This window comes from Polaribacter sp. 2405UD43-2 (assembly GCF_058147125.1).
Genome location: NZ_JBYVJX010000010.1, coordinates 57672 through 103361, shown reverse-complemented (window position 1 = coordinate 103361; position 45690 = coordinate 57672). Strand labels below are relative to the sequence as shown.

The following is a 45690-nucleotide window of genomic DNA, read 5'->3' as shown; positions in this document are numbered from 1 at the left end:
AACAAACAGCTGTTTGTTGAGAGATTTTTATAACTTTAATCCTAATAAAAACTGTAACGGTTATTTAGGACTAGTCATTTGTTTATCTTTTATCTAATGCTTATAGCAACACCTGCAGAGAAAGTGTTGTATTCTTGTAAAGCATAACTACCAAATATTTTAAAGAAGCCCAAGCTTAATCTTGCTCCAACTGTTGTTGTAAATCCTTTAGATTCAAAATCTAAGTTTGAAGGTACTGATAAATCTTGTGTAACTTTTTGATTAGTAGCTTTGTCTGTATATTCTCCTGTAAAAGTACCTGACATTTTATAGCTAGAGCTACCGCTATTGTATCCAAAACCACCATAAATATTAATTATAGGGAAGTTTAATGATGCAATTGCTTGCATTGTAAATGCTTTTAAGTTAAATTCTGTTAAGGCATTTTTAACTTGAATTTCTCCTGTAGGTTGGTCAGCTATACCGTAATTTACATCCATAGTTGTATATGCAGCTAATAGCGATACGTGTAAAGGTGTTTTATCCATTGGTCCAAACCAATCTGTTATTTCTTTTTTAACACCAAGACCAAGCATTTTAACAGAACCATCATCTTTACCAATATTTATTTTTGGTACCATTCTTATCATTCCTTCTAGTTTCCAAGGTAGACCAATACTTAATTGAACAATAGGTGCAGGAACAGCTTTTGCAGGTAAATCGTCTAAAACTCCACCAGGAGCATCAAAAGTAGCTGTTACATCTTTACCTTTAATTTTAGTATTCACAGTCATTTTTGTTGTTTTGTTAGGACCAGCAAATGTAGAGGCTGTTGCTGAACTTGACGTTATAGTAGACCCTGAGCCTAAGACAGCTGCAACATTAAATAATTCTTTTTCGGTAGGTATTAAAGCTCCACTAAGTCCAATTGCTAAATCAAAACCAAAAGGTTTGTGAACTTTTGCAGTATGGTACCATCCATTATTCATCGCATTTATGAACCCTTCCATTCCAGGAGCAAAATATGCTTGCATTAGTTTTTTAGAATCTGCTGCATCTGCTAGTAGAATAGCTTCAAAACCATCTTGAGCTTTTACGTTAAACGTTAAGGTGAAAACACCTATAAAAATTAAAATACACTTTCTCATTATTAATTAAGTTTGGTTAATATTATTATTTGTGTAGGGTTTTAATAAAGCTAATATATAAAAAAATACACACTCCTTAACGAAGTGTGTATAAAATGGGTAAAAACCCGTATACTATGCATCAATATTTGCATACTTTGCATTGCGCTCAATAAAGTCTCTACGAGGTGGAACTTCATCTCCCATTAACATAGAAAATACTCTGTCTGCTTCTGTTGCGTTTTCAATAACAACTTTTCTTAAGGTTCTAAATTCAGGATTCATTGTAGTGTCCCAAAGTTGTTCTGCATTCATCTCTCCTAAACCTTTATATCTTTGAACCGCAACATTACCACCCAATTTTTGAGCAATTAAATCACGTTGGTTGTCATCCCAAGCGTATTCTCTTTTTTGTCCTTTTTTAACTAAATATAAAGGAGGAGTAGCAATGTAAATGTAACCTTGCTCAACCATTTCTCTCATATATCTAAAGAAGAAAGTTAATATTAAGGTAGCAATGTGAGAACCATCAACATCGGCATCACACATAATAACTACTTTATGATAACGTACTTTTGATAAATTTAAAGCTCTTGGGTCTTCTTCTGTACCAATAGTAACGCCTAAAGCTGTAAACATATTCTTGATTTCTTCATTTTCAAAAACCTTATGTTGCATCGCTTTTTCAACATTTAATATTTTTCCACGAAGTGGAAGAATGGCTTGAAAATTACGATCACGACCTTGTTTTGCGGTACCACCTGCAGAATCTCCCTCAACTAAGAAAATTTCACATTGTGCAGGATCGGTTTCAGAACAATCAGATAATTTACCAGGTAAACCACCAATACTCATTACAGTTTTACGTTGTACCATTTCTCTGGCTTTACGTGCTGCATGACGTGCTGTTGCTGCTAAAATTACTTTTTGAACAATTGTTTTGGCATCACTAGGATTTTCTTCTAGGTAATCCGTTAACATTTCTGAAACGGCTTGTGATACTGCAGAAGAAACTTCTCTATTTCCTAGTTTGGTTTTTGTTTGTCCTTCAAATTGAGGTTCTGCAACTTTAACAGAGACGATTGCAGTTAAACCTTCACGGAAATCATCACCAGCAATTTCGAATTTTACATTTTTTAATAATCCAGATTCATCTGCATATTTTTTTAAAGTGTGTGTTAAACCACGTCTAAATCCAGATAAATGTGTTCCGCCTTCATGCGTGTTAATATTGTTTACATACGAGTGTAAATTCTCTGAATAAGAAGTGTTATAAACCATAGCAACTTCTACTGGAATTCCGTTTTTTTCGCCTTCCATAGAAATTACAGTAGCTGTTAATTGCTCGCGAGTAGAATCTAAATATTTGATAAATTCTGGCAAACCTTCATCACTATGAAAAGTTTCTGTTGGAAAATTACCTTCATCATCTGTAGTTCTTTTATCAGTTAAAGTAATTGTGATTCCTTTATTTAAATACGCCAACTCACGCATACGAGTTGCTAACGTTTCGTAATTGTATTCTGTAGTTTGTGCAAAGATTGATTTGTCTGGTAAAAAAGTTACAATGGTACCTGTAAAATCTGTTTCTCCAACTGTTTTTACTGGATATAAAGTTTTACCTTTAGAGTATTCTTGTTGCCAAATTTTTCCTTCTTTATGAACGGTAGCTGTAAGGTGTTCTGATAATGCATTTACACAAGAAACACCAACGCCGTGTAAACCACCAGAAACTTTATAAGAATCTTTATCAAATTTACCACCAGCGCCAATTTTTGTCATTACAACTTGTAGTGCAGAAACGCCTTCTTTTTTGTGGATTCCTACAGGAATTCCACGACCATTATCTTTTGTAGAAATAGAATTGTCTTCGTTAATTGTTACATCTATTTGATCGCAATAACCACCCATTGCTTCATCTATAGAGTTATCTACGACTTCATATACTAAATGGTGCAAACCACGCACACCAACATCTCCAATATACATAGATGGACGCATTCTTACGTGTTCCATACCTTCTAGTGCCTGAATGCTAGAAGCATCATAATTATGTTTTTTTTCTTCGCTCATTTTATATGATTAAATTATATTTATTGATTGAAAATTGTATAAAATACAACCTACCAAATATAGATAAAAACATTACTTTTTAAAGTTTTTTGTTGATAAAAATAAAAAATGTTGATAACTATAAAACTGTCTTAAAACGGCTATAAAGTGTCTTAAATTGAATTTGAGTTCTTTTTAATTTTGTTGAATTTTAATTTTTCAATAAAGTTTCTTAATTCTTAAATTTTGATTTTTCAAAAAATGAAAAAACATCATTAAAAAGTTTTTCAGTGAAGAAAACGATATAGTTTGTGTATTTTACAGAGGTGATAAAAAATGGTAATAAAATATGATGTTTGTCACTTTTTTCAAATAAAGTTCAACATAATTTTGTGCCTAATTTAAGAATATTATTAAAATGAAAAAGTTAGAACAAGTAGGAGTAAAATTTTTGCTAATTGTTTTATTTATTTTACCACTAAGTGTAAAATCTCAAGAAAAGAAAGAACATCAACCAAAAATAAAATGGAATTTGACTGCACAACTATGGTTGCGTTATTCTGATTTAAACCAAGGTTCTTTGGTTAATGGAGAGCAGACAAAAGAGTTTACAGATGTATCTATAAGACGTTTACGAATTCCTATTTCATCACAGGTTACACCAAAATTATTTTTGTATTCGATTATTGGAGGGAACAACTATAATTTAAAAAGTAAAAGTTTTCCTTTAGAAGTTTTAGACTTATATGCAGAGTATTCTTTTTCTAAAGCTTTTGAAGTTGGATTGGGTAAATCTGGTTGGCAAGGTTTAAGTAGATGGAATGTTCGTTCTAGTAAATCATTAATGGGTTTAGATTCGCCTCTTTTTTCATTAAATACTGTTCAAAAAAATGATCATTTAGGACGTCAGTTTGGAGTTTGGTTTAAAGGTCAAGCAGGTAAATTTGATTACAGGTTAGCATTTACTAGACCTTTAGCAGTAACAAGTATTCCTAATGGTGCTGTGAATTTTGCCAACAATAAACCAAGAATTAAAACGTCGTCTTATGTAAAATATCAATTCTTTAGCCACGAGTCTAATAAATCAGCTTATCAAACAGGAACGTATGTGCAGGCAAAAAAAGTTTTTAATATTGGCGCTGGTTTTCAGATTCAAGAAAAAGCAATGAGTGATGGAAATGCTACATTAGCTGGAACTAATTTTTATGATATAAAACATTGGGCAATAGATTCATTTTTAAACTTGCCTTTACAAAATGAGGATGCAATAACAGCTTATTTAGGTTTTTACGACTTCGATTTTGGAAAAAATTACATCAGAAATGTTGGCGCAAATAATCCTACAAATGGTGGAGGTTCAGATTTTAATGGAGCTGGAGTTGCATTTCCGTTAATTGGTACTGGTACAACTTGGTATATGCAGTTTGGATATGCTTTTAAAAAGTCAGAAATTTTTAATTATCCAGTTGTTGTTCAGCCAAACCTTGCAATTCAAAACTCTAAATGGGATGCTTTAAATGATGCTATGACAGTTTATGATTTTACGGTAAATTTTTTGTTGAATGGAAAACATAGTAATAAAATAAGTTTAGGATATCAACATCGTCCAATTTTTGATGCAACAACCCTAAAACAGAAAAATTATAAAGGAATGTTTGTGTTGCAGTATCAGGTTTCGTTGAAGTAAATTAAATTTATGATATGTATTTTTTTGTTTATTAATGTATCAATAATATAAAGTTGATATTTTGAGAATCCTTTAAACCTTTTATAAAATCTTAAAAAAGAAGATTCTATCAACTTTTTTCTACATATATTTGCTACTCATATAAGAAAGATGACAAATAATAACAACAATCGTAATTTCAATAATTCTAATTTTTAGAATAGGAAGGTTGTTGTTTAGAAATATATAAAGCCTTCCAATTTTGGGAGGCTTTTTTCATATCCTGAACTTGTTTCAGGATCTTTAAAAAATAGAAAGATGAGTAAAATAATGACAGTCGACGTTTTGTCGAGTATTAAAGGAGCAAAAGAGTCAGAAACCGTAAATAAATTATTTAAGGTAATTAAAAATGCAAATACAACAAATGGTACTTCTTTTAATACTTCTAAAAATGCGGTGCCTTTAAATGATTTAAGAGAAGATGTTGTTGTAAATAGTACTCAAATAGAAAAAGATATTATCGTCGAAAACTTTCCGAAAGAAAAGAACGGTTTTTTAGTAGTTTCTAAAGTGATAGAAGAATAAAAAAAGTTATTAGTTTTTAGTTGTTAGTTAATAGCAACTGAGCTAAAAAATAATATATATGAGTAAAATCAGAGAAATCCATAATCAATTAAAAAACAAAGAAATTACTTGTTTAGAGTTGGTGCAGAAAAAACTGGATTTATTAAAATCAAATACACACAATACAGTCAATTCACTTTTAGATACTTTGGCTTTAGCATTAGCAGCAAAAGTAGATGCTAAAATTGCAAATGGAGAACAGATAGGTTTGTTAGAAGGCATTCCTTTCGGAATTAAAGATGTGTATATGCTGCAAGGAACCTATACAACTGCAAGTTCAGATTTACTGAAAAATTACAAAGCTGCTTATACAGCTACTGCCATTCAGAAATTGTTAGATGCAGGTGCAATTCCATTAGTAAAAGAAAATTGCGATAGTTTTGGACACGGTTCTTCTTCTGAAAACACCATTTTTGGAGCCGTAAAAAATGCAGTAAATCCAGAACTTGTTGGCGGAGGTTCTAGCGGAGGTTCAGCAGTAAATGTTGCCAAAGATTTTACTGTTTTTTCAATTGGTGGAGATACAGGAGGTTCTATTCGTCAGCCAGCGGGTTATAATAATGTATACGGACTGAAACCTACTTATGGTAGAGTTTCTAGATATGGTTTAATGGCATACGCATCTTCTACAGACTGTGTAGGGCCAATTGCAAAATCGATAGAAGATATAAGAATTGTTTTAAATGTAATGAGTGGTAAAGATATAAAAGATCAAACTACCTATTCATCAGAAATGATTTCTGAAGATGATATTTTTAATACCGATAAAATTAAGACTGTTGGATATTTTAAAAACTTTATAGAAAATGATGCGATTGATGCGCAAGTAAAATCAGATTTTTTAGCAGCCATCAAAAAAATAAAAGCGAAAGAAATTCAAGTAAAAGAACTTGATTTTTTCGAATCTGATACTTTAGTTTCTACATACTACACCTTAGCAATGGCAGAAACAGCTTCTAATTTATCTCGATTAGATGGTACAAATTATGGCAATAGAATTGAGGGCGATAATCTCAAAGACACCTATTCTATTACAAGGTCTGAAAATTTTTCTGAAGAAACAAAACGCAGAATTGTAGGTGGAAATCAAGTATTGTCTCAAGGTTTTTCTGATGAAATTTATTTAAAAGGATTGAATTTAAGGGATCAAATTGCTAATAATTTTGAAAAAGATTTTAAAGAAGTAGATATAATTTTATCACCAGTAACACCTAATATTCCTCCAAAAATAGGTGATAGTTTAAAAGATCCGTTAGCTATGTATTTATCTGATGCATACACAGTTGGTTTTAGTTTAGGACAATTACCAACGTTAACAATACCTAAAGGTACAAAAACAGGGTTGCAAATTACTGCTGCAAAAAGAAATGATGAACTCGTTTTGAAGTTTGCTAACTTCTTAAAAGATACGATATAATGGAATTGGAACAATTAAATGAACAGCTAAAAAAGCACGAATTAGAGTTGGTAATAGGTTTAGAAACTCACGTTCGATTAAATACAAAAACCAAGTTGTTTTGTTCTTGTGCAAATCAAGAATCTGAACAACCGAATACAAATATTTGTTCTGTTTGTACTGGGCAAATGGGCGTTTTACCATCGGTAAATAAAGAAGCAATTAAAAAAGCAATTTATTTTGGGAAAGCTGTAAAATCTACCTTTGAAAACGAAGTTACTTCTTGGGATAGAAAACATTATGAATATCCAGATAATCCTAAAAATATTCAAATAACGCAGTTTCATAACCCTATAATTCCAGACGGACAAGTATCTTGTTTTAGAAATGATGGTTCACAGTTTACTGTTAATTTAACTCAAGTTCATATTGAAGAAGATGCTGCAAAGTTGATGCACGAAAAAAAAGTTTCTTTGGTAGATTTTAATAAAGCAGGTGTTCCGTTAATTGAAATTGTTACAGAACCTTGTATTCGCCATATCGAAGATGCATCAACGTATGCACAATACATTCAAAGAATTGTACAGAACTTAAAAATTTCTGAAGCAAACCTCGAAAAAGGAGAATTTAAATCGGATGTTTCTGTATCACTTAGAAAAAAACATACTTATAATTTAAATCCTCGTACAGAAATTAAAAACTTAAATTCATTTAAGTTTATGGTGGAAGCTTTAAAAGAGGAAGTAGAAAAACAACTGAATTATTATATAGAAAACAAAGCTTTTAGACCCGATCAAACTACCGTTTTATGGGATGCAGATTTAAAGCAAACCAAAACAATGCGTAAAAAAGAATTTGAAGCAGATTATCGCTTTATTTCTGAACCAGATTTGCCTTTTGTTACTATTAAAAATGTAGTTGAAAAGATAGATGTTGATATTAGTTCGTTGCCTTTTGCTGTAGAATCTATTTTGATAAAAGGTGGTGTTTTGCCACAAGATGCAAAGTTTTTTACTGCAGACGCTTTGCGTTCTAAAACTTTTATAGAAATAAACAACGTACTTAAAGATCCTTCTTTTGTAGCAAAAACTTTGGTAAATAATATTGCTGCAGATGATTATAAAAATATTCATAATGTTAGTCAATTAATCGAGATTTTTCAATTATTTAAAGAAGATAAAATTACCTCTGTTTTAGTACAGAATGGAATTACATCTTATTTAAAAGACAGAACTTTTGATTATAATAAGTATTTTGATGACCATACCATTTCTAAAGATCAAATTAAAGAAGCTGTTGTTAAGGTAGTTACAGAAAATGAAGCTATTGCAAATGATATCAAAGCCGGAAACCAAGGTAAAGCAGGAATTTTGGTTGGTAAAGTTATTGCAATTATTGGAAAAGGAGCTTCTGGAAAAGTAATTAGAGAAGAAGTGCTAAAGCAAGTTGCTACTGATGAAGTTGGAAGTAAGAAGTTGGAAGTTGGAAGTAAAAAACCAACAACCAACAACCAACAACCAACAACTAATAAACAAACAGAAGAATTACCAGAAATTCCGATTGTAATAAAAGAAGAATATAGAACCCATAAAATTACTCAATTATCAGAAAGTTGTATTAATGAAGAAGTTACTTTAGCAGGTTGGGTAGCAAGTGTTCGTGATCATGGAGAATTGATGTTTATCGATTTAAGAGGTTCTAATAATGAGGTTTTTCAAGTGCGTTTAAGCAGAGAAACGTTTCCTAATTTAGATGAATTGGTAAAATTAAAACCAGAAACCGTAATTACTGTAAAAGGGCTTGTTGTGCAACGTAATGAAGATGATTACAATGCCAGTTTAAGAACAGGTAAAATTGAGTTAGAAACTTCTGAATTAGAAATTTTAAACCTTTCAAAAACGCTTCCTTTTGAAATTAAAAGAGCCACAAAATCAAACGAAAATGTTCGTTTTCAGTACAAATTTTTAGACCATAGAAATGATGAGGTTCGTAGAGCAATTGTAAACAGACACAAAGTCATTAAATTATTACGTGATATTTTAGACGAAGAAGAATTCTTAGAAATTGAAACCCCAATTTTAACTGCAGGTACAGATGAAGGTGCAAGAGAATTTATTGTTCCAACAAGAAAACAAGCAGGTTCTTTTTACACCTTACCACAAGCTCCACAACAGTTTAAACAAATGTTGATGGTAAGTGGTTATGAAAAGTATTTCCAAATAGCACGTTGTTTTAGAGATGAAGATTCTCGAGGAGATCGTCAACCAGAATTTACACAATTAGATTTAGAAATGGCGTATGCAAGTATGCAGCAAATTATAGATTTAAACATAAAAATGTTTAATGAAGTTGTTAAAAGAATTTATGGTAAAAAATGGATTTTGCATCCTTTTGTAACCATAACTTACAAAGAAGCAATGGATAAATATGGTTGTGACAGACCCGATTTACGTTTTGGCTTGCAAATGCAAGATATTACAGATATTGTTAAGGAAACTACGTTTCAGGTTTTTAGCAAACCAATTGAAGAAGGTGGTATTGTAAAATGCATCAAAGTTTCTGCAAAAGAGCAAGGAAACAAAAGAATGTCTAAAGGCCAAATAGAAAATTTAACAGCCATTGCTCAACAAAATGGTTTGGGTGGTTTGGCGTATATTATTGTTAATGAAAACGATTTGCAATCGCCAATTATTAAATTTTTAGGTGAAGAAATAGCTGCAAATATTATAAAAGCAACAGAAGCTCAAATTGGTGATATTGTATTTTTCTCAGCAGCAGATTATGCAACTGCAAACAAGGCTTTGGATGCTGTACGTCAAGAAATGGGGCGCATTTTAAAATTGATTAATCCAAAAGAATTAAGGCCCGCTTGGGTAGTAGATTTTCCAATGTTCGAAAAAACTGACGAGGGTAGATGGACATTTACACACAATCCTTTTTCAATGCCAGCAGTGTATGATTTAGAAAAGCATATGGCTGGAAATGATGATGAAATAGGAACGATTATCGCTCAACAATATGACTTAATCTTAAATGGCTATGAAATTGGTGGAGGTTCTGTACGTGCGCACAAAGCAGAGATTTTAGAAGCAACCTATAAAAATATGGGTTATACTAAAGATGAAATGCTAAAAAGTGTAGGTACTATGTACAAGGCTTTTCAATACGGAGCACCACCTCATGGAGGAATTGCTTGGGGAATAGATCGTTTAATGATGATTTTAGAAAAGAAAGTTTCTATTAGAGAAGTAATGGCTTTCCCTAAAACAGGAACTTCTGAAGATTTATTGTTTAATGCGCCATCAATTTTATCAGATAAAAAAGTAGAAGAGATGAACGTAAAAATTATGAGATAAATAATTTAGATAAAATTTGTGTAATCAAAAATCTATCTTATTTTTGTTCCATCAATGAAGAATATTTTAAAAAATACTTGGTGGTGGAACTCTCTTAATTATTAAGTGAGAAGAACCAATATGTATATAACATAACAAAAAAGGCTTATCTCACGATAAGCCTTTTTTTATTTAAAAGTCCATCTTAATCTTCCCAAAGGGAAGAAATTAGAAACGAAATATAATTATGAGTAAGAATAAACATAAAGTTGAGCCACAAGAGTTTTCCCCTTTAGGGGGAATTAAAGGAGGCTTGCGTTTCAAAACAATTCATAAAACAAAAATTGCAGATACAATTACACCTGTTGGTTTGTATTTACGTTTTAGAGATAAATATGCAAATACTTTACTGTTAGAAAGTTCAGATTATCATAGTAAAGAAGAAAGTTTTTCTTTTATTGCCATTGATCCTGTAGTTTCTATTAAAGCAGAAAATCATCATTTAAGTTTTTCTCATAGAGGAGCTGTTTTAGAGAGTAAAGAAATAGGAAGAAATTTTAATACCATTTTCGAAGATTATAGCGGTAAAATTGCTTTAGATTGTCCTACCGAATTAAAATCTTTTAACGGTTTATATGGTTATACAACGTACGATTCTGTACAATATTTTGAAAATATTGAGTTAAATGTAAATGAAGCTCCGTCTGCAATTCCTTTAATGCAATATAGTTTTTATCGATTTATCATTGCTATTAACCATTTTAATGATGAAATGATGTTGATAGAAAATATCGAAGAAGGAACAGCATCTCGTATCAAAGAAATTCAAACAATTATAGATGCACAAGCATTTAACACACAAAAATTTGAAATTGCTGGTGATGAAACCTCTAATATAAAAGGCGAAGAATTTATAGAATATGTTAAAAAAGCAAAATCACACTGTAAAAGAGGAGATGTTTTTCAGTTGGTGTTGTCGCGCCAATTTCAACAAAAATTTAAAGGCGATGAATTTAATGTGTATAGAGCATTACGCTCCATCAATCCATCACCATATTTGTTCTTTTTTGATTATGGTTCTTTTAAGTTGATGGGGTCTTCACCAGAAGCACAGATAAAAATATCGTCAGGTAAAGCAACCATTAATCCAATTGCAGGTACTTTTAGAAGAACAGGAGATATGGCAAAAGACATTCTGTTAGGTAAAAAATTAGCTGCCGATAAAAAGGAAACTGCAGAACACGTAATGTTGGTAGATTTAGCGAGAAACGATTTAAGTAAACACGCAGATAAAGTAGAAGTAGAGGTTTTTAAAGAAGTACAATATTTTAGTCACGTAATTCATTTGGTATCTACGGTTTCAGGTCAATTAAAAGGAAATCCGATAGAAATTGTGGGAGATACTTTTCCGGCAGGAACGTTAAGTGGAGCACCAAAATACAAAGCAATGCAATTGATTGATAAGTACGAAAATCAATCTCGCGGATTTTATGGAGGCGCAGTTGGAATTATAGGATTAGATGGTTCCGTAAATTTAGCCATTGCAATTCGTTCTTTTGTTAGTAAAAATAATGTATTGTATTATCAAGCAGGAGCAGGAATTGTTATTCATTCAGATGAAGAAAAAGAATTACAAGAAGTAAATAATAAGCTAGCAGCGTTAAAAAAAGCGTTGCTATTGGCAGAAAATATATAATTGGATATTAGCTTTTCGCTTTTAGCTATTTGCTAAAAGCCAAGAGCCAAGAGCTAAAAGCTTTAAATATGAACATATTAATATTAGATAATTACGATTCTTTTACCTATAACTTGGTACATATGGTAGAGAAAATTACAGGAAAATTTCCAGCGGTTTTTAGAAATGATGAAATTAGCATAACAGATGTAGGGAATTACGATATGATTATGTTATCTCCAGGGCCAGGAATACCTGATGAAGCTGGTATTTTAAAAGAGGTAATTAAAACCTATGCAGGGATAAAACCAATATTTGGTGTTTGCTTAGGTTTACAGGCAATTACAGAAGTTTTTGGAGGAACAATCATCAACTTAGAAGATGTTTTTCACGGAGTTGCCACAGAAATGAGAGTTATAGATAAAAATGCTACTATTTTTAAGGATGTTCCAGAAACATTTTTAGCAGCTCGTTATCATTCTTGGGCAGCAACAGATCAAGGTTTTCCAGAAGAAATTACAGTTACCGCAAGAGATGAAGATGGTTTAATCCAGGCAATAGAGCATAAAATATTTCCAATTTCTGCGGTTCAGTTTCACCCAGAGTCAATTTTAACAGAAGTTGGAGAGCAGTTGGTTAGGAATTTTATTAATAGTGTAAAAAAGTAATCAAGTTAAAAGTTTATAAAGTTTTAAGTGAGCATACTTTTAAACTTTGTCACTTTTAAACTTTAAGAACTTTATTTAAATGAAACAAATTTTAAACAAACTATACAATCACGAAAGACTGTCTGAATTAGAAGCAAAAGCAATTTTAATAGACATTGCAGCAGAAAAGTACAATGATGCACATTTAGCTTCTTTTATGACGGTTTTTATGATGAGACCAATTACTGCTAATGAACTTTCTGGTTTTAGAAAAGCGTTAAAAGAATTGGCTATAAAAGTAGATTTTTCTGAGTATAATACCATTGATATTGTTGGTACAGGCGGAGATGGAAAAGATACCTTTAACATTTCTACTTTAACATCTTTTGTTGTTGCCGGAACTGGACAAAAAGTAGCAAAACACGGTAATTATTCTGTGTCATCTCAATCTGGTTCTTCAGATATGTTAGAAAGTTTTGGGTATCAATTTACAAATGATGAAAATGTTTTAAAAGAACATTTAGAAAAAGCAAATATTTGTTTTTTACACGCTCCAAAGTTTCATCCAGCAATGAAAGCTGTTGTACCAACAAGAAAAGCGTTGGCGTTAAAAACGTTTTTTAATATGTTAGGACCTTTGGTAAACCCAAGTTCGCCACAAAATCAATTATTAGGGACTTTTAATTTAGAAATTGCTCGTTTGTACAATTATATTTTACAGGAAGAAGATATTAGTTACGGAATTGTGCACGCCTTAGATGGTTATGATGAAATCTCTTTAACAAGTGGATTTAAGCTATTTACTAAAAATGGAGAGCAAATTATAACACCAAAAGATATAGGGCAAAAAAGATTACAACAATCAGAAATTTTTGGAGGACAATCTGTTGCTGATGCTGCAAAGATTTTTAAAACAATTATAGAAGGTAAAGGTACAGAAGCACAAAATAATGTGGTACTAACAAATGCCGCTTTTGCATTGACAATTGTTGATGATAAAAAGTCTTTTGAAAGCGCCTTTGAAGAAGCCAAAGATTCGCTTTTTGGATTAAAAGCTAAAGAAACATTAGAGAAATTAGTTAGTATTTAAGATGACAAAAAAGAAGAACAATATAATTCTAATTATTCCTGCATTTTTATTGATGGGTATGGCAGTTGGAATTCAAACGAAAGAGCTTTTTAAGCATACAGTTGTAGGCTTAATAGTTGGAGTTATTGTTTTTGTTTTTTTAAAATATAGAAATAAAAGAATTGGTAATTAACAATTACGAATTTATAATTACGAGTGATGAAAAAGCATAACATAATACAAATTAAAAGCTATAATTTTGCAGTTCGAATTGTAAAATTATACAAACATTTATCACAAGAAAAGAATGAATTTGTATTAAGTAAACAATTATTACGTTCAGGGACTTCAATTGGTGCAAATGTTGAAGAAGCTATTGGAGGACAAAGTAGAAAAGACTTTTTTGCAAAACTAACAATTGCATATAAAGAAGCACGTGAATCTCATTATTGGATTCGCTTATTAAAAGATACCGATTTTTTATCTGAAAAAGAATCAGAATATTTAATTATAGATATAGAAGAAATTTTAAAAATTATTGGAAGTATCCAAAAGACAATTCGCAATTCATAATTAAAAATTTGTAATTATAATAATGACAATACTTGACAAAATAATAGCATTTAAAAAGAAGGAAATTGCTAAAATAAAAACAGAAGTTCCTGTTAAGAAATTAGTTGAAAGTCCAAGTTTTGGAAGAACCACTTTTTCATTAAAAAAATCGTTGTTAGAAGTTGGTTCTACAGGAATTATTGCAGAATTTAAACGTCAATCTCCATCTAAAGGAATTATTAATGACAAAGCAACAGTTGCTGAGGTAACAAAAGGATATTTAGATGCAAATGTTGCTGCACAATCTATTTTAACAGATACTTCTTTTTTTGGTGGTACAATGGCAGACTTAATGAAGGCAAGAGTCATTAATCAACAAAAACCTATTTTAAGAAAGGATTTTGTTGTTGATGGATTTCAAATTGTTGAGGCTAAAGCAATTGGTGCAGATGTAATTTTATTAATTGCTTCTTGTTTAACCGCTACAGAATTAAAAAATTACGGAAACCTTGCAACAGATTTAGGTTTAGAGGTTTTATACGAAGTTCATACGCAAGAAGATTTAGATAAAATTAATGATTTAGATAACAAGATTATTGGAATTAATAATAGAAATTTAAAAACTTTTGAGGTTGATTTAGAGCATTCTATTAAATTGTCAAATCAGATTCCTGATACTTGTTTAAAAATTTCTGAAAGCGGAATTTCTGATCCCAAAATTATTACAGGCTTAAAAGAATTTGGATTTAATGGATTCTTAATTGGGGAAAACTTTATGAAAACCGAAAATCCAGGAGAAGCTTGTCAAGAATTTATCAATCAAATACATTAAAAAGACTCCTCTAACTCCTCCAAAAGGAGGAGAACTCTCACTCTTATGGAAATAGAAATGAATAAAAAACAACAACATAATGTAAATCCAGTTTTTTCCCCTTTGGGGGAAAGGGGGCTTAAGATTTGCGGAATGAAATACATAGAAAATATCCAACAAGTTGCAGTTTTGCAACCTGATTATTTGGGTTTTATTTTCTATGAAAAATCAAAAAGAAACTTTGAAGGAATTATTCCAGAACTTCCAAAATCAATAAAGAAAACAGGTGTTTTTGTAAACGAGTATATAGAAATTGTGATTTCTTTAGTTGAAGAATATCGGTTAGATGCAATTCAATTACACGGAGATGAAACAGTTGAATATGTAACTGAATTAAAAAATAAATTAGCAGAAAGAAGAGTATTATTTATTGAAGAAAATAAACAGATTAAAAAAGCAAAAAACAAACACACTATAACAGATTTTCCAGTTGAAATTATAAAAGTTTTCGGAATTAAAGACGAGTTCAATTTTGATGTTTTAAAGCCTTATGAAGAAGTCGTAGATTATTTTTTATTCGACACTAAAGGAAAAGAAAGAGGTGGAAATGGAACTAAATTCGATTGGTCTGTTTTAGAAAAATATCCTTCAAAAAAACCTTTCTTTTTAAGTGGCGGAATTGGTTTAGAACAAGTCGAAGAATTATTATCATTCCTGCGAAGGCAGGAATCTAAACTTTGTTACGTCGTTGATGTAAATAGTAAATTTGAAAGCAAACCAGGATTAAAGAAAATAGAAGAATTAAAGAAATTTAAAAAAGACCTCAAAGGTTTTTAAAACCTTTGAGGTCTCGAAAACACAGATATATGAAATCAAAATTTCATCCAGACAAAAACGGATATTATGGGCAATTTGGAGGAGCATTTATTCCTGAGTTGTTGTATCCAAATGTGAAAGAATTAGAAGATAATTACATTCAAATTATTGAATCTGATGAGTTTCAGCAAGAATACAAAGCCTTATTAAAAGATTATGTGGGTCGTCCAAGTCCACTATATTTAGCAAAACGTTTGTCAGAAAAATATGACGCTTTTATTTATTTGAAAAGAGAAGATTTAAATCATACAGGAGCGCATAAAGTAAACAATACTATTGGACAAATTTTAGTAGCTAAGAAGTTAGGAAAAACAAAAATTATTGCAGAAACAGGAGCAGGACAGCATGGAGTTGCAACGGCTACAGTGTGTGCTTTAATGGGGTTAGATTGTACTGTTTTTATGGGAGAAAAAGATATTGAGCGTCAGGCACCAAATGTTGCTCGTATGAAAATGTTAGGTGCAAAAGTGGTGCCTGCTTTAAGTGGCAGTAGAACGCTAAAAGATGCTACAAATGAAGCCATAAGATATTGGATTCAGCATCCAGAAACGTTTTATTTAATTGGTTCTGTGGTAGGTCCTCACCCATATCCAGATATGGTTGCACGTTTACAAGCTGTAATTTCTGAAGAAATAAAATGGCAATTAAAGGAGAAAACAGGAAAAGAAAACCCAGATACAATCATTGCTTGTGTTGGTGGAGGTTCTAATGCTGCTGGTGCTTTTTATCATTATATGGATGATAAAGAAGTAGAATTAATTGCTGTAGAGGCTGCTGGTTTGGGTGTAAATTCTGGTGAAAGTGCTGCCACTTCACAATTAGGTGAAGTAGGAATTATTCATGGAAGTAAAACTATTTTAATGCAAGATGAATATGGGCAAATTGTTGAGCCATATTCAATTTCTGCGGGTTTGGATTACCCAGGAGTTGGTCCTTTACATGCTTATTTATTCGATTCTAAAAGAGCCAAGTTTATGAATGCAACTGATAAGGAAGCATTAAACGCTGCTTATGAATTGACAAAAATTGAAGGAATTATTCCAGCATTGGAAAGCGCTCACGCTTTGGCGGTTTTACCAAAAATAAATTTTAAGAAAGACCAGGTTGTGGTGGTAAATTTATCTGGTAGAGGAGATAAAGATTTAGAAACATATATCAAACATTTAGAAGATTAATTTAGCCATAAATTGTCACCTTGAGCGCAGTTGAAAGGTCTAGGCAATTTTAACTTGTTCTCGACTGCGCTCGAACTGACATTAAAAAAAGAATAATGAACTCAATTCAAGAATTATTTCAAAAAAAAGATAAAAACTTATTATCCATTTATTTTACTTGTGGGTATCCAGAATTAGAGGATACAACAAAAGTAATTTCGGCATTAGAAAAAAGCAATGTTGATTTTATAGAAGTGGGTTTGCCGTATTCAGACCCGTTAGCAGATGGACCAACCATACAAGATAGTAGCCAAAAAGCATTAGAAAACGGAATCAATTTGGATATTGTTTTTGAGCAATTAATGATGATCAAAGAAACTAATAAAACTCCTTTGGTTTTAATGGGATACCTAAATCAAATGTTAAAATATGGGGAAGATAAATTCTGTAAAAAAGTGGTTGAGTGTGGAATTGATACTTTAATTCTTCCTGATTTGCCTATGATAGAATTTGAAAATCATTATCAACAATTATTTGAAAAATATAAATTAACAAATGTGTTTTTAATAACGCCACATACTTCAGAAGAAAGAATTAGAAAAATAGATTCTTATACAAAAGCATTTATTTATGTAGTTGCATCTGCATCTATTACAGGAGCAAAAGGCGATATTTCTAACACTCAAGTTGCTTATTTTAAAAGAATAAAAGCAATGAATTTAAAAAGTAAATTAATTATTGGTTTTGGTATTTCTGATAAACAAACTTTTAATACAGCTTGTAAATATGCGAATGGAACCATTATAGGTTCTGCATTTATAAAGAATTTAGGTAAAAATGGAGTTGATAAAATTGATGATTTTATAAAACCTATTATTTCTTAAAAAAAAAGCCGAAACTTGTTAGGTTTCGGCTTTTTTTAATTTGTAAGTATATTAATTTACGCTTAATAGTTTAATCTCAAAAACTAAAACTGCTCCAGCAGGAATTTTGCAACTTGCTCTATTTCCATAACCTAAATTAGAAGGAATTAATAAAATACCCTCACCACCTTCTTTAAAAAGTTGAATGCCTTCTGTCCAACCAGAAATCACTTGATTAAGTCTAGTTGTATAGCCATTATCGTTTTTATCAAAAATACTACCGTCTAAAAGATATCCTTTATAAGCTACTGTAACATTAGAACTGCTACCAGCAGGTTTACTCCCAGTTCCTTCTTTAGTAACTACATAATATAAACCAGAACTGGTTTTCTGAGCATTTAAATTATTAGCTGCAATATATTTATTAATATCTATTTCTGTTTGAGGTGCAAAACTTTTGCAATCATTGTCATTTCCTAAACAAGAAGTCAATAAAAAGATACTCATTAAAAATATAGATAAATAAGATTTCATTTTTATAATTTTTTAAATTATTGGCGAATATACCTTGATTATTTTAATAAACCTTTTCACCATTTAAATAAGTTGATACAACTTTTGTTTTTGGAATTTTGTTTCCATCAACAGTCATAATATCTTGGTTTAAGATTACAAAATCGGCAAATTTACCAACTTCAATAGATCCTTTTTCATTTTCTTCAAAATTAGAATAGGCAGCCCAGATTGTCATCCCTTTTAAGGTTTCTTCTCTGGTTAATGCATTCTCCATTTGAAATCCGTTTTTAGGAAAATTATTAATATCTTTTCTAATTGTTGCTGCGTAAAAAGTTAAAAACGGATTGACTTGCTCTACTGGAAAATCGGTTCCTAAAGCAATTTTGCCATATTTATTTAGTAAATTTTTATACGCATAAGCGCCTTTAATTCTTTCAGAACCAACTCTGTCTTTTGCCCAATACATATCTGAAGTTGCGTGTGTAGGTTGTACAGAAGGCAAAATATTATCAAAATTTTTAAAATCTTTAGGAGATATTATTTGCGCGTGTTCAATTCGCCAACGTCTATTTTGTTTTCCTTTTAAAACATCTTTATAGGTTTTTAACAACCAAGTATTTGCAGAATCTCCTATTGCATGGGTGTTCATTTGGTATTCTGATGCTGCAATTTGTTTTGCAATTTTTTGATACTTTTCTGGTGAATAAATTAACGCTCCAAAATGATTTTTTCTATCAGAATAAGACTTACGCATTGCAGCTCCTCTAGAACCCAAAGCACCATCTCCATAAATTTTAAAAGAACGGATATTTAATTTATCGGTTTTGTAAATTCCTTTTTTAATATAATAATCTATTTGTTGTTGTTTATTACCAGAAATCATCGCATAAACACGTATTTTTAAGCTTTTAGTTTGATGTAAACTATCTATTAATTCGATAGTTTTTTTATCTAAACCAGCATCATCAACAGTTGTTAATCCGTAAGAGAAAGATATTTTTTGAGCATCTAATAAACCTTGTATTTGTTCTTTTTTTGATGGCGAAGGAATTTTAATAAAATTCATTGCAGCATCAATTAAAACTCCAGTCATTTTACCATTTTTAACAATAATTTCTCCTCCAGAAACTTTTCTGTCTTTCGTTAATCCTGATAAATCTATTGCAGCCTGATTGACTAATAAAGCGTGACCATCTACTCTGCGAACTGCAACAGGAATTTTAGGAAATAATTTGTCTAATTTTTCTTTTGTAGGGAATTCTTTTACCTCCCAATCATTTTGATCCCAACCACGACCAGTAATATAAGTTGCGTTCTTTTCTTTTTGAAAAGTAACTAATTTCTGTAAGACTTCTTCATAACTTTTTGTGCCATTTAAATCTACTTTTTGTTGTTGCATTCCTAAACCATAAAAATGACAGTGGGCATCAATTAAACCAGGAAGAATAGTTTTGTTTTTTGCATCAATAATAGTTTCTGATTCATATTTTTTTTGAATATCTTCTGTAGCACCAACAGCAATAAATTTTCCTTTTTTAATGGCAAAAGCTTCTGCTTTTTCAAAACTATTATTTACAGTATAGGTGTTAGAATTGATAACAATTGTATCAACTTTTTCTTTCTGACAAGCAATTATCAACAAGAAAAAAATTGAAAGTAGAACTAATTTTTTCATCAACTTTTATGGTTTTATAGGTTGGTTGTTGTATAAATATTTATCCATTAAATAGATAATGCTTGCCATAGAAGCGCTACCTAACTCAAGCTCACGTTTATTTACTTTATCAAAAGTATCTCTACTTGTATGATGATAATCGAAATAACGTTGAGAATCTGGTCTGTAGCCAACTAAAGTTACATTTTCTCCTTTTAAAGGACTAATGTCTGCGCCAGAACCACCTTTGTCTAAATCGTGTAAACCATAAGGTGATAACAGTTTTTTCCAGCTTTGTAAAAGTTTTGTGTTAACCGTATTTGCATCAATAGAAAAACCTCTTGGTGTATGTCCACCAGCATCAGATTCTAAACCACCAATATGATTTTCTTTATTCAATTTTGCCAATTCAGCATATTTTTTTGCGCCTCTAACTCCGTTTTCTTCATTCATAAAAAAGACAACTCTTAAGGTGTTTTTGGGTTTGATGTTATTTTTTTTAAATAAATAAGCAACTTCTAAAGATTGTACAATACCAGCTCCATCATCATGTGCACCTTCACCTAAATCCCAAGAATCTAAATGACCGCCAACTACAAAAATATTTTCTGGCGTTTTACTTCCTTTAATTTCTCCAACCACATTAAAAGAAGGAGCATCTGGCAGCGTTTTACAATTTTGTTTAAAGTAGAATTTTAGATTTGGATTTTTTTGTAAATCATTACTTAAAATATTTGCAGCTCTACTGCTAATTGCAGCTGCAGGTATGTGCTTTTCTTTAGGTAAATCTCCGTAAATTAACGTACCAGTATGCGGATAATCATCTACAGAATTTGTCATAGAACGCACAATAACACCTTTTGCACCAAAGGCTCCACAAACAGCTGCACCTCTAACTCTTTGGTCTACACAACCGCCATAAGCTTTAAAAGTGTGTATTAAAGTATTATCGAAAGGACGATTAAAAAACACTATTTTTCCTTTCATTTTATTGCCTAAAGCTTTGGCTTCTTCTAAGCTTTTAACTTCAATTACTTCTGCTGAAACTCCAGAACTTGGTGTTGCTACCGAAAAACCTAAAGCACAAATGGGTACGTTTTTTTGTGTTCCGTTAATTGTGTAATTGGCAACTTCTTTTTCTCCACGAACCCAATGTGGAACCATAATAGGTTGTAACCAAACTGAATCTAAACCCACTTCTTTCATTAATTTTTCTCCCCAAACAACAGCCTTTGCAGCTTGTGGAGAACCCGACAAGCGTCCGCCAACATTTTTGGTTAAATCTCTTAACCACTCGTAAGATTTACCTTGAGTTAAAACTGAGTTGAATAGTGTTTTTATTTTTGTAGAATCGAGTTTTTCTTCTGATGATAATCCTTTAGTATTTACTGCTTTTTCTTGTTTTTTATTACAAGAGGCTAATATTAATACAGATAATAGTAATAAAAACGATAGCTTTTTCATTAGTTGTTGATTTTTAGAACTGATAAATCTACAAAAATGAAATGAGAAATGAATTAAGATTTAAAAATCGAACTTATAAGTAATACCTCCTAAAACTTGAATTCCTTGTGTGTTAAAGTTAGCAAAACGTTGGTATTTTGTGTTTAATAGATTGTTAACATTTAGAAAAGCTGAGAATTTATCATTAAAATGATATCCTCCATTTAAGTTTATATCTACAAAAGAATTTAAGGTTTGTATTCCTTTTAAACTAGAAGGATGTAAAGCATTGTATAAAGCATCTTTTCGTTCGTTTACATAAAAAATGTTTGTTGTGGCAAACCATTTGTTATTTTTATATTTTGCAGCTAAAGTAGCTTCAAGGGTTGGTAAATTCCAAGGTTTTAAAGCCTTTTTAGTTTCATAATTATTGTAATTTGCAGAAGCTCCTAAGGTGATTCTTTTTGTTAAATAATATTCAATTTCACCAAAAAAAGAAGTTGTTTTTACATCATCATAATACAGATTAAAAGAGTTACCGTATTCATAACCTTTTAATTGTAAACCCTTAATTATTGATGTTGAACCATCAGATTTTGTGTTGTTTCTTAAAAATAATGGTTTGTCTTCTTCATTCATAGAACTGAATTTAAAATTGTAAACCAAGTTGTTTGTAATATTTCCGTTTAAACCTACAAATAAGTTTTGCTTTTCTAAGGTTTGAGTTATGAATTGAGTAGGAGAAATATATGGGTTTTTATCTGAAAAACTTTTGTAAGTATTTGTTTTTAAATCACTAAAAAAACCACCATATATATTTAAATACTCTTTAAGTATTGGGCTTTGAATTTTTAAGTTTGGCAGTAAAAATATATTGTTAGATTTGTTTTCAGCATCTAAAGAAACATAGGTTTTTAATGAAGTTTCTACTGCTATTTTTTTTATTTTAAAATTATATTCTGGTTGTAATTTAACAGTTAGAATAGAATAATTTACATTGTTAGTGTTTTCGTAATTATTTTTAAAATTGCCTTTTAAAAATTCTACACCTGTTTTAATAGCAATATCATCTAGACCTAATTTTAAAAACTCTAGAGGAAAATCTAATTTTGCATTAAAACTAGCTAAAATTTCTTGTGATTTAAATCTGTCAGTAAAATAAGAAAGAGATAATTTTGAGTAATCTATATAAGAATCGTGAAACTTAAAATCGCCATTAAGTTTAAAGTAATTATACGTCTGTTTTTCATTAATAGAATTTAGAGTTGTTTGCTTAAAAACGATACCTGGCAAACCATACCAATTGTACTCGTTTTTTTCAGAAGAAAAACTTACTTTCCAATCAAAATACCTGTCTTCTTGTCTGTAAAAAGCGCCCATCTTAAAATTAGAAAAACTACTGTTTAAAAGTGTATTTTTTATATTGCTTTCTGATGCTAAGTATTTAGCAGATAAGCCGAATTCGTTTTTAAAACGAGTGTTGTGATATAAAAAAACATCGACAAAAGGACTGTTATAATTACCATAACCAAGCGCAAGATAGTTTTTGTAAATACGTTCTTTAACACCTACATCAATACCTTTTACAACGCCACTTCTTGGTACAAATGTAGAGGCAACAGGTGCAGAAAAAATAGTGTATGCTAGTTTTTTTTTCTTGCTTTTTTCTAGAAGTTTTATGGTTGGGTTTTTCTTGATTTTTTTGGCATCAGCAATTTTTGGGTTGAAAGCAGTAACAACTTCTACAACCTCAGTTTTAACAGTATCTTTTGTTTTTTCTTTTGGCTTTTCTTGTGCCATTCCAGAAAAAAAGCCAATCAAAATTAAAAATATAGAAATTCTTTTTTTCATTTAATTTTTACCTTCTGGTGTTATAGAATTATTTTTTTTAGCCTCTTTTTCTTTGATAGCATTTAATTCAGTTTGAGCTTCCTGAACAATATCTTTAAATTGCGTAAAATTCTTAATTACATTTTCTAAAACATAAGTTGCTTGATATACATCTTTTTGTCCATAATAGTTTTTACCCATAATAACGTAACTTTTAACTGCCCAAAATTTATAAGCAGAATAGTTGGCTATTAAATTTTGTACAACTTTGTTAGAATCAGCATACTCTTTTTGTTTGTTTTTAAAAAAAGCATTGTAGTAAAGCGCCTCAGCTTTTAAAGCACCTTTTGCATTTCTTTCTACGGCTAAGAAATATTCTTCAGCAGTAAAAAAATCTTGAGTTTTAAATGCAGATCTTGCTATAATTGTTTTAGCATCTAACTCTAAGTTTGTGTCAATTTTATCTCTTTGTAATATTTTTTTAGCATAATCTATAGCAAAATCATAAGCTTTAGTTTCATAATATCCTTTCATTAAATTACTTTGCGCGTACAGCAAATTTTCTTGAGAATACGCTTCTTGTTCTAACCTATCTAAATAGGGTAGTGCTTGGTCAAATTTATTGTCTTGTAAATAAATTTGAGTTAATTTGTTTAAAGATTCTTCGCTAAATTCATTTTGTTCTTCTTCTAAAACAACTTCAAAATAAGTAATTGCTTTTTTAAATTCTTTAACTTTAAAAAGGATGTCTGCTAAATAATAATTTGCTTTTAATTTGTGAATTCCGTCTGGAAAAGCTTTGGTATAATCAGTGAGATTTTTAATGATTTCATCACCGTTTTTAGATTCGAAATATTTTTTTTCTGCCACAGCAAAAGTGGTGTTATCTAAATCTGAATTTGTTACGTTAATGAATTTTAAAGAGCTAATCCAACTTACATAATCGTCTAAATTACCTTTGTCTATATAAACATTTCTAGCATTTGCTACCGCCTCAAAAGCATCAGGAGAATTTGGAAATTGTTTTGCTACTTGTTTAAATTTTTCTAGGGCTTTATCTCCATTATTATCATTGTAAAATAATAATCCTTGACGTACCAAAGCTTTAGGAATAAATATACTTGTACTATGTTTTTTTAGCAATCTATCATAAGCTTCATGTGCTTTTTTGTTATTTTTTATGGTGGTATAAGTATTGGCAAGCTGAAATAAAGCATCGTCTTTTAACGATGAAATTTGATAATCATTTACCACTTTTGTTAATGCAGTTATTTTTTTATCATTATTACCTGTAAATCCGTAAATCATACCAATTTGATATTGAGCATAATCAGCTCCAGCACCAAAGTTTTTTACAATTGTTTGGTAAGAATTTATGGCTTTATTGTATTTTTTTGAGGCAAAATAACTATCGCCTAAACGTATATAAGCATCATCTTTTACACTATTATCTATAGAGTCTTTTTTTAAGAATTTATTAAAAGCAACTGCAGCAGCCTCATAATTCTTAAGTTTAAAATTACTGTAACCAACGTTGTAAAGTAATAGTTTTAAATCACTACTACTTTCATTTTTGGCAATTGTATTTAAAGAAGTAAATTTTGTTAAAGCATCTTTATAATTTTTTAGTCTATATAATGTTTCTGCTTCCCAATATTTTGCTTTATTACTGATGATTTTGTTATCAGATTTACTACTATTTGTAAAAAAAGGAATTGCTTCTTTTAACTTATTATTGTTAAATAATTGGATGCCTCTGTAAAGAGAAACTTCAAAAGTTTGAGTAATATTTTCTTTAGATTTCTTTTTTGATAAAAAAGCCAAAGCACCTTCATAATCTTGTTGATGTATGTAAGATGAAACTACTAATTTGCTAATTTCATTGTAAGATTTAGATTTTGGATATTGTTTTAAATAATCTTGCAAAACAGCAGCTACACTTTTAAAAGGATTACCTTCTTCGTAACTAAGTTTTGCATAGTTTAAAGCAGCATCTTGTTTTATATTAGTATCAAAAGTCATTTCAGAAGCCGTTTTAAAAGCATTTAAAGCTTCTGTTTTTTTATCTAATTTTAGATAACATTCTCCTAAATGATAATATGCGTTTTGAGAAATTGCATTTTTTTCCTCGATAATTTTATTAAAGTTATTAATGGCGTTTTCAAAATCGTTTTGTTTGTAATAAGAATATCCTAATTGATAAAAATCGGTATTAGACCATTTTCCTTTTTTTCCTTTAAAAGCTTTTAAATAAGGAATAGATTCAGCATATTTTTTTAGATTAAAATAACTTTCTCCAATTATTTTAGAAATTTCTGATTTGTCTTTTCTTTTTGCTTCTTTAATTAGTTCTGTACCAATTAATAAACAGCGTTTAAAATTACCAGCCTTAAAATTAATATCTAAAAGATAGTAAGAAATTTCTACTCTATAAGTTTCGTCGTTTTCTATTTCTTTAAGCGTAGATTCTGCAATTCCGTAATCTTCTAATTTGTAAGCTATGTAGCCATAATAGTATCTAGAATCGTTACCATATTTTGCATCATTTATCAACAATAAAAAACGTTCTTTAGCTAAAGTGTAATTTTTTGTAACCAAAAAACAGTATCCCATTTTGTAATTAAGCTCGTTTCTATTTTCATTAGAAAGCATATCTACATTTACTTTTTGATACCATTTTAGCGCATAAGCTGCTCTTTTATTGGCAAAATAATAATTAGCTACATTGTAAAATGCTTTATTTTTTTTATTACTATTTGGGTTTTTATCTACAAATTGTAAAACTTTTTTATCAGCATCTGTTTGTCTCAGTTTTATGGCGCACATTGCTTCATAGTAAGAAGCATCTGATTTTAAATTAGAGCTATTTGTAGCCAAAGTTTTAACAGAATTAAATTTTTCTTGAGCAGAGGCATACGCTTTGTTATTGTATAGTTTTAGGGCATTATTATATGCTGTAATAACATTTGTGTCAGCAAAAGACTGCTGACCAAAACTAGCCAAAGATATAAGGCAAATAAAAAAGAATAGAAAGTGTTTTCTTATAAAAACAGTGTTCATACAATTATTTTTGGTACTCAAAATGAATAACGAACAATTTTAATTTTTGTTTGATTGGAGGAGAAAAAATATTTAAATATTTATATCAAAAGTAACAATTGTTTGTAATTTATTGCGTAAAATAGATAGAAACTTATAAGTTTGTATAAACTTCTTAAATTATGGAAAAACCTGTTTTATGTTTAGAAAATGCAGCTATTTATCAAAGAGATAATTTGGTGTTATCTAAAGTGAATTTAACTATTAATAAAGGAGATTTTTACTATTTAATAGGAAAAACAGGTAGTGGTAAAAGTAGTTTAATGAAAACTTTATATGGCGATTTGCCTCTACAAAAAGGTACAGGAACCATTGTTAATTTTGATTTAAAAAAGTTAAAAGAAAAAGAAATTCCGTTTTTAAGAAGAAAAATTGGCATTGTATTTCAAGATTTTAAATTATTGAGTGATAGAAATGTTTTTTCTAATCTAGAATTTGTTTTAAAAGCTACAGGCTGGAAAGACAAAGAAAAAATAAAAGAAAAAATTTACGAGGTTTTAGACAAAGTGGGAATGAAAACTCAGTATTATAAAAAAACCTTTGAGCTTTCTGGAGGAGAACAGCAAAGAGTTGCCATTGCAAGAGCTTTGTTAAACGATCCTGAATTCATTTTAGCAGACGAACCTACAGGAAACTTAGACCCAAAAACTTCTTTAGAGGTGATGGAGTTGCTAAACACCATTCACAAAAACGGAAAAACTATTTTAATGGCAACACACGATTATCAATTAATTGTAAAGTACAAACAAAAAACGATAAAATGTGAAGCAGGTGAGTTGTTTGAAGTAACTCAAAAAACAACTACTTAATGCTTTCAGTTCTTGTGGCAACATATAATTGGAATATAGTTCCGTTAGTTAAAGAATTGCATCAGCAATTAGGGAAATCAAAAATTACTTTTGAAATAATTTGTATAGATGACGCTTCCAATTCCGTTTTTAACACAGAAAATGAACAAATAAATTCATACTCTAGTTCTAAATTTGTAACACTTTCTAAAAATATTGGCAGAAGTGCTTTAAGAAACTTATTGGCAAAAAAAGCAACATACAATTGGTTGTTATTTTTAGATGCCGATGTTTTACCTACTTCCGCAAAATTTATAGAAAACTACGTTAATGTTATTCAACAAAATTGTGGTAAAGTTTTTTTAGGTGGAATTGCATATGATAATAATGAAAACACTGATTTTCTTCGTTGGAAATTTGGAAAAAAAAATGAAGAAAAACCAACAGGAGTAAGAAATAGCAATCCTTATAACTATTTTTTTACGGCAAATTTTTTAATAGAAAAAAGGATTTATAATTCTATTAGGTTTGATGAGAATCTAACAAAATACGGTTATGAAGATTTGTTGTTTGCTAAAAATTTAAAACAACAAAAAATAGCTGTAAAACATATTAATAATAGTGTTTTTCATTTGGGAATTGATGACAATAAAACTTTTTTAGAAAAAACAAAACAAGCATTAGAAAACTTACAGTTTTTAATAAATTCGGATAAAATAAATGTAGAAGACACAAAGATTTTTAAAACTTTTTTTAAGTTAAAAATTATTGGAATACCATTTATTCTCAATAAATTTTTGTTTTTTTTTGAAAGACAAACCATAAAAAAAGCTTCTTTATTTTATTATCACCTTTATAGATTAGCATATTTACAACAGATTGTTAAAAATCGGAATTAGTTTTTGCGATTCATTTTCCCAAGTTAATTCCTTTTTTGCTTTTTTTAGTTCCGAATTAAAATCCTTTTTAGTCATTTCTTTTATTTGATTTGCTAATTTTTTTGGAGTTCTTTCTTCCACAACTTCACCCACTTTATAGTTTAAAATAATTTGTTTCATTTCTGGTAAATCTGAAACTAAAATAGGAACTTCAGCTTGTATATAATCAAATATTTTATTAGGTAAAGCATACCTGTAGTTTAAGCCTAAGTCTTCTTCAATACTAATACCAATATCTGCTAAAGGAGTTAGTTTTTGTAATTTTTCTGGAATAATTCTCCCTAAAAAATACACATTATTTTCTAGTTTTTTGTTTTTTACGATTAATTTTAAATCATCAATAACATCACCAGAACCTATAATTACTAAAAGATAATTGGGTAAAAAACTCATTGTTTCAATCATTAATTCTAACCCTCTGCCTAGATTTATACTTCCTTGATATAAAATTATTTTTTTACCATCAGTAGTAAACGGAAATTCACTTTTAATAATTTTATTTTTCTTAAAAGGTAAATTACGAATCACTTTAAAATTTGTAGTGTATTTTTTGTTGTAATAATTAGCAATACTGTTACAAACTGTATAACAGTTTGTGATTTTTGGAAGTAATTTTTTTTCTAAATTTACCCAAACTTTTTTTACAAAAGGTCTTTCTATAAGTTCAGGTATTTCTGAAAAAAGTTCATGGCTATCATACACCAGTTTTTTTCTTTGAAGAACACTAATTATATAATTAGGTAGAAGAGTGTCTAAATCATTAGAAAGTAAAATGTCTTTTTTAGAAAACAAAAGAATAATAAAGAGCCTAAAATTATATTCTGCATAAAAAAGAAATCCTTTATTAAAAAAGAGAGAGATTCTTTTTGTTTTGTAGTTTCTATTTAAAGGTAAATTAGTTTTTAAGAATCTACCTATTAAAAGAATTTCAAAGTTATTTTGTTTTAAAATAGTACATACTTTTTCTACTCTTTGGTCGGTAGATAAATCATTGGTAACAGAAACTATTATTCTTTTCAATTCTTTAAATTTAATAGGATGTTAAGCAAAAATATACTTTTTAGTTTTTTTACGGTTTTAAAAATAGAATAAAAGAACAGAAAAGTAATTATAATAGGATTATCTGTACCAAAACAAGTGATTTTTAAGCTTTTAATTTATGTTTTAAAGAGAAAATCTGTATAGTTTAAGAAAAATATATTAAATTCGCAACAATAATAATTGCATTGAAAAGGTTAAATAATATTTATTAATTAACTAATTCCCCCAAAAAATGTGCAAATGCCCATCCTGTAATTCAAGCTTCAGAAGAAGGTTGTCTAGAAATTTAGTGTTAAAATTATTGCCAAAAGCAAGAGCTTATAAGTGTTACCACTGTAAAGCAAAGTTTTTAAACATTCCTTATTTTTTTTCGCCTATAGTTTTTAAAAGAGGACTTAAAGAAATTGGTAATAAAATTATTAATAAAGAAAAATTAATTATTAATTAGAAATAACTACTTGGAAAAATGCACCAAGCGGCAGAATAATAAAATCCGATACTAAAATTGCAAAGAATTATCTTCAAGAAAAAGAGATTAAACAACTGGAGCGAACTGTAACAGGGTATTTTGATTATATCGAAAACCTTATAGAACGTAGAAACACCTTTACAATGGAAGAATTGGCTGAGAGTATCAATAAGTTTTTAGCATTTAACGAATATAAAATATTGCCAAATTTAGGCAAAGTATCACACACCTAGGCAGTTAAAAGGAAAGAAAAAATAAATCAATAAAATAGAGTTTACACTATCAATATTTCTGTCAAGCATAGAATAAGAAAATTAACGTTACTTTTTTCCACAAAATAGCAAACCTGGAAAGAAAACGCTAAAATTTACCACGTTATGACAACGTGGAAAGAAAAATAAAAAAAGGCAACGCAATACTGTTCAAGTGTATTTAAAGGAAATTAGAAGAAGGCTAATTGAAACTTTTTACAATTACATTGACGCTTTCAACAAAAATGATACTGACTTAATTGAAAATATAAAGGAGCATTTTAATTCAGTCTATGCGATTTATTTAACAAAATCCATAGAAGAAGAAAAATGCTTTAGTGGATCACCACTCATTATTTATACAGAGTTTTTTGAAAAGAAATTGAATAAAAATAAACTTAAAAATATTGATTTTGATGAGGTTGATTTTATAAAAAATGAGTTTAAAGAACTTTACAATTTTTACTATAACTACATTCACACATTATAACCCACTATCATTAAAATCAAAAACAAAAGAAATAAAGCAGTTTTTTTATGCTGATTTATTACATAAACAAAATAAAAATAAATTTATTGATATTTAAAAAAAAGGTTGAGTTTCTCGAAGCTGAATTATATAAGAGAGGCGTAAATACTGAAGTAGATTGTGAGTTTGGCTATCCAAACATTATTTTCTCTATAAACAAAGAAAAAAGAGACGAGTATATTTTAGAAAATTCACAAAGACTAAATAATAAAAATACCGAAAACTTACATCCATCTATCTTTGAGGATGGTGCATTTAATCATTTTTGATACTTTTATAGAAAAGTTGACTAATAAAAACCTCAACAATTTGATTATCAAAAAGTTGAGGTTTGATAAAGTGGAGACGCCGAGAATCGAACTCGGGTCCAAACAAGCAGCCAAAAAGCTTTCTACATACTTAGTTTCTGTTTAGTTTTCGTTTAAAAGCTGATCAAAAACAACCCACTTTTAACTTAGCTTCTTTTGTTTCAAAAACTTGCCGAAGCTACAAGTTTTCTATATTTACTTTTACGATGCCCAAAAGTGAAACGCCGTAAATCAAGGCTTTTCGTGGACATAAAGCTTGCTCACCTAGTGAGCCGAGGCTAATCTTACTATAATTCAGATTATGCAGCTAAAGCGTAGTTATCTTCGCCGTTTAAATGTTTGAAATAAGTTTTACAAGAATAATTTCATTCCTTGGTATGCTTACAAATTCACTGACCTTGCTGTCAAAACCAGTCGTCCCCAAAATGTCAAAGACAAAAAAAGTAGGTCAAAAAGTATGCCTAATTTTTTGGGCGTTTAAACGGGCTTTCGGCAGTCGCTCTTTTCAAGGAGCTCCAACAAATGCCTCAATCCCTAACGCGGGCTGCAAAGATAACAAAACACGTTTGTACAAACCTATAAAAAATGGTAAATTCGCAAGACTTCAAAAATTAAAAAGGAATATGAAATTTGGCATTATTAGAGAGCGTAAAAATCCACCAGATAGAAGAGTTGTTTTTTCACCAGAAAAATTACAAGAATTAAAGAAAAATTTCCCTAAAGCTTCTTTAAAAATAGAAAGTTCAGGGATAAGAGTTTTTTCTGATAGTGAATATCAAAAAGTAGGATTAGAAGTTTCCGAAAATATGTCTGATTGTGATGTTTTATTAGGCGTAAAAGAAGTGCCAATAAATGCTTTAATCCCAAATAAAAAATACTTTTTCTTTAGTCATACCATCAAAAAACAACCTTATAATAGAAAGTTATTACAAGCAATTTTAGAAAAAAACATAGAATTGTACGATTACGAAACCATCATCAGAAAAAACGGAGCACGTTTAATTGGTTTTGGGCGTTACGCAGGCATTGTAGGTGCTTATAATGGTTTTAGAGCTATTGGTTTAAAAAAAGAAACTTTTAAGCTACCAAAAGCAGAAAATTTAGACAGCCAAAAAGAATTGGTAGATGAATTAAATACAATCAATTTACCAAAAGGATTTAAAATTTTGTTAACAGGAAATGGAAAAGTTGCTTACGGAGCTAAAGAAATGCTAGATGCAATGCATATTAAACAAGTTTCTGTAACAGAATATCTTAGTCAAGATTTTAATAAACCTGTGTATTGTTTGGCTGATGTGTTAGATTACAATAAACGTAAAGATGGGCAAGTAATTAATAATAGAGATTTTTACAATCATCCAGAAGAATATATATCTAATTTTATGCGATTTGCAAAAGTAACCGACTTTTTTATTGCAGGCCATTTTTTTGGTGATGGTTCTCCGTATTTATTTACTAGAGAAGATGCAAAACATCCAGCATTTAAAATAAAATTTGTAGCAGACATTTCTTGCGATATTGATGGGCCTGTAGCATCAACAATTAGGTCATCAACCATAGCAAATCCCATTTATGGTTATAATCCGCAAACAGAATCTGAAGTTGATTATAAAGATGAAAATGCTATTGTGGTGATGGCTGTAGATAATTTACCTTGCGAATTGCCTAAGGATGCTAGCGAAGGTTTTGGAGAAATGTTTCTACAAAATGTAATTCCTGCTTTTTTTAATAACGATAAAGACGGAGTTTTAGCAAGAGCAAAAATGACAGAAAACGGAAAGTTGACAGAACGTTTTTCGTATTTGCAAGATTATGTAGATGGTAAAGAATAGATTTGTTAGTTGTTAGTGTTACCTTGAGCGCAGTCGAAAGGTTATTTAAAAATGGAAGAAAACCAGAAATTTCTTATAGATGTATCTAAAATGAAAATGCCTTTTGGTAAATACAAAGGCACATTCTTAATTGATTTGCCAGAACATTACATTGTTTGGTATAAAACCAAAGGATTTCCCGCAGGGAAGTTAGGACAACAATTAGAGTTGGTTTACGAGCTTAAATTAAACGGTTTAGAAGATATTGTTAGAGAAATTAAGAAACGTTATTAATCCTTTTTTCTGCAACCAATATTATAAATGTACCAACTAAATAAGCAATTAAATCTCCAACGCTAAAAGAAGTTCCTAAAATAATTCTTAAATAGTTTTCTACTGCTTTAGGATATATATTTTGTAAACCTGATAATTGTAAAAACTCAATCGCAAAAGCAATTATCAAAACTAAAAAAGCAGTTTTATTTACAGAAATTGTAAAAAAACTTTTTATCAAACAATACAAAAAAATGACTGCTAAAACATCACCAACTGTGTGACGTAAAAAACCTGTTGCATATTTTGCTATTAAAATTTCAATGACAAATAGTATTATAAAACAGATGAAGTATTTTTTATTGAATTTTATCATTCTTTATTTCTTGGCTACAACTCCGTAAGTAATATGAGCAATTCCTAAAATAGTAAGAGAAGAATACCAATAGTTAGGAATTAGAAAACATAGCAGTGCCAAAAGAATACTCAAGCTTGAAAGTATGAGTATATTTTTTCTTTCTTTATTTTTAAAAAAGAATAATAAGATTCCATAAAGAATAAGAAAAATAGGAGTAAGGTAATTTATGAAACCAAAACAGTTTAAAATAAATAAAACAGAAAATAGGATTAAAAAACCTATTAAATACTTGTAAAAAGTAGTTTTGGTTTTTTTATTCCAAAGTTTATATTGATGCTTTTTAGCATTCCTTTTTCCATTAAAGAATAATGCTAAAGAAGATAAAACAAAAAATAAAAGTACAATTACAATTATCAATGTTTCTAAAATTTCTACAGAAAACATTCCAGCAAGATGATCATCAATTAAAAAACCATCTAGAATGTTTTTAATTAAATAACTACCCAGTAAAAAGTAGATTCCAATAAGGATACTGGTAAATCCTTTTAAAATAAAATTGACAGAATTATTGTCTTGCATTCAGCTATTTTTTTATTTTTAACGCACGCTAAGATACTAAAAAATGAAACCCGCAGAAGCATATATTTTAAATCAACCAGAACCATTTAAATCTATGTTGATGCATTTGCAAATTTTAATTGAAACTTCTTTTCCAGAAGCAGATTTGCAATTTAAATGGAAAATTCCTTTTTATTATTTAGATAATAAACCTTTTTGTTATTTAAATCCATCTAAAAAGAAAGGTTATGTAGATGTGGTTTTTTGGGTTTCTGCACATTTAACAAAATATAATGAGTTACTAATTTCTGAAAATAGAAAAGTGGTAAAATCTTTAAGATATACTTCTGTAAATGATATAAATGAAGAAGTTTTACTAACGGTTTTAGCAGAAGCGCATGAATTAAAAGGCAAAGGGTTTTATAAGAGAAAATAATTAGTGAGTTCTAAACTGTAAAGCTGCTTCTTTATTGATATATAAAGTTAAAAATGAATTCCTTTTTGCATTTTTAATTGTTAAAATTGTGATGTTCTTTTTTACAGAAATTATAGGTTTTTGCGCAAACTCTTGTCCATTAAATGTATAATAAATGAAAGAATTTTTATCTAAATTTTTAAATTTTAATTTGAGTTCTTTTGATGAATTTACGTTTAAAATTCCTGTTTTTGGCGATAATAATTCCGCTTTAGAACTCAATAAACTTTTTCCATAAATAGGTTGATTGTAAAATTCTTTTAAAGAAATTCTTCCAAAACGTAAAACCCAAATGGTATCTTCAGGAAAATGGGTTTTAAATATTTTGTCTTTTGGAATGTTGTAAAAATAAGTGTCAAATTTTTTAATCCAACGTCCATTATTTTCGTAACCAGCAGCCCAAGTTGCATCTAAAATTATCCATTTTTCATTTAATTTTACAGCATTCCAAGCGTGATTTGTTGTGTTTTCTGGCTTGCCAATTTCTTGAGCAAGATTACGAACATTTCCTTTTATTACTTCCGCTTCAATACCTAATAAGTCACAAATTTTTTTAAAAGATTGTGCATATTCTTCGCAAACTCCTAGTTTTGTTTTAAAAGCATCTGCAACAATTTTATCTTTTAGAACTTGTAGTTTTTGTTGCTTTTCTTTTTCGGTTGTATATCTAAAATTATAACTTCTTTGAGTAGGATTGTAGTATTCTTTTAAGTTATATCTAAAGTTATTTGTCAACCAATAAAATGCAGCTCTCACTTTATTTTCATCCGTAGTAAAATCTTTTTTAATTTGATGTGCCAATTGTGTAGCACTAGAAAAATAAGGGTAATTTGCAACTAATTTATCAACTTTAGAAAAATCCTGACTTTTTGTAGAAAATGATATTAGAAAAAATAAAAGTAATAATTGTTTCATACTGAATAAGTAACAATTTTATGAAACAAAAATTGTGCCTATAAATTATTAATGGTTTTTCTAATGGCAACCAAATTGGTTAATAAACTCTCTAAATTGTTTAAATGTAACATATTAGCGCCATCAGATTTTGCATTTGCAGGGTCAAAATGAGTTTCTATAAATAATCCATCTACATTATTTACCACGCCAGCTCTGGCAATGGTTTCAATCATTTCTGGTCTTCCACCAGTAACTCCAACTGTTTGGTTGGGTTGTTGTAGCGAATGTGTAACATCTAAAATTGTAGGAGCAAACTCACGCATTTCAGGAATTCCTCTAAAATCTACAATCATATCTTGATACCCAAACATAGTTCCTCTATCCGTAATCCAAGCTTTGTTAGAACCCGCATCTTTTACTTTTTGAACTGCGTGTTTCATAGCTGCAGGACTCATAAATTGTCCTTTTTTTAAGTTCACAACTTTTCCTGTTTTTGCAGCAGCAACTACCAAATCTGTTTGACGAACTAAAAATGCAGGAATCTGTAAAACATCTACATATTGTGCCGCTTTTTTAGCATCAGAAACTTCGTGAATGTCAGTTACAGTAGGTATATGAAAAGTCTCTGAAACTTTGCGTAAAATTTTTAATGCTTTTTTATCTCCAATTCCTGTAAAACTATCAATTCTACTTCTGTTTGCTTTTTTAAAACTTCCTTTAAAAATATAAGGAATTTCTAATTTGTTAGTAATTGTAATTACTTTTTCGGCAATTCTTAAAGCCATTTCTTCGCTTTCAATGGCGCAAGGTCCTGCTAGTAAAAAGAAATTATTTGAGTTGGTGTGTTTTATATTGGGAATGAGTGATAAATCCATTAGAAAAAATTTTAACAAAAGTACAAAATAATTATTGCTGATATTGGCTATATTTATCAAATTAAAATCATATAAATGAAGAAAATCAACCTAATTTATATCCTGTTATTTACTGTTACTTTTTCTTGCAAAACTATTGTAAAAAAAACAGAAAAAAAGGAAGTAACCATTGCAGATATAGATACTATAACTGTAAGAAAACACTTGTACACTTTAGCTTCTGATGAGATGCAAGGAAGAAAAACAGGAACTCCTGGTATAGAAAAAGCAGCAAAATACATAGAAAACGAGTTTAAAAGAATTGGCTTAAAAACCTACGATACTTTAAAAAATTATAGACAAACGTTTACTTTTAAAAATAGTAGAACAAAGAAAAATATAACTGCGAGTAACGTTATTGGAGTTTTAGAAGGTAAAAGTAAAAAAGATGAATTTGTTGTGGTTTCTGCTCATTATGATCATTTAGGAATTAGAAAAAAAGAAGGTCAATTAGATAGTATTTACAATGGTGCAGATGATGATGCTTCTGGTACAACAGCAGTTTTAGCATTAGCAGAATATTTTGCTAAAAAGAAAATTAATGAAAGAACTATTTTGTTTATTGCTTTTACTGGCGAAGAAATGGGTTTAATTGGCTCTAATCATTTTAGTAAAGGAATTGATGCTACAAAATTTGTGGCAGGTATAAACATAGAAATGATTGGTAAAGAATCTAGTTTTGGACCAAAAATGGCTTGGTTAACAGGTTTTGAACGTTCTGATTTTGGTAAAATAATTCAAAAGAATTTGGTGGGTTCTGGGTATACTTTGCATCCAGATCCTTTTAAAAAGTTTAACTTATTTTTTAGATCAGACAATGCTTCTTTGGCACGTTTGGGAGTTCCTGCACATTCGTTTTCTACTGGGCCAATAGATGTAGATGCTCATTATCATAAAGTATCTGATGAGCCAGAAACTCTTAATGTATCTAACATTACTGAAACCATTAGAGCTATTGCAATTGGTACAGAAAGTATTATTAGTGGTAAAGATACACCAACAAGAGTTGTTTTAGAAAATAAGAAAAAATAATGGCTTATAGTAAATATTTAGCAGATAGAGTTTCTCAATTTTTTACAGAAAATAAGATTTCTTTTTATGAAAAGAAAATGTTTGGTGGGGTTTGTTTTATGGTTGATGAAAAAATGTGTGTAGGAATCATAAAAGAAGAATTAATGGCACGTATCAATCCTAATATTTATAAAAAATCTTTGCAAAAAGAAGGTTGTAATAAAATGAATTTTACAGGAAGACCAATAAAAGGCTATGTTTTTTTATCTGGTGATGCTATAGATTTAGATAAAGACTTACATTATTGGTTGCAATTAGCGTTGGATTTTAATCCGTTAGCAAAAGCGAGTAAAAAAAGAAAATCCTCTAAAAATTAATTTAAAGGATTTTTTTATTTTTTCTAAAATTGATGTTTAAAACTGATATCTAACAGATAAAGCGAAATTAGAATTTAATCCGTTTAAACCACCTGCTATACCAACTTCGGGTCTATAATCTAAAGAAAGTAAAATTGGCTCATCAAAATTATATTCAATACCAATAACTCCAGCTCCGTAAATTCCTGTTCCGCCAGCAGAAACCAAACCTGCACCTGCACCTGCATACCAATTGAATTTATCTTCTAATTGCCAAACCCATTCATACAAACCTGTTGCTTTAAAGTTGGCAAATTTATTAGCTAAACCCAAGTCTATTTCTAAACGATTATTTTCGCCTAAAGATTTTTGATAAGATATTTCTCCGCCAGTACCATTTCCTCCGCCAATACGCAAACCAATTGCGTTGTCAGAAATTTCTTGCGCATTTATGCTAAATATAGAGCCAACTAATAAACTGAAACCTAATATTATTTTTTTCATAATTAAAAATATTTAATTTTAAGACAAAAATATAAAACTTATAAACGATACAAAGTTCTTTCTTTTAAACTTTTGTTAAAGCGAATTCTATTTTTCTAATATTTTAATTCTTATACCTTTAGAATGACTGCTAAATTCTGGTGCATACATACTTTGTATGGTTGTAATTCCGTTGCTAAAATTACCAGCATTGTTAACTCTTACGTCATATTCAAAAACATATATACCTTTTGGTAAACGATCAAAAAAGAAATTTGTTGCTGCATCTTTTGTGCTTTCATAATAGCCTAAATTGTCTTGCCATTTATATTTTGATAAAACATTTATAGGTTCTACACCAGAAGCTCTCATATCTTTTAAATGTATAAATTCCATATCTCTGTCTGAACGTAATTCTATTCTTATGGTAATTAAATCTCCAACTTTTAATTGCGTTTTATCAGTAATTTCTTTTAATTCTTTTCCGGTATCAGAATTTACTTTTAAAAATAATTTTTTATTCAATTTAAGTGGAGTTTCTGCGGATGTAATTTTGTCTAAATTTTCGAAATACTGCCAATACAAACCTCCCCAAGCAATTCCATTTTCTTTTTTGGTAATGGTAACTTCTGCCATTTCTTTTTTAATTTCAGAACCATTCCACGAAGTTTTAAAATAACCTGTGCCAGCTTCTATTTTTACATTATCCAACTTTGTTGGATTGATGTTTTCATTCCCAACTTTTATAGCTACCATTTCAGTTACAGAAATCCAATCACTTCCATTTAACAATAAGGCATATATAGCTTCAGTAGTTGCTTTGGTGGTTTTCCATCTATTGGGTTGTTTGTTTTTTAATAGCCAAATTTTTAGGTTGTCAATAGTTTTTGTATCATTTTCAATTTCAGAAAATGTTTCAATTAATAACGCTTGCGTTTCTATTGGCGCTTGATAATAGTAATAACCTGCAGTGTTAGATTTCCAATACATTCCAAATTCATCAGAAGTAATGGCATTTTCTTTTAACGATTTTAAAATCTTGTTTGCAACCGTTTTTTTATCATTTCTAAATAAGGATAAAGCAATCTGACCTTTTGCATATAAATTATAATCATTCCAATAAATTGCAGTTTGATTGTTGTAATATGTTATCGCTTTTTTTAGTTTATCATCCTTAGAAATATGCGTATAAAAACTACGCATATACAAATACTGAATGGTAAAATAGTTTAAGTTATTTTTCTTTAAATAATCTTGATACGCTTTTTCTCCTTTCTTTTTTGTTTTTGCTATTTGTTTAATTTCTTCAGCGCTGTTTAATAATTTATCATATTGTTTTAACAATTCTTTGTCTAAATACTTTACAGATTTTTCAATCATATTTTTTGTTGACTTGTCAAAACCTGTAACTCCTAATTTTTGAAGATGACCAAAACCAGTTGCAATATGTTGGGTGATAAAAGTACTTGCATATCTACTGCCTTTAAACCAAGGAAATCCACCAGAATTCATCTGAATTTCTTTGAGTTTATTGATGGCTTTTTCTTGTTCATTTTTCATTTTATTTAAATCAAACAACAAAGCAATTCGTTTCTTTTGCTCGGTTTCTGATTGTGCATCTCTTAGCCAAGGCGTTTCTTGAATAATTAAAGATTTTAATTCTTGATTTTTCTCTAAGTTTGATAATAAAGCATCAGAAGATTTCCAAGCATTAAACATTTCTTGAATTTTAGGATTTGAATTTACTACAAAACTCGCCAAGGTATTTGCATAATATCTAGAGAATGTTTGTTCTGCGCATTCATAAGGATATTCCATTAAATATGGCAAAGATTGAATGGCATACCAAACAGGATTGGATGTCATTTCTAAAGTTAACTTATGATTTTTTAAAGTTGATGAGGTGTTATTTTTCAACTTATCTAACGTAAAAGTTTTTGTTTGATTCGAACGAATCCACATTGGTAAGGTTTCTGTAACCAACATTCTGTTGGTTAAAACAGGTAAAACGTTTTGTTCTCCATCAGAAAAATCGCCAGCTTTTGCCACAATTTTGTATTGAACAGCTTGCACAGTTTCTGGGATTGATAAATGCCAAAAAACGTTTGTGTTTCCGTCTTTGTTTACAACAAAATTCTTGGTAGAATTTGTGTTGTTTAAATCTATATTTATCTCTTTGCCAGTAATGGCATCTGTTAACAATAATTTTGCAAAACCACTTAATTTGTTGTTTGTTAAGTTGGTAATTTTTGCAGACAATGTAATTTTATCACCTTCTCTTAAAAAACGTGGAGTGTTAGGAACCACCATTAACTCTTTTTGGGTAATAGTTGTTAACGTTTTTGTTGCTGATTTTAAGGTTGATGTATGCGCTAATAATTGTAATTTCCATCTTGTTAAAGCTTCTGGCATCGTAAAATTAAAACTCACTTTTCCGTTTTTGCCTGTTCTTAATTGTGGAAAAAAGAAAGCTGTTTCTTTAAAGTTTTTACGCGCTTTTACATTTGATAATTCTTTATTTAGTTTTTCTTGACCTGCTTTTGTAGTAATCACAATTACGCCATTTGCAGCTTTTGCACCATATAAAGATGAAGCAGATGCGCCTTTTATAACTTCCATTTCTGCAATTTGATCTGGACTTAAATTCATTTTATCAACAATAACTCCATCTACAACGTATAAAGGTTTTTTATTTCCTGAAAAACTTCCTGCACCTTTAATTCTAGCAAAAGGGACACTCTCAGCAATTTCTTCAACTTCATATTCATCTGCTTCAGCTTTCATCATTATAGATCCAGTTAAATTTCTCTTATTTCTTATACCATAACCTGTTACCACAACTTCATCTAAAGTATTTGTATCTTCCTCTAATTTTACATCTAAATTGGTTTGATTCTTTATAGAAAAAGATTCAGATTTATATCCTACATAACTAAAAACCAAAACATCGCCTTTTTTAATTTTGAGAGTATAGTTGCCATCAAAATCGGTTTGGGTTCCAAATTGTGTTCCTTTAATAATTACAGAAACTCCAGGTAAAGGTCCAGATTCGTCTTCTACAACTCCAGTAATTGTTCCATCAAAATGGGGTCTGGTACTATTTATTTTACGTTTTATGGTTCTTAAATATTGTTGATTTACCCATCTGTTATCATTTAAAGTGAAACCAAACCAGTTGTAAGTGTCATAAGAAATCGAAGTAAAACCATAATACCTTCTATAATTATTATGGATGTTGAAATAAGTATTTTTAAAACTATGATTGGCACTACTAACGTTATATGAATAATAAGTTGATTTCGGTGCAATAGGATTGAATTGCCAATTGTGCGATTTAAATTCGTCTAAAGAAGCATCGTACATAGAGGCTAAAATTTCTGCTGTAACTGCGCTATTTTTGTCATTTTTAATGGTAAAACTCCAAGTTTCATCTGCACCAGGTTGTAGCTTATCTCTAAAAATATTGGTTTCAATTTCTATGGATTCTTGCTTTTCAGGAACGTTTATAATTAAGTTTCCACTCTCAAAATAGTTGTAATTTACAAAGTGATATTTTACAGCAAAACCGCCAACATCTTCTTTTTTAACGGGAATTTTTATCGTTTTTGTTGAGTTGCTTAACTTTATTAAACACGTTTCTATGATTTTATGATTCTTTTCTATTTGCACAACCACTGTATTATTTTTTGATGCTGAACCAATTTTTACTTCTACAACATCTCCAACTTTGTAAAAAGTTTTATTAGTGTTGATGGTAAATAATTTTGCATCGGCAACTTTCTTTTCTTTGGTTGAGAAGAGCGTGAATCTTTTTTCGTCTTTTACTTTTTGATTAAATTTATCTTTGCTATCTAGAAGGATTACATATTTTCCTGAAACCCAGTTTTTATAATTGGTTATTTTAATTTCTTTTGATGTTTTTGTATCAAAGTTTTTTGTAAAAACTAATTTGCCTTTTTCCCAGTTTTTTTCATCAGTTTCATCATTTGTATAAGGATCGTTTGGAAACAATGTTCTAAACGTATTTTCTGAAATATCTTGATAATCTGGCGCAACCCAAGGTCTTTTTCTTAATGCGTTTTTAGGCGATTGTAACTTGTATATTTTTATAGTTCCTTTTGCAGGAACAAACTCGTTGTTTAAGTTTTTGGTATCAATTTTTAAAGTCGTTTCTTTTTTGTTTTTGTCTATTTTATCATCCAAAGAAATTGTTGCTAATAAAGAATGATAACCAACCTTAACACTTGAGGTTGCTGAGCGTGTTTCTCCATTAATGTCTGTAACATCTGCAGTAATTTGGTAAGTAAAAATTGGCAAACTCTCTTTAGAAACACTTTTATCTGGAATCGCTTTAAAGTTTATAGAAAAATTACCAGATGCATCTGTAATGCTTTCTCCGTGTGTAATTTCTTGCGCTTCAGAAGTTGGCATAGGTCTGTGCCAATACCACCAATTAGGATATTGCACTTTTCTGTGAACTCTATACACCACTTTTGCATCTGTAATATTTGCGCCAGAAAAGGCTTTTGCAAAACCTTTTACAGTAACAGAATCGTTTATTTTAAAACTTTCTGTAATGGGTTTAAACTCGGTTTCAAATTTTGGTCTTTTGTATTCTTCTACAGAAAAAGTTACAGAATTATTGTAATCAAATCTATAGTATTCTTTGCTGTCTTCTTCTAAACTTTCAGCAACTTCTATAGAGAATTCTCCTGTTAAGCCATTGTTTGGGATAACAAATTCTCCTGCAACCGAGCCAAATTCATTTAGTTTTAAATCTAACGTTTTTATTTCTTGATGGTTTACATCGTACAAAGTAATTTTTACAAATTCATTTTTAAAAATTGCAGATTTTTCAGCCTGTTTTTTAATGACAATCGCTTTAAAATAAACAGTTTGTCCTGGTCTGTAAATACTTCTGTCTGTAAAAATAAAAGGTTTTAAAAGGGTTTCTTTCTTTTTATTATTAAAATAATTTCTAGTATTATTATACAAATAATGATTGCCAAAAGTGGCAAAATCAGTTTTTGTTTTTACAGATATATTTACATTATAATAATTGTTTCTACTTTTAAAAGAAGCAAATCCGTTTTTATCTGTAGTTAATTTTTTATTGATGTGTTTATCTTCGTGATTACTTTTGTTTTTTAGAAGAATTTTTGCATTTTTTATTGGCTTTCCTGTGTTTCTATCTACAATTTGATAATTATATTTGCCATCAAAATTATTCTCTATTAAAGTTAAATTTGTTACTTGAATTGCAGTAGTTCCAAAGATTTTTTCTTTATCTAAATCTTCAGACTCAGCACTCACAATTAAATATCTTCCGTTATTGAATTTAGGAACAATTACTTCTGTGGTATGTTGCAAATAATCATTTTCGTTTCTTAAACTTGCTTCCCAATTTTTTCCTTTTTTTAAGGAATTGATCAAAGCAATTTTCTCATCAGATTTATATTTTTTGTGAAGTTGCTGTAACTGTTTTTCTGTTATTTTATATGCAGAAAAATAGAGTTTGTCAATATTTTTGTAATTCACTAAAACTCTTGAGTTTAAATGGATAGGAATATATTTTTCAGCAGTTATAGTAAGTCTTTTTTCTAAAATTTGATTTTTTAAAATTTGACAGTTTTTTGCTCCTAAGCTTTTAGGAAATTGTTTGATAATTTCATTGCAAATTTTTAAAGCTTTTTTGTTTTTTGTAGATAGATATTTATTGGCTTTATTTCTATAAATTTTAGCAATTTCAAAAGCATATAAACCACTTACTTCCTTGGTTTTAAAATACTCTTTAGATGATTTTAAAGTTGCTAATAAAATGGTTTCTTTATCATTAAAATTTGCAAATTGATTTACAAAATGTATACGATGAATGTCGGCATTAACTAAAGCATTTAAATTGTTTTCTTTAAGGTGAAATTGAATGATTTTTTGATACGTTTTTAAAGCATTAAATTGCAAAGACAAACTATCTTTTGATTCAAGTTTTAACTTTGAAAAAGTTTTGTAATCACTTAAAAAAAATGGGTTGTCTAAAACGAATTTATAAGAAGGTCTTGTAATTGAAGTTTCTGAAGATTTGTAAAATTCTAAAGCATTATTTGCTAAAAAGTCATACAAAGTGGGGCTGTATTTTTTAGAGTTTTTTTGGAGTTGTAAAATGTCAGCAAAATCGCGAATATTTACTTTTTTAAGTTTTTCTGAATTCTCTAAAGAAGCATTAAAATAAGTATGAATTTCTTTAAACAACGTATTTAAATCCCAAGTTCTAAAATCGTTAGCATTTACTTTGTTTTTGGTTTTTGTTCGGTTGTAAAATTTGTATCTATGCTGATTAAAATATTGCCAATATAGGTTGGCAAGTATATTTTCTAACACATTTTTTGTAGGAAATTTACTCTTAGAAATATGCTTTTTAAAGGATGATAGTACGCTTAATTGCGCGTTTTCTTCTAAGGTTAAAGAAAACTTACTTTTATAAAAAAGCGACTTTATAAGTTGCGGAGAATTGTTTTCTTTTTCAGCTTTCTTGTATATTTCTTTAACAATTTTTAAAGCAGATTTTGGTAGGTTGTCAGCTTCTAGCTTTTCAACTTTTAACCATAGATTGTTAAAGGAATTCTGTGCGTTAGAAAAAGAAGAAAATAATAGAATCATTAATAATGTGGTTGTAAATTTTTTCATAATCAAAATATTTAAAAACGATTCCTAGAAGTAAACTTCTAGGTTTCAATTAAAACGGTCATTCTCGAAAAAATCGGGAATCTGCTATCAAAGCACGCGTAAATCATCTTACAAAGCAACTACAAATGAGTTAACGCGTACTTTTAATTCGTAAAACCATTTTTTAATTGAGTTTCGTTCTAAAGATACTTTATATTGAACAAAGCTTTTGTATTTTTACCGTTTAAAATTTTGTTCAATGAAAATTCATTTTATTGCTATTGGTGGCAGTGCAATGCACAACCTAGCCATTGCTTTACACCAAAAAGGATACCAAGTTTCTGGAAGTGATGATACAATTCACAATCCATCTAAATCTCGTTTAGAAAAATACGGATTATTACCCAAAGAATTTGGTTGGTTTGCTGAAAAAATATCATCAGAATTAGAGGTGATTATTTTAGGAATGCATGCAAAAAAAGACAATCCAGAATTATTAAAAGCGCAAGAACTAGGATTGAAAATTTATTCGTATCCAGAATTTTTATACGAGCAATCTAAAGATAAAACCAGAGTTGTAATTGGAGGTTCTCACGGAAAAACTACGATTACTTCTATGATTTTACACGTGTTAAATTATCACGATAAAAAAGTAGATTATATGGTTGGTGCACAATTAGAAGGTTTTGAAACGATGGTGCATTTAACCAAAGAAAATGATTTTATTGTTTTAGAAGGCGATGAATATTTGAGTTCGCCAATAGATATGCGTCCTAAATTTCATTTATACAAACCAAATATTGCCTTGTTAAGCGGAATTGCTTGGGATCATATAAATGTATTTCCAACTTTTGATAATTATGTTGAGCAGTTTAAAATTTTTACAGATTCTTTGATTAATGGCGGAAGTATGGTGTATAATGCTGAAGATGAGATAGTAAAAGAAGTTGTAGAATCGTCAGAAAATCATATAAAAAAATATCCTTACAAAACACCAAAACATTTTATAGAAAACGGAATAACTTATATAGAAACTGATGAAGGAAATTTACCCTTAGAAATTTTTGGAAAACACAATTTACAAAACCTTGCAGGTGCAAAATGGATTTGCCAACATATGGGAATTGATGAAGATGATTTTTATGAAGCGATTGCTAGTTTTAAAGGTGCAAGCAAACGTTTAGAGAAAATTGCCGAAA

38 protein-coding genes and 1 other RNA gene (1 of these 39 cut by a window edge) are annotated in these 45690 nt (G+C 29.5%); 24 read left to right on the top strand and 15 right to left on the bottom strand.

The features are described 5' to 3' along the window. Positions 1-89: 89 nt before the first annotated feature. Positions 90-1127, bottom strand: coding sequence for a DUF6588 family protein (locus ACY2RX_RS12825; protein ID WP_490104374.1), 1038 nt, complete (start codon positions 1125-1127; stop codon positions 90-92). Between the two features lie 114 nt (positions 1128-1241). Beyond that, positions 1242-3179: a DNA topoisomerase (ATP-hydrolyzing) subunit B gene (gene gyrB, locus ACY2RX_RS12820; RefSeq protein WP_490104373.1), complete on the bottom strand. Its 1938-nt coding sequence runs from the start codon at positions 3177-3179 to the stop codon at positions 1242-1244. A gap of 397 nt (positions 3180-3576) precedes the next feature. Between gyrB and ACY2RX_RS12815 the strand changes: the two genes are divergently transcribed. From ACY2RX_RS12815 to trpA, 13 genes are all read left to right on the top strand, one after another. Then, a complete protein-coding gene (locus tag ACY2RX_RS12815) occupies positions 3577-4845 on the top strand; it encodes a porin (protein ID WP_490104372.1) in 1269 nt (422 codons plus the stop codon). Between the two features lie 309 nt (positions 4846-5154). Beyond that, positions 5155-5409 carry a hypothetical protein gene (locus ACY2RX_RS12810; protein WP_490104371.1) on the top strand — a complete coding sequence of 85 codons (255 nt, stop codon included), beginning with the start codon at positions 5155-5157 and terminating at the stop codon, positions 5407-5409. A gap of 58 nt (positions 5410-5467) precedes the next feature. Next, on the top strand, positions 5468-6865 hold the full coding sequence (locus tag ACY2RX_RS12805) for an amidase family protein (protein WP_490104370.1): 1398 nt from the start codon (positions 5468-5470) through the stop codon (positions 6863-6865). After that, positions 6865-10200 carry a bifunctional amidotransferase subunit GatB/aspartate--tRNA ligase AspS gene (gene gatB/aspS, locus ACY2RX_RS12800; RefSeq protein ID WP_490104369.1) on the top strand — a complete coding sequence of 1112 codons (3336 nt, stop codon included), beginning with the start codon at positions 6865-6867 and terminating at the stop codon, positions 10198-10200. The genes ACY2RX_RS12805 and gatB/aspS overlap by 1 nt, the downstream gene beginning before the upstream one ends. 226 nt (positions 10201-10426) lie before the next feature. After that, positions 10427-11875, top strand: coding sequence for an anthranilate synthase component I family protein (locus tag ACY2RX_RS12795; protein WP_490104368.1), 1449 nt, complete (start codon positions 10427-10429; stop codon positions 11873-11875). Between the two features lie 68 nt (positions 11876-11943). Further along, positions 11944-12522 carry an anthranilate synthase component II gene (locus tag ACY2RX_RS12790; RefSeq protein ID WP_490104367.1) on the top strand — a complete coding sequence of 193 codons (579 nt, stop codon included), beginning with the start codon at positions 11944-11946 and terminating at the stop codon, positions 12520-12522. A gap of 79 nt (positions 12523-12601) precedes the next feature. Further along, on the top strand, positions 12602-13591 hold the full coding sequence (gene trpD, locus ACY2RX_RS12785) for an anthranilate phosphoribosyltransferase (RefSeq protein WP_490104366.1): 990 nt from the start codon (positions 12602-12604) through the stop codon (positions 13589-13591). 1 nt (position 13592) lies between these two features. Next, positions 13593-13763, top strand: a complete 171-nt coding sequence (locus ACY2RX_RS12780) for a hypothetical protein (RefSeq protein ID WP_490104365.1) — start codon at positions 13593-13595, stop codon at positions 13761-13763. A gap of 26 nt (positions 13764-13789) precedes the next feature. After that, positions 13790-14143 carry a four helix bundle protein gene (locus tag ACY2RX_RS12775; RefSeq protein WP_490104364.1) on the top strand — a complete coding sequence of 118 codons (354 nt, stop codon included), beginning with the start codon at positions 13790-13792 and terminating at the stop codon, positions 14141-14143. A gap of 22 nt (positions 14144-14165) precedes the next feature. Then, on the top strand, positions 14166-14954 hold the full coding sequence (gene trpC, locus ACY2RX_RS12770; protein ID WP_490104363.1) for an indole-3-glycerol phosphate synthase TrpC: 789 nt from the start codon (positions 14166-14168) through the stop codon (positions 14952-14954). Between the two features lie 57 nt (positions 14955-15011). Beyond that, a complete protein-coding gene (locus ACY2RX_RS12765; protein ID WP_490104362.1) occupies positions 15012-15770 on the top strand; it encodes a phosphoribosylanthranilate isomerase in 759 nt (252 codons plus the stop codon). A 29-nt stretch (positions 15771-15799) separates the two neighbouring features. Further along, on the top strand, positions 15800-16984 hold the full coding sequence (gene trpB / locus ACY2RX_RS12760) for a tryptophan synthase subunit beta (RefSeq protein WP_490104361.1): 1185 nt from the start codon (positions 15800-15802) through the stop codon (positions 16982-16984). A 95-nt stretch (positions 16985-17079) separates the two neighbouring features. Then, complete coding sequence (gene trpA / locus ACY2RX_RS12755; protein WP_490104360.1) at positions 17080-17847, top strand: tryptophan synthase subunit alpha; 768 nt, start codon at positions 17080-17082, stop codon at positions 17845-17847. A 51-nt stretch (positions 17848-17898) separates the two neighbouring features. Here the strand turns inward: trpA and ACY2RX_RS12750 are convergent, their stop codons facing one another. From ACY2RX_RS12750 to ACY2RX_RS12730, 5 genes are read right to left on the bottom strand one after another with little or no spacing between them, the layout of a single operon-like run. Beyond that, the gene (locus ACY2RX_RS12750) at positions 17899-18360 is read right to left on the bottom strand and encodes an FKBP-type peptidyl-prolyl cis-trans isomerase (protein WP_490104359.1); all 462 of its coding nucleotides are present in this window, start codon (positions 18358-18360) and stop codon (positions 17899-17901) included. Positions 18361-18403: 43 nt separating this feature from the next. Further along, a complete protein-coding gene (locus ACY2RX_RS12745; protein ID WP_490104358.1) occupies positions 18404-20017 on the bottom strand; it encodes an amidohydrolase in 1614 nt (537 codons plus the stop codon). A gap of 6 nt (positions 20018-20023) precedes the next feature. Continuing rightward, positions 20024-21460, bottom strand: a complete 1437-nt coding sequence (locus ACY2RX_RS12740; RefSeq protein WP_490104357.1) for a M20/M25/M40 family metallo-hydrolase — start codon at positions 21458-21460, stop codon at positions 20024-20026. Positions 21461-21520: 60 nt separating this feature from the next. After that, positions 21521-23290 (bottom strand): hypothetical protein, encoded by a 1770-nt coding sequence (locus ACY2RX_RS12735; RefSeq protein ID WP_490104356.1) that lies wholly within the window; start codon positions 23288-23290, stop codon positions 21521-21523. After that, complete coding sequence (locus ACY2RX_RS12730) at positions 23291-26329, bottom strand: tetratricopeptide repeat protein (protein WP_490104355.1); 3039 nt, start codon at positions 26327-26329, stop codon at positions 23291-23293. A 161-nt stretch (positions 26330-26490) separates the two neighbouring features. Between ACY2RX_RS12730 and ACY2RX_RS12725 the strand changes: the two genes are divergently transcribed. Further along, entirely contained in the window at positions 26491-27177 is a 687-nt protein-coding gene (locus ACY2RX_RS12725; protein WP_490104354.1) for a cell division ATP-binding protein FtsE, read from the top strand. Beyond that, entirely contained in the window at positions 27177-28055 is an 879-nt protein-coding gene (locus ACY2RX_RS12720; protein ID WP_490104353.1) for a glycosyltransferase family 2 protein, read from the top strand. The genes ACY2RX_RS12725 and ACY2RX_RS12720 overlap by 1 nt, the downstream gene beginning before the upstream one ends. Here ACY2RX_RS12720 and ACY2RX_RS12715 read toward each other — a convergent pair. Beyond that, complete coding sequence (locus ACY2RX_RS12715) at positions 28026-29114, bottom strand: glycosyltransferase (protein WP_490104352.1); 1089 nt, start codon at positions 29112-29114, stop codon at positions 28026-28028. The two genes, ACY2RX_RS12720 and ACY2RX_RS12715, sit on opposite strands and share 30 nt — an antisense overlap. Positions 29115-29585: 471 nt before the next feature. Here ACY2RX_RS12715 and rhuM point away from each other — a divergent pair, with 471 nt between their 5' ends. The 3 genes from rhuM to ACY2RX_RS12700 all read left to right on the top strand — a co-directional run bounded on the left by rhuM (position 29586) and on the right by ACY2RX_RS12700 (position 30653). Further along, on the top strand, positions 29586-29837 hold the full coding sequence (gene rhuM / locus ACY2RX_RS12710) for a RhuM family protein (protein WP_490104378.1): 252 nt from the start codon (positions 29586-29588) through the stop codon (positions 29835-29837). A 193-nt stretch (positions 29838-30030) separates the two neighbouring features. Continuing rightward, positions 30031-30345 (top strand): hypothetical protein, encoded by a 315-nt coding sequence (locus tag ACY2RX_RS12705; protein WP_490104351.1) that lies wholly within the window; start codon positions 30031-30033, stop codon positions 30343-30345. A gap of 47 nt (positions 30346-30392) precedes the next feature. Next, the gene (locus ACY2RX_RS12700; RefSeq protein WP_490104350.1) at positions 30393-30653 is read left to right on the top strand and encodes a hypothetical protein; all 261 of its coding nucleotides are present in this window, start codon (positions 30393-30395) and stop codon (positions 30651-30653) included. A gap of 68 nt (positions 30654-30721) precedes the next feature. On the opposite strand, the gene ssrA is transcribed toward ACY2RX_RS12700, so the two are convergent. Beyond that, positions 30722-31114: a transfer-messenger RNA gene (gene ssrA / locus ACY2RX_RS12695) on the bottom strand. A 201-nt stretch (positions 31115-31315) separates the two neighbouring features. Between ssrA and ACY2RX_RS12690 the strand changes: the two genes are divergently transcribed. Continuing rightward, complete coding sequence (locus ACY2RX_RS12690) at positions 31316-32524, top strand: NAD(P)-dependent oxidoreductase (protein WP_490104377.1); 1209 nt, start codon at positions 31316-31318, stop codon at positions 32522-32524. Between the two features lie 51 nt (positions 32525-32575). Beyond that, positions 32576-32797 carry a DUF3820 family protein gene (locus ACY2RX_RS12685; protein WP_490104349.1) on the top strand — a complete coding sequence of 74 codons (222 nt, stop codon included), beginning with the start codon at positions 32576-32578 and terminating at the stop codon, positions 32795-32797. Here the strand turns inward: ACY2RX_RS12685 and ACY2RX_RS12680 are convergent. Both ACY2RX_RS12680 and ACY2RX_RS12675 read right to left on the bottom strand, forming a co-directional pair. After that, complete coding sequence (locus ACY2RX_RS12680) at positions 32781-33152, bottom strand: ribosomal maturation YjgA family protein (RefSeq protein WP_490104348.1); 372 nt, start codon at positions 33150-33152, stop codon at positions 32781-32783. The two genes, ACY2RX_RS12685 and ACY2RX_RS12680, sit on opposite strands and share 17 nt — an antisense overlap. A gap of 3 nt (positions 33153-33155) precedes the next feature. Further along, positions 33156-33713: a hypothetical protein gene (locus ACY2RX_RS12675; RefSeq protein WP_490104347.1), complete on the bottom strand. Its 558-nt coding sequence runs from the start codon at positions 33711-33713 to the stop codon at positions 33156-33158. A gap of 43 nt (positions 33714-33756) precedes the next feature. Here ACY2RX_RS12675 and ACY2RX_RS12670 point away from each other — a divergent pair, with 43 nt between their 5' ends. Further along, positions 33757-34128, top strand: coding sequence for a DUF1801 domain-containing protein (locus ACY2RX_RS12670; protein ID WP_490104346.1), 372 nt, complete (start codon positions 33757-33759; stop codon positions 34126-34128). On the opposite strand, the gene ACY2RX_RS12665 is transcribed toward ACY2RX_RS12670, so the two are convergent. Both ACY2RX_RS12665 and kdsA read right to left on the bottom strand, forming a co-directional pair. After that, on the bottom strand, positions 34129-35082 hold the full coding sequence (locus ACY2RX_RS12665) for a transglutaminase domain-containing protein (RefSeq protein WP_490104345.1): 954 nt from the start codon (positions 35080-35082) through the stop codon (positions 34129-34131). A gap of 38 nt (positions 35083-35120) precedes the next feature. Beyond that, on the bottom strand, positions 35121-35939 hold the full coding sequence (gene kdsA, locus ACY2RX_RS12660; protein ID WP_490104344.1) for a 3-deoxy-8-phosphooctulonate synthase: 819 nt from the start codon (positions 35937-35939) through the stop codon (positions 35121-35123). Positions 35940-36014: 75 nt separating this feature from the next. Here kdsA and ACY2RX_RS12655 point away from each other — a divergent pair, with 75 nt between their 5' ends. Then, positions 36015-37010: a M20/M25/M40 family metallo-hydrolase gene (locus tag ACY2RX_RS12655; RefSeq protein ID WP_490104343.1), complete on the top strand. Its 996-nt coding sequence runs from the start codon at positions 36015-36017 to the stop codon at positions 37008-37010. Then, on the top strand, positions 37010-37366 hold the full coding sequence (locus ACY2RX_RS12650) for a TfoX/Sxy family protein (protein ID WP_490104342.1): 357 nt from the start codon (positions 37010-37012) through the stop codon (positions 37364-37366). Before ACY2RX_RS12655 ends, ACY2RX_RS12650 begins: the two co-directional genes overlap by 1 nt. A 36-nt stretch (positions 37367-37402) precedes the next feature. Here the strand turns inward: ACY2RX_RS12650 and ACY2RX_RS12645 are convergent, their stop codons facing one another. Further along, positions 37403-37849 carry a hypothetical protein gene (locus ACY2RX_RS12645; RefSeq protein ID WP_490104341.1) on the bottom strand — a complete coding sequence of 149 codons (447 nt, stop codon included), beginning with the start codon at positions 37847-37849 and terminating at the stop codon, positions 37403-37405. 87 nt (positions 37850-37936) lie between these two features. Further along, a complete protein-coding gene (locus ACY2RX_RS12640) occupies positions 37937-44512 on the bottom strand; it encodes an alpha-2-macroglobulin family protein (protein ID WP_490104340.1) in 6576 nt (2191 codons plus the stop codon). Between the two features lie 238 nt (positions 44513-44750). On the opposite strand from ACY2RX_RS12640, the gene ACY2RX_RS12635 reads away from it, so the two are divergent. After that, a protein-coding gene (locus tag ACY2RX_RS12635) for a UDP-N-acetylmuramate--L-alanine ligase (RefSeq protein WP_490104339.1) crosses the window boundary here: on the top strand, positions 44751-45690 show its 5' portion. It continues 413 nt past the right edge of the window; only the first 940 of its 1353 coding nucleotides appear in the window; its start codon is at positions 44751-44753; its stop codon lies off the right edge, out of view.

Bases quoted from the DNA above. Each gene is read 5' to 3' on its own strand.
- ACY2RX_RS12825 (WP_490104374.1), bottom strand. From the start codon at position 1,127: ATGAGAAAGTGTATTTTAATTTTTATAGGTGTTTTCACCTTAACGTTT.
- gyrB (WP_490104373.1), bottom strand. From the start codon at position 3,179: ATGAGCGAAGAAAAAAAACATAATTATGATGCTTCTAGCATTCAGGCA.
- ACY2RX_RS12815 (WP_490104372.1), top strand. From the start codon at position 3,577: ATGAAAAAGTTAGAACAAGTAGGAGTAAAATTTTTGCTAATTGTTTTA.
- ACY2RX_RS12810 (WP_490104371.1), top strand. From the start codon at position 5,155: ATGACAGTCGACGTTTTGTCGAGTATTAAAGGAGCAAAAGAGTCAGAA.
- ACY2RX_RS12805 (WP_490104370.1), top strand. From the start codon at position 5,468: ATGAGTAAAATCAGAGAAATCCATAATCAATTAAAAAACAAAGAAATT.
- gatB/aspS (WP_490104369.1), top strand. From the start codon at position 6,865: ATGGAATTGGAACAATTAAATGAACAGCTAAAAAAGCACGAATTAGAG.
- ACY2RX_RS12795 (WP_490104368.1), top strand. From the start codon at position 10,427: ATGAGTAAGAATAAACATAAAGTTGAGCCACAAGAGTTTTCCCCTTTA.
- ACY2RX_RS12790 (WP_490104367.1), top strand. From the start codon at position 11,944: ATGAACATATTAATATTAGATAATTACGATTCTTTTACCTATAACTTG.
- trpD (WP_490104366.1), top strand. From the start codon at position 12,602: ATGAAACAAATTTTAAACAAACTATACAATCACGAAAGACTGTCTGAA.
- ACY2RX_RS12780 (WP_490104365.1), top strand. From the start codon at position 13,593: ATGACAAAAAAGAAGAACAATATAATTCTAATTATTCCTGCATTTTTA.
- ACY2RX_RS12775 (WP_490104364.1), top strand. From the start codon at position 13,790: ATGAAAAAGCATAACATAATACAAATTAAAAGCTATAATTTTGCAGTT.
- trpC (WP_490104363.1), top strand. From the start codon at position 14,166: ATGACAATACTTGACAAAATAATAGCATTTAAAAAGAAGGAAATTGCT.
- ACY2RX_RS12765 (WP_490104362.1), top strand. From the start codon at position 15,012: ATGAATAAAAAACAACAACATAATGTAAATCCAGTTTTTTCCCCTTTG.
- trpB (WP_490104361.1), top strand. From the start codon at position 15,800: ATGAAATCAAAATTTCATCCAGACAAAAACGGATATTATGGGCAATTT.
- trpA (WP_490104360.1), top strand. From the start codon at position 17,080: ATGAACTCAATTCAAGAATTATTTCAAAAAAAAGATAAAAACTTATTA.
- ACY2RX_RS12750 (WP_490104359.1), bottom strand. From the start codon at position 18,360: ATGAAATCTTATTTATCTATATTTTTAATGAGTATCTTTTTATTGACT.
- ACY2RX_RS12745 (WP_490104358.1), bottom strand. From the start codon at position 20,017: ATGAAAAAATTAGTTCTACTTTCAATTTTTTTCTTGTTGATAATTGCT.
- ACY2RX_RS12740 (WP_490104357.1), bottom strand. From the start codon at position 21,460: ATGAAAAAGCTATCGTTTTTATTACTATTATCTGTATTAATATTAGCC.
- ACY2RX_RS12735 (WP_490104356.1), bottom strand. From the start codon at position 23,290: ATGAAAAAAAGAATTTCTATATTTTTAATTTTGATTGGCTTTTTTTCT.
- ACY2RX_RS12730 (WP_490104355.1), bottom strand. From the start codon at position 26,329: ATGAACACTGTTTTTATAAGAAAACACTTTCTATTCTTTTTTATTTGC.
- ACY2RX_RS12725 (WP_490104354.1), top strand. From the start codon at position 26,491: ATGGAAAAACCTGTTTTATGTTTAGAAAATGCAGCTATTTATCAAAGA.
- ACY2RX_RS12720 (WP_490104353.1), top strand. From the start codon at position 27,177: ATGCTTTCAGTTCTTGTGGCAACATATAATTGGAATATAGTTCCGTTA.
- ACY2RX_RS12700 (WP_490104350.1), top strand. From the start codon at position 30,393: ATGCTGATTTATTACATAAACAAAATAAAAATAAATTTATTGATATTT.
- ACY2RX_RS12690 (WP_490104377.1), top strand. From the start codon at position 31,316: ATGAAATTTGGCATTATTAGAGAGCGTAAAAATCCACCAGATAGAAGA.
- ACY2RX_RS12685 (WP_490104349.1), top strand. From the start codon at position 32,576: ATGGAAGAAAACCAGAAATTTCTTATAGATGTATCTAAAATGAAAATG.
- ACY2RX_RS12680 (WP_490104348.1), bottom strand. From the start codon at position 33,152: ATGATAAAATTCAATAAAAAATACTTCATCTGTTTTATAATACTATTT.
- ACY2RX_RS12675 (WP_490104347.1), bottom strand. From the start codon at position 33,713: ATGCAAGACAATAATTCTGTCAATTTTATTTTAAAAGGATTTACCAGT.
- ACY2RX_RS12670 (WP_490104346.1), top strand. From the start codon at position 33,757: ATGAAACCCGCAGAAGCATATATTTTAAATCAACCAGAACCATTTAAA.
- ACY2RX_RS12665 (WP_490104345.1), bottom strand. From the start codon at position 35,082: ATGAAACAATTATTACTTTTATTTTTTCTAATATCATTTTCTACAAAA.
- kdsA (WP_490104344.1), bottom strand. From the start codon at position 35,939: ATGGATTTATCACTCATTCCCAATATAAAACACACCAACTCAAATAAT.
- ACY2RX_RS12655 (WP_490104343.1), top strand. From the start codon at position 36,015: ATGAAGAAAATCAACCTAATTTATATCCTGTTATTTACTGTTACTTTT.
- ACY2RX_RS12650 (WP_490104342.1), top strand. From the start codon at position 37,010: ATGGCTTATAGTAAATATTTAGCAGATAGAGTTTCTCAATTTTTTACA.
- ACY2RX_RS12645 (WP_490104341.1), bottom strand. From the start codon at position 37,849: ATGAAAAAAATAATATTAGGTTTCAGTTTATTAGTTGGCTCTATATTT.
- ACY2RX_RS12640 (WP_490104340.1), bottom strand. From the start codon at position 44,512: ATGAAAAAATTTACAACCACATTATTAATGATTCTATTATTTTCTTCT.